The organism is Mediterraneibacter faecis, assembly GCF_055383675.1.
Genome location: NZ_AP043803.1, coordinates 1,117,915 through 1,175,585 on the forward strand (window position 1 = coordinate 1,117,915; position 57,671 = coordinate 1,175,585).

The following is a 57,671-nucleotide window of genomic DNA, read 5'->3' on the forward strand; positions in this document are numbered from 1 at the left end:
ACGGGTGAGAAGAATGGAAAATTTAGTTTTTAGTCTGAATGCAACCGTACCAATCTTTTTGATGATGGTACTGGGAATGCTGTTCAAAAAGCTTGGCTGGATGGATGAAGAGTTTGCAGCAAAGATGAATAAATTTGTCTTTCTGATTCCATTGCCGGTATTGTTGTTTGGTGATCTGGCAAAAGTTGATTTTAAAGAAGTGTGGAATATCAGGTTTGTGATTTTCTGCTTTGTAGTAACATTTATCTGCATTACAATTGCTGCGCTGGTATCTTGCATCTGGAAAGACCGTTCCATCCAGGGTGAATTTATTCAGGCTTCGTACCGGAGCAGCGCAGCACTTCTTGGGATTGCATTTATCCAGAATATTTATGGAAATGCAGGGATGGCGCCACTTATGATCATAGGAAGTGTACCACTTTATAATGTGATGGCGGTTATCGTGTTGTCCTTTTTCCATCCGGAACGAAAGGCAATTGATAAAGCTGTATGGATGAAAACGTTAAAGGGGATCGTGACCAATCCAATCATCATTGGAATCGTGGCTGGTCTGATCTGGTCAGCCTGCAAGATTCCAATGCCGGCAATTCTTAATAAAACGGTGACAAGTATTGGAGGAATGTCTACACCAATGGGGCTGATGGCAATGGGAGCTACCTTTGATTTTAGGAAAGCACTTGGAAAGATCAAACCGGCTGTGACAGCAACAATTATGAAGTTGATCATATTTGTGGCAATTTTTCTTCCGATTGCTGTGAAACTGGGATTCCGTCAGGAAGAACTGATTGCAATCCTTGTAATGCTTGGATCTGCAACAACAGTAAGCAGTTTTGTTATGGCAAAGAATATGGGACATGAAGGAGTTTTATCATCAAGTGTAGTGATGCTGACAACATTGTTCAGTGCATTCACGTTGACAGGATGGCTGTATGTGCTGAAAGCGTTTCAGCTGGTATAGGAATAGGAAATTCACATCTTGTTGCGATGGAGGATAAAAATGGCTGTTGGTCGCACATAGTACGAACAATAACAAAAAATGTTGGAAAATGGGGCGTTGTGGGAAAAAGTTCTTGCAACGTCCCTTGTTTTATGCTATACTACGAACGTTGCTAAAAAACACGTATGCGGATTCCTTCCAAGGTGCCTAAGTCGAGACAGGAGTTTCGTCCGGTTGCGAAGGAGAGTAAAACATACGGAAGAAAAAAACCAAATGGAGGAGAATAACATGAGCGTTATTTCAATGAAGCAGTTATTGGAAGCAGGTGTTCATTTTGGACATCAGACAAGAAGATGGAACCCTAAGATGGCTCCATACATCTACACAGAGAGAAATGGTATCTACATCATCGACCTGCAGAAATCTGTAGGAATGGTTGACGATGCATATAAGGCTGTTTCTGACATCGCTGCAGAAGGCGGTACAGTTCTTTTCGTAGGAACAAAGAAACAGGCACAGGATGCAATCAAAGCTGAGGCTGAGCGTTGCGGAATGTATTATGTAAACGAGAGATGGCTTGGAGGAATGCTTACAAACTTCAAGACAATCCAGAGCCGTATCAAACGTCTGAAAGACATCGAGAGAATGGCAGAAGATGGAACATTCGAAGTACTTCCGAAGAAAGAAGTTATCGAAATCAAAAAAGAGTGGACAAAGCTTGAGAAGAACCTTGGCGGAATCAAAGACATGAAGAAACTGCCAGACGCTATCTTCATCGTAGATCCTAAGAAAGAAAGAATCTGTGTACAGGAAGCACACACACTCGGAATTCCGCTGATCGGTATCTGTGATACAAACTGTGATCCAGAAGAACTGGATTACGTAATCCCAGGTAATGATGATGCAATCAGAGCTGTAAAACTGATCGTTTCTAAGATGGCAGACGCTGTTATCGAAGCAAACCAGGGTGCAGCTGAGGATGAGTATTACGAGGAGGCTGCAGAAGCAGCAGAAGCTGAAGAGGCTGTAGAAGAGTAATATCAGTTCTTGATATGAAAGAAAATGCTTCAGCCTGATTATCAGGTTGAAGCATTTTACTTTATAGAAATAGTTCTATAGAGAAAAGCATATGTTACTGCTTATAGTGACACACACATTATGAATAATGGAGGAAAATTATCATGGCAATCACAGCAGGAATGGTAAAAGAGTTAAGAGAAATGACAGGCGCTGGAATGATGGACTGTAAAAAAGCGCTTTCTGAGACAAACGGAGATATGGACGCAGCTGTAGAGTTCCTTAGAAAGAACGGACAGGCTAAAGCTGAGAAAAAAGCTGGAAGAATCGCTGCAGAAGGTATCGTTAAGACAGTTGTTAAAGATGACAAAGTTGCTGCAATCGTAGAAGTAAACTCTGAGACAGACTTCGTTGCAAAGAACGACGAGTTCCAGGGATTCGTAGAAGCAGTTGCTAACCAGGTAGTAGATTCAGAAGCAGCTGATCTTGATGCATTTATGGCAGAGGCTTGGGAAGCTGATACAACAAAGACTGTAAAAGATGCTCTCGTAGAGAAGATCGCAGTTATCGGAGAGAACCTGAACATCAGAAGATTCGAGAAAGTTGCAGCAGACAACGGTGTGGTTGTTCCTTACATCCACGGTGGCGGACGTATCGGTGTTCTTGTTGTTGCTGATACAGATGTTGTTAACGACGAGATCAAAGCAGCACTGAAGAACGTAGCTATGCAGGTAGCAGCTATGTCTCCGAAGTATGTATCCCGTGAGGAAGTATCTCAGGATTACCTTGATCACGAGAAAGAAATCCTTCTTGCTCAGGCTAAGAAAGAGAACCCGGAGAAACCGGAAAACATCATCGAGAAGATGATCATCGGACGTCTGAACAAAGAACTTAAAGAGATCTGTCTGCTTGATCAGGTATACGTTCAGGACAGCGACCTTACAGTAGGAAAATACGTTGATAAGGTAGCAAAAGAGAACGGTGCAAACGTTAAAGTTACAAAATTCGTTCGTTTCGAGACTGGTGAAGGAATCGAAAAGAAAGTTGATGACTTCGCAGCAGAAGTTGCAGCTCAGGCTGGAATGTAAGCGTCTAGCACAAGCACGGCGTATATAAAAAGAAATCCTCGACACAAGTTTACTTGTGATCGGGGATTTCTTTTTATATGCATCGTGCGACGCACGTATAGCGAGATGAAGCGAAGCGGAATCGAGCTAAGCGTGCTTGTGCGGATGTCTTGGTGCACCTACAATGCACAAGCTGTACCTAGACCAAAACCCCACAAATTTACTTGTGATCGAGGATTTCTTTTTATATGCATCGTGCGACGCACGTATAGCGAGATGAAGCGAAGCGAAATCGAGCTAAGCGTGCTTGTGCGGATGTCTTGATGCACCTACAATGCACAAGCTGTACCTAGACCAAAACCCCACAAGTTTACTTGTGATCGAGGATTTCTTTTTATATGCATCGTGCGACGCACGTATATAATGCCTAAGAAAAGACTTGACTTTCAGATATTACAAGTGTAAGATTTAAGGAAATAAAAGCGTTGAAAGAAAGGGGTATCTATGAAAAAAAGACGGAAAAAACAAAGCACTAAAAAATCTTACACTTGTAGGATTTTTGGATTAATAATGGCTATAACAGTAATTGCTGTTTCAGGAGGTGTTTTATTAAAAAGGACGATAACGGAATCACCAGAAGACACACTTATGGAATATATGAACCATATTGAAAAAAAGGAATATGAAGTAATGTATACTATGATAGATTCAGATGAAAAAGTTTATCTGACAAAAGAAGAATACATACAACGAAATTCTAAGATATACGAAGGAATAGAGGTCAGTGACATTAAAATCAGTCATATAGCTGTGAAAGAGAAAAAAGCAGATACAGTTACGCTTTCGTATGAAACATCATGTAATACAATTGCCGGAACAATACAATTTGACAATATGGCGGAACTGAAGAAGACGAAACAGGGATATAAATTAGTATGGCAGGATAGCCTGATTTTTCCAAATTTAGAGAGTGATGATAAAATAAGCGTTACTACCTCAAAAGCGGAGCGAGGAGAAATATTAGACCGGAATGGTAAAATGCTTGCAGGAAAAGGTATAGCGACATCGGTTGGTATTATACCGGGAAAGCTGGAAGACAGGAATGTATCTCTTGAAAAAATAGCAGAGTTATTGAAGATAGACGTAGAAACAATAAATAACAAACTTACAGCAAAGTGGGTGAAAGAAGATTCTTTTGTACCAATTGAAACTATTCCGAAAGTAGAAGAAATAGATTTAATGAAAATACAGCCAGAAGAAAAGACACTTGAAGAGCAGGAGCGTCAGAATAAACTTCTGGAAATTCCGGGGGTTATGCTGTCAGATGTGGAAGTTAGATCCTATGAGTTAGGGGAAGCAGCCGCTCATTTAATTGGTTATGTACAATCTGTAACGGCAGAGGATTTGGAAAATCATCCGGGGGAAGGATATACAAACGAAAGTGTAATCGGAAGGTCTGGGTTGGAAAAAATATATGAAAAGCAATTAAAAGGAAAAGATGGTTGTGATATAAAGATTCTAGATAGCGATGGGGAAGAAAAAGAAGTTCTTGTAGGCACTTTTAAAGAAGATGGTAAAGATATAAGATTGACGATAGATTCTGACTTGCAAAAATCATTATATGAGCAGTTTAAAGAAGATCCGGGGTGCTCTGTTGCAATGAATCCTTATACGGGAGAAGTATTGGCTTTGGTCAGTACTCCATCTTATGACAATAATGAATTTATACGAGGATTATCATCAGAAAAATGGACATCATTAAATGAAGATGAAAAGAAACCTTTATATAATCGTTTCCGTCAAGTATGGTGTCCTGGTTCAACATTTAAGCCAGTTGTAGCAGGAATTGGGTTGAAAACGGAAACCATAGATCCAAAAGAGGATTTTGGAAATGAAGGTCTGGAATGGCAGAAAGATTCGTCCTGGGGATCTTATCAAGTGACAACACTTCATGAGTATGAACCGGTTATTATGAAGAATGCAATTATTTATTCTGATAATATTTACTTTGCAAAGGCTGCTCTTAAAATTGGAAGTGAAAATTTTATGAATACTTTAAATGAAATAGGCTTTAATCAGAATATACCGTTTGAGATTGCGATGCAGGAATCAACATATTCAAATACGGATAAAATAGAAACAGAAATACAACTGGCAGATAGTGGCTATGGACAAGGGCAGATTCTTGTAAATCCGTTACATTTGGCAAGTATTTATACTTCGTTTTTAAATGAAGGGAATATGGTAAAGCCGTATTTAACATACGAAGAAGAGGCTGCCGGTGAAATATGGATAGAAAATGCTTTTACCAAAGAAAATGTAGAAGAAATTATGCAAGGTGTAGAAGGTGTTGTAAATAATCCAGAAGGAACCGGATATGCGGCACATCGTGACGATATTTTACTGGCTGGAAAAACGGGGACAGCAGAGTTGAAAGCAACGAAAGAAGATACTTCTGGTAAAGAAATCGGGTGGTTTTCAGTGTTTACAGCAGAGAAAAATGTAGACAGACCAATTCTTCTCATCAGTATGGTTGAGAATGTGAAAGGAATCGGTGGAAGTGGTTATGTTGTTAGAAAAGATGCAACAGTATTGGATGAGTATTTTAAAGAATAAAAAAATTTTTACAAGAAATTATTACAAATGTAAGATTTTGACAGTGATATTGATAATTCTTATGGTTTTTACAGGATGCAGACAAGAAAGAATCACAGAAAAAGTACAAAAGAAAGAAACTGTAGAATCTGCAATGTATGCTGAAGCGAAAGAAATAGCACAAACTTTTCAGAATATCTATATACAGGAGAAGTCAGAGTTAAATACATTAAAAACGAAAAGAAAAATTATCAATTGTCTGAAAATGCAAGGATATGCGGCAGTAGATCGTGATAATCAGATTGATATGGTCAACAGTGAAAAGGTAGAAAAATTTTGCAAAGCAGCGGAAAAAGAAGAACAGGCAGCAGTTGACATTATTGTCGTATTTGATGAAGGGGAAATTATACAATATCATTTAGAGTCAATGGATGGAAAGGTGGATGTTCGATTATGTCAGGTTGAATGGAAAGATAATAATCCACAGGCCGAATATTATGATGAATATGAAGCGTATGCGTGGAAATATACGGAAAAAGGATATTTGTTTATTGAAGAGTACCGTCCACCGGGATTTGATGGAGCACCGGGGGAGACTGGATTCAGAGTACAGCCATTGAATGAAACGTGCAGAGAATTGAATCGGAAATATGTTATGCCGTTAGGGTATACGCTTAATAATCTATTGATTACAAATTGGGATGAGCAGAATTATACGGAACTTGATTTTTATGACCTTTATGAAAAAATGTATCATATGAAATATGGAAAGCAAGTCTCCTATGAAGCAAATTTCGGTGGAGCAGAATATGAAGTTCCAGAAGATGAGTTTGAAGAGGTTTTGCAGACATATTTACCATTTGACAGTACTGAGATTGAAAAGGGAACTTTTTATAACTGTGATGACAAAACTTTTAGATACAGACCGAGAGGATTGTATGATTGTGAATTTCCATATGAGCCATATCCGGAAGTTATTTCATATGAAAAATTGCACGATGGAACATTAAAACTTACGATAGAAGCAGTATGGGAAATTAGAATGTTAGACCAGGCAATTACCAGTGAATTGATTATAAAACCTATGAAAGACGGAAGTTTTCAGTATTTATCAAATAAAGTAATCAAATCAGATCAAAATGCAAATGCAGGGTGGTATATGCCAAGATTGACAGAAGAAGAGTGGAAAGCAAATTATAGCAATAATTAGGGGGCAATATGAAAAGAAAAAGCATCTTGTTAGTACTTTGTATAGGAATGGTTCTGACTTCCTGCAAAAACATAAAAACACTAAACGATTCAGATGTAAAAAATGAGAAGAGTCAGAAAAAAACTGTTATGGAAATTCAAGATAAGGGATATGATTTGCCAATTGATGAAAAAAAGAAAAAGGAAGTAGTGAACGATTGTGAAGAGAATATGGAGGCCATCCGAGATATTTATTCTGAATTTAATGGAATGCAAGAAGCGGATCAGAATGTTGCCAGGCAAATGATGGATCGGATGAAAGAGATTATCAAACAAAATGGAAATCCGGTAAGGGGTTCAGATCATTATTCTGTTATGGAAAATTATCAGAAGATGGAAATGTTTTTGAATGCTGCCAGGCAAGAAGAAAAAGACAACGTAATTTTATATGAAATTGATATAGATGGAGGAATTACCAGAAAAGAATATACATATGATGGGGAAAACATGTTTGTTATGTCAGCAAAAATGTTGTGGAACGATGATACAGAGCCGATGCTTACCTATATTTCTCTTTCAAAAATAAAGGAATGGAAATACACAGAATATGGGAACTTTTGCTATGAAGTATGTGTACCGGAACCACCGGAAGTGACAGAAATTGTTGATGGAAGTTGTATTATCCGAGTTAGACCATTAAATGAGGAATGCCTGGAATATTCAGAAAAATATGTAGGGCCATTGGGTTATCAGGGAAACAATCTACTGTGCTCAAACTGGAATATAGAGAATATGCAAGATCTGGACTATAATGGGATTTTTGAATATCTTTATAATATGAAATACGGGGAAAAATTTAGCAATGAAACTGGAGTAGCAGGAGTTACGGCAGATGAGTTTGAAAGTGTAATTATGACATATCTTCCTGTTACCGCAGAAGAACTAAAAGAATGGGCGGTGTATGATGAACAAAGTAATACTTATGCGTGGCAACGTTTGGGATGTGGTAATTATGCACCAACACATTTCGGATTATCATTGCCGGAAGTAATTGAAATCAAGTATAATGAAGATGGAACAGTTGTATTGACTATAAATGCAGTTTGTGATTCTGTAGTGTGTAATGATGCGGTTATTACACATGAACTTACGGTGAAATTTCAGAATGATGGATCGGTTCATTATGTTGGAAATAGGATTTTAGATAATGGAATCGATAATATACCAAAATATCAATATCGGTTAGATAAGTTGCAGGATTGATCAGCAACGAAGAAAGGTAGAAGAGAATGGAAGAACAGATAAAAAAGATTTATGAAAAGCAAAAAAATGGTCGCATCAGAATGATACGAAATGTGCTGTTGATTTATGTAGCATTGATTTGTATTGTAAGTATTTTTAAAGGGAATCCATTTCCACATCAAGAGACAGTACTCTTTTTCAATGTGAAACAGTCGGGCTGGATCACAACAGATTCCTATCTTCTATGGGGCTGTGCGGTGCTTGATCTGATTGTAGTCATGTTGATTGAAATTTGTAATATTCTCCGAGAGTTTTCAAAAATTGATCGGATGCTGTCGCAGGAATGTGATGCAGAGAAATATTTAGAAATGTTGGAGGGGATGATAAAATACGGAAAGAGTCTGGATTATAAAGGTTTTCAAAAAAATGTAGTATTGATGGCTCAACCTAAGTATATAGTTGCACTTATTGCTAATGGAGAACTACAGAAAGCAGAAGAATATACAAAGAATGAATGGAAAGGAAAAAAAGAGGGACGTTCCTGGCAGCAGGTTGTGACGAATCTTGAACTGGCGAAGAAATATCAGGAGAAAGATGGAGCTGGATATTCTGATAGATTAGAAAAAGCAGGAAACGTATTTCAGAATAATCCGCTGTTTATGGCAAAAAAGTTTATGCTGAAAGAGGAAGATGAGGCAGCAATAAGATTACTGGAAGATGATACAGAAAAGTTGCCATATTATGAGGTTACACGCAGACTTCTGCTTGGAGTATGTTACTACAGAGTAGGGAAAGAACAACAGGGAAAAGAATGCATGGAATATGTAATTGCCCATGGTAATACGTTGGATTGTAAAAAAGAAGCCAAAAAATATATAGGAATGTAAGTGAGGATATACCTTAAAATAATTAGATAACAATATTGAAGAGATTACGAAGAAAAAGAAAGAACTGATAACAGGAAATTAGGTTACCAGTTCTTCTTTTTTATTTCCAAATACCAAAATCAGAAAGTATAGCTTCGGTTATTTCAGTAGCCTGACTTCCGGTTGCGTTGGAAGGAGCTTGAATATTTGTGGCAAAGTAGTATGTATTATTATCTGATTCAATGTATCCGACAAACCAGCCATTGACATCTTTACCATTGACACGTCCGGTTCCGGTTTTTCCGTAAAGAGAACCAGAAGAGGTAGTGGAAAGTAACAGGGCATTTTTTACTGCTTGAATATTTTTTCTATCAAAATGAAAATTATTTTGGTAGAAATTCTGTAGTAATTCTACTTGTTCTATTGGAGAGATTTTCAGAGAAAAATCTGTCCAATAGAGATTTAAGTTTGTTCCAGTATTCTGATTCCCATAGTTTATTGTCTGTAAAAATGTCTTTACGGATTGAAAACCTGCCTGTGAATCAATTGCCTGAAAATACCAGTTTACGGAATTATGTATAGCCGAGGTTAAATCTTGATCGGCTTCCCATGAATTAAAAGGATATGGTTCTCCATTCCATGTGAAAGTGGAATGTTCTGGTGTAATAATTCCAGATTCCAAGCCAAGTAATGCATCATATATTTTATAAGTCGAATTCGGTGATACACGTGTGGAAGCATGATCCATATTATAAATATTCCACTTATCAGTAGCCTGATCATATAGAACAAAACTTCCGGTATAGTTTCCAAAATTAGAAGAAAGATTTAGCTGAGCAATATTCTTTTCGGTTGTGTCAAAATGATAGCCAGTCTGATCAGAAGCATAAACAGAAAGTATGGGAATGCATCCAATGATGATAGTAGAGACGAATATGCATATAAGATATCCACGAATTTTTTGTTTAAAAGTAGGTTGGTGGAATGATGCAATATTTAAAATGCGTCCTTTTAACTGTTTTATATTTCCTCTAATTCCCATAGTAAGAGGGAATGGAGACAGAGCTATTGTTTCGGCAAAGTTAATCAGTGTATTTCCATATGACTTGTATTCTGTTTCTTTCAATAATTGTAATACAGCACTGTCGCAGGCAAGTTCCCGTTCCTGTCGTATTCTTTTTAGAAAATACCAGATTAGGGGATTGAACCAGTAGAAAATATTTACTGTATTTATCAAATATCCAATTAGAATATCTTTATGCTTGTAGTGCTGCAGTTCATGAAGAAGCATATATCGAATATCAGTTGTGCTTATAGTTCCAGCGTTAAAATCTGAAATCAAGTGAATTGGAAGATAAATGCGAGGATGCAGGAAACCGGCCAAAACAGGAGATTTCAAAAATGCTGTACTATAAATCGGAATGGTATGCTTGCTGTTCACTTCGTTTAAACATTCTATATAAAGAGTGTTTATTACTTCGTTTTGAAGAGGTAAGGCAGAACTATGTAAGGCTTTTACTTGTTTTGCCGAACGGTAGAGAAGAACAAACATTATGAAAACACCGATGCTCCAGAAAAATATAAGTAATGAGTGAATAAAAGTTGGAATTTGGGTGCTGACCGAGACAGCAAAATCATTTATTTTATTCAAAGTATAACTATTACCAGAAAGAAAAGTGGTTTGAATGTCACCATTGGTATTTGAATTTGGCATTAGTAAATGTCCCCATGATATAGAAGATGGGGCAGACTTTATTGGAAAAAAAGGAACAATTAGAACGACAAGAAATATAATCGAAAGATTATATTGCATACGTGCGGATAATTGATTTTGTAATAATCTTTTTAATCCCAGTAAAATGCCTAAAAAAATACAGATGATGGCATTACAGAGTAAAAAATGAAAGCTAAAATACGTCAAAATATGCTCCTCCCATGTTTAATGATTGGAAAGAAGATTCCGTAAGCTGGCAATGTCTTCTTCAGACAATTTATCATCCTCAATGTAAGAGGCAAGCATAGAAGTGATATTACCATTATAATATCGCTTTAAAAAAGAATTACTTTCCTGCCGAATATATTCGTCTTCCTTGACCAATGGAGTATAGACAAAAACTCGGCTTTGTTTTTCATAGGTTAGTGCTTTTTTAGAAACGAGACGTTTAATCAATGTCTGAATTGTTTTAGGACTCCAACTGGAAATTTGTGTTAATTTTTCAGTAATTTCATTGGTGCTGATTGGTGCGTATTTCCAAACGATTTTCATAACTTCAAATTCAGCTTCTGAAATTTGAGGCAGATTGCTCATGTGATATTCCTCCAAATCTTACAAATGTAATAAAAATATTATATATCTTAAAAGGTTATTCTGTCAACGAAATAAAAACTTGACTTTAAATCCAGATACATTTTAAAGGTATGTAGAATCGAGCTAAGATGTAAAAGTACAGAACAAACATTCGGTTTAGTTCTGTACTTTTTTTCTCCTGAATGATATACTATACAAGTAACAATACTAAGAAAACAACTACTATTTCTAAAATATCACCGCTAAATTAGAGCGCTCAGGAGAAATTACATGGATCATTTTGAATTAGTATCACAATACAACCCAACTGGCGACCAGCCGCAGGCAATTAAAGAGCTGGTCGAAGGTTTCAAAGAAGGAAACCAGTGTCAGACGTTGCTTGGCGTTACTGGATCTGGTAAGACATTTACCATGGCGAATGTCATTCAACAGATGAACAAGCCGACATTGATTATTGCACATAATAAGACGCTGGCTGCGCAGCTGTATGGGGAATTCAAAGAGTTCTTTCCAAATAACGCAGTGGAATATTTTGTCTCCTACTACGACTATTATCAGCCGGAAGCATATGTTCCATCTTCAGACACATATATTGCCAAGGATTCGTCCATCAATGACGAGATTGATAAGCTTCGACTCTCCGCAACTATGTCACTGATGGAGCGAAGAGATGTGATCATTGTTGCAAGTGTATCTTGTATCTATGGGCTGGGTAACCCGGTAGATTACCAGAACATGGTAGTTTCTTTGCGTCCTGGTATGATTAAAGATCGTGATGAAGTAATGGCAAAGCTGATTGAGATCCAGTATGATCGTAATGATATGGATTTCCACCGTGGTACATTTCGTGTGCGTGGAGATGTTTTGGAAATCATTCCGGCATATGAGAGTGACACAGCGATTCGTGTGGAATTTTTTGGAGACGAGATAGACAGGATCTCAGAGATTGATATTTTGACAGGAGAAGTGAAGGACGAACTGAAACATGTAGCAATCTTTCCGGCATCTCATTACGTGGTTGACCGTGAGAATATCAAGCGTGCGGTGGCAGATATTGAAGAAGAATTAGAAGAACGTGTCAAAGAGTTTAAGAGAAATGATAAGCTTTTAGAGGCACAGCGTATTGCGGAGCGAACGAATTTTGATATTGAGATGCTTAAGGAGACTGGATTTTGTTCCGGAATTGAGAATTATTCCAGACATTTGTCAGGGCTTCGACCGGGACAGGCTCCGTATACATTGATCGATTATTTTCCGGATGATTTTATTATGATGATTGATGAGTCACATAAGACAATCCCGCAGATTGGTGGAATGTATCACGGAGACCAGTCGAGAAAGCAGACATTGGTAGATTATGGATTCCGCCTGCCATCTGCGAAGGATAACCGTCCACTTAACTTTGATGAGTTTGAAAGTAAGATCAATCAGGTGATGTTTGTATCTGCGACACCGGGAGAATATGAGAAGGATCATGAACTTCTTCGAGCAGAACAGGTAATCCGTCCGACAGGACTTCTGGATCCGGAAGTTGAAGTGCGACCGGTAGAAGGACAGATTGATGATCTGATCGGTGAAGTGAACAAAGAGATCAGTAAGAAGAATAAAGTCCTTGTCACAACGCTGACAAAGCGTATGGCAGAAGATTTGACAGATTATATGCGTGAAGTAGGAATCCGTGTAAAATATCTTCATTCGGATATTGATACACTTGAACGTACGGAGATCATCCGAGATATGCGTCTGGATGTGTTTGATGTGTTGGTTGGGATCAACCTCTTGAGAGAAGGACTTGATATTCCAGAAATCACTCTTGTTGCAATCCTTGATGCAGATAAAGAAGGATTCCTTCGTTCAGAGACTTCTCTGATTCAGACAATCGGTCGTGCAGCACGTAATGCAGAAGGACATGTAATCATGTATGCAGATAAGATTACAGAATCAATGCAGCTGGCGATCGATGAGACACAGCGTCGTCGTGAGATTCAGATGAGATACAATGAAGAGCATGGAATCACGCCGAAGACGATTCAGAAGTCAGTGCGTGATCTGATCAGTATCTCTAAAAAGGTTGCGGCGGAAGAGATGCGGCTTGAAAAAGATCCGGAGTCCATGAGCCAGAAAGAACTGGAGAAACTGATCGCGGATCTGACGAAACAGATGAAGAAGGCAGCAACGGAATTGAACTTTGAGGCAGCGGCAGAGCTTCGTGATAAGCTTGTTGAATTAAAAAAGATGCTCAATGATATGGAATAGGAGATTACAAAATGGGTAAGAAAATGGACGCCAGACAGTACATTAAGATACGAGGCGCGAATGAGAATAACCTGAAGAATATAGATGTAGATATCCCAAGAAATGAACTGGTTGTTTTGACGGGACTTAGCGGTTCTGGAAAATCTTCCCTTGCATTTGATACAATTTATGCAGAAGGACAGAGACGTTATATGGAATCACTGTCTTCCTATGCAAGACAGTTTCTTGGTCAGATGGAGAAACCGGATGTAGAAAGTATCGAAGGGCTTTCACCTGCAATTTCTATCGATCAGAAATCAACGAACCACAATCCACGTTCCACAGTTGGAACTGTTACGGAGATTTATGATTATTTTCGATTATTATATGCGAGAGTTGGAATTCCGCATTGTCCGAAATGTGGTCGTGAGATTGCAAAACAGTCGGTAGATCAGATGGTGGATCAGATTATGGCGCTTCCGGAGAGAACGAAGATACAGCTTCTGGCACCTGTTGTACGTGGAAGAAAAGGAACACATGCAAAGCTTTTCGAACGTGCAAAAAAGAGTGGATATGTTCGTGTTCGTGTGGATGGCAATATGTATGAGCTTTCAGAAGAAATTACATTAGATAAGAATATCAAGCATAATATTGAGATTATTGTAGATCGTCTTGTAGTAAAACCTGGAATTGAAAAACGACTGACAGATTCTGTCGAAAATGTACTTGAGCTCGCAGAAGGTCTGCTCGTTGTTGACGTGATCGATGGAGAATCTCTGAATTTCAGCCAAAGCTTTTCATGTCCTGTCTGCGAAATCAGTATCGATGAGATTGAGCCTCGCAGTTTTTCCTTTAATAATCCGTTTGGTGCATGTCCTGAGTGTTTTGGACTTGGATATAAGATGGAGTTTTCAGAAGAATTGATGATCCCGGATCCGTCTCTGTCAATCAGCCAAGGCGCGATTGCAGTCTTGGGATGGCAGTCATGTACAGACAAGAACAGCTTTACGCGTGCAATTTTGGATGCGCTGTGTAAAGAATATCATTTTGATCTCGACACACCTTTCGAGGATTACCCGAAGGAGATTCATGATATCCTGATCTATGGAACAGGTGGGAAAGAAGTAAAGGTTTATTATAAAGGTCAGAGAGGCGAAGGGATTTATCCAGTTGCATTTGAAGGATTGATCAAGAATGTGGAACGTCGTTACCGTGAGACAGGTTCTCAGACGATGAAAGCAGAATATGAGACATTTATGAATATTACACCATGCTCAGCCTGTAAAGGACAGCGCTTGAAGCCGGGGGCTTTAGCTGTAACAGTTGGAGATAAGAATATTTCAGAAGTGACAACACTTTCTATAGAACGGCTTCAGAAATTTTTAGATGAACTTCAATTGACAGAGACACAGCAGTTGATCGGGAATCAGATTCTGAAAGAGATCAAAGCAAGAATCAGGTTTTTGATGGATGTCGGTCTGGATTATCTGACGCTTGCACGTGCGACAGGAACTCTTTCTGGTGGAGAAGCACAGAGAATTCGACTTGCAACACAGATTGGATCAGGTCTGGTCGGAGTTGCATATATTCTGGATGAGCCGAGTATCGGACTTCATCAAAGAGATAATGATAAACTTCTTGCGACGCTGAAACATCTGCGTGATCTTGGAAATTCATTGATTGTAGTAGAACATGATGAAGATACGATGCTGGCAGCGGATTATATAGTAGATATCGGTCCGGGGGCAGGAGAACATGGCGGTCAGGTTGTTGCTGTGGGAAATGCACAGGAAATTATGAAAAATCCAAATTCTGTCACTGGAGCGTATTTGAGTGGAAAAATCAGGATTCCGGTTCCGACAGAAAGAAAGAAGCCGACAGGTTATCTGAAAGTAGTCGGTGCACAAGAGAATAATCTCAAGAACATTGATGTAAAATTCCCTTTGGGAGTTATGACTTGTGTAACAGGAGTGTCTGGATCGGGGAAAAGTTCTCTTGTGAATCAGATTTTATATAAAAGACTTGCAAGAGACTTGAACCGGGCAAGAACAATCCCCGGAAAGCATAAGAGAATAGAAGGGCTAGAACAGGTTGATAAAGTGATTAATATCGACCAGTCACCAATCGGAAGGACACCACGGTCGAATCCTGCCACTTATACAGGCGTGTTTGATTTGATCCGAGATTTGTTTGCAGGAACGCCGGATGCAAAAGCACGTGGATACAAGAAAGGACGGTTTAGCTTTAATGTTAAAGGGGGACGTTGCGAAGCATGTGCAGGAGACGGAATCCTGAAAATTGAGATGCATTTTCTTCCGGATGTTTATGTTCCATGTGAGGTTTGTGGTGGAAAGCGTTACAATCGTGAGACTCTGGAAGTACGCTATAAAGGGAAAAATATTTATGATGTATTGAATATGACAGTGGAAGAAGCGGTAGATTTCTTCGAAAACGTGCCAAGTATTCGAAGAAAGATGGAGACGTTGCGAGATGTCGGATTGTCGTATATTCGTTTGGGACAGCCTTCTACAGAGCTTTCAGGTGGCGAGGCACAGAGAATTAAACTTGCGACAGAACTTAGCAAACGCAGTACCGGAAAAACGGTATATATTCTGGATGAACCCACGACAGGACTTCATTTTGCAGACGTGCATAAATTAACAGAGATTCTCCGCAGACTTTCTGGGGATGGAAATACAGTAATTGTAATCGAACATAATCTGGATGTGATTAAGACGGCAGACTATATTATTGACATTGGACCAGAAGGAGGCGACCGCGGAGGAACTGTTGTGGCAAGTGGTACTCCGGAAGAGGTCGCAAAGAATCCAGATTCTTATACAGGGAAATATATTGCGTCTATATTGGAGAAATAAAGACGAAAAAAAGTCGAAAAAAGTCGTAAAATATATGCAAAAAATGCCTTTCTATTTTAAGCGAAGTCTATTATACTAAAGTATGCGGATGATAAAACATTACTGTTTTGGTTACATAATATTGACAACAGTAATAGTAAAAAACAGTAACGATAAACCCCTTCAAGGGACAAAAGACACTTGATTGAGGAAAGAGAATGCTGGAATCAGTAACAGACAAAGTTGTTTATTTGCAGTAGATTGCTGAGAACAGTAAAAGAGCGTTTTAGAAGGGAGATATAGAAATTATGATGTCAGTAGATCTTGGAATAGATTTGGGGACAGCCAGTGTACTGGTATATGTGAAAGGAAAAGGGGTTGTTCTGAAAGAACCATCAGTTGTCGCATTTGATCGTGATACGAATGTGATCAAGGCAATTGGTGAAGAAGCGCGTCTGATGCTTGGAAGAACACCGGGAAATATTATTGCGGTAAGACCACTCAGACAAGGAGTAATCTCTGATTATACCGTGACGGAGAAGATGATTAAGTATTTTGTTCAGAAAGCTCTGGGAAAACGTACATTTAAGAAGCCAAGAATCAGTATCTGTGTACCAAGTGGTGTTACAGAAGTAGAAAAAAAAGCAGTGGAAGAGGCTACATTTGCAGCCGGAGCAAGAGAAGTTCATCTGATTGAAGAACCTGTGGCAGCAGCAATAGGAGCAGGGATAGATATTTCAAAGCCTTGTGGAAACATGATTGTTGATATCGGTGGAGGTACAGCAGATATTGCAGTTATTTCGCTGGGTGGAACAGTTGTGAATACATCAATTAAGATAGCAGGTGATGATTTCGATGAAGCAATCGTACGCTATATGAGAAAGAAACACAATCTTCTGATTGGAGAAAGAACGGCAGAAGATATCAAGATTAAGATTGGAACGACTTATCCACTTGTAGAAGAAGAGAAGATGGAAGTCAGAGGGCGTAATCTGGTAACAGGGCTTCCGAAGACAGTTACGGTGACTTCATCTGAGACAGAAGAAGCTTTGAGAGAATCTACCGGACAGATTGTAGAAGCTGTAATCGGAGTACTTGAGCAGACTCCGCCAGAGTTGTCGGCAGATATCCTTGATCGTGGAATTGTTCTTACCGGAGGAGGAGCACTTCTTCGCGGATTGGAAGAATTAATCGAAGAGAGAACAGGAATTAATACGATGACAGCGGAGGATCCGATGAAAGTCGTTGCAATTGGTACCGGACAGTTTGTGGAATTTATGAGTGGAAGAAAAGAGTTTTAAGAGAAAGACTTCTGAAAAAGAATTTGAAGTGTCAGGTTCTTAGAGAAGAAGATTCAATTACAAGGGGTGTGTATAATAGGAACACACCCTTTTTCTGCATATAAATAGGAAAAGATACAAGAAGAGAGAGGAAAAAGTGTGGAAACAGTTACAGGGTATGTGAGTCATATTGTATATAGAAATTCTGATAATGGGTATACAGTATTCCATATTGAACATGATGATGGTGAAGTGACATGCGTGGGAAGTCTGAACTATATTAATGAAGGAGAACTTCTTGAAATTCAAGGAGAATATGTGAATCATAATGTTTACGGTAAGCAGTTGAAGATTTCTCATTATAAAGTAAAAGAGCCGGAGGATATTGTTTCTATTGAACGATATCTTGGCTCCGGAGCAGTGAAAGGTGTGGGTGCGGCACTGGCTGGCCGAATCGTGAAAAAGTTTAAAGAGGATACTTTCCGCATTATTGAAGAAGAGCCGGAAAGACTTGCGGAGATCAAAGGAATCAGTGAGAGAAAAGCACAGGAGATTGCATCTCAGCTTGAAGAAAAGAAAGATATGCGAAAAGCTATGATTTATCTGCAGAAATACGGTATTTCAACAAAGCTGGCAGCCAAGATTTATCAGTATTACGGAATGAAAGTGTATAAAGTGCTAGAAGAAAATCCGTATCAGCTTGCAGATAATATTGAAGGAATCGGATTTAAGACTGCGGATGAAATTGCATCCAAGATTGGCATACATACAGATTCAGACTATCGTATACGAAGTGGTTTATTTTATACATTGCAACAGGCAGTAGGTGAGGGACATGTGTATTTACCACAGAATATATTGCTTCGAAGGGCAAATGCACTTTTAGGAGTTGATCTTGAAGATATTGAGAAGTACATCATGGATCTGTGTATAGAGCGGAAAACAGTTATGAAAGAAGTGGATGAGGAAATTCGCATTTATCCAGCACATTATTATTACTTGGAATTGAATACTGCGAAAATGCTTAATGATCTTGATATTGACTGTCAGATGCCGGAAGACATGATGGAGAAACGTCTGAAAAGAGTAGAACAGAAAGAAAAGATAGAATTGGATCCAATGCAGCACAGAGCTGTTATAGAAGCTATTAAACATGGTTTGCTCATATTAACAGGAGGACCGGGTACAGGTAAGACGACAACGATCAATACGATGATTCAATTTTTTGAAAGCGAAGGAATGAGTATCCTTCTTGCAGCGCCAACAGGACGCGCGGCAAAGCGAATGACAGAGGCTACAGGATATGAAGCCCAGACGATTCACAGACTACTTGAAGTAAGTGGAAATCCTGAGGAAGAGAACAGTATAGGTGGATTTTTGAGAAACAGAGAGAATCCACTTGAGACAGATGTTATCATTATAGATGAGATGTCCATGGTTGATCTGAATCTGATGCATGCACTTTTATCAGCAGTTATTCCGGGAACAAGACTTATTCTTGTGGGAGATGTGGATCAGCTTCCGTCCGTGGGACCGGGAAGTGTGTTAAAAGATATCATACGCTCAGAAAAATTTCACGTAGTGACGCTTACAAAGATTTTTCGTCAGGCAGGAGAGAGTGATATTGTAGTAAATGCTCATAAGATTAATGCAGGAGAACCGGTTACAATTGATAATAAAAGCCGGGATTTCTTCTTCTTAAAACGCCAGGATGCGAATACGATCATTAGCGTCGTTATTACTTTAATACAGAAGAAATTACCCAGATATGTGCAGGCCGACCCAAATGAAATCCAGGTAATGACACCAACACGTAAGGGATTGCTGGGTGTAGAACGATTGAATGTGATTCTACAGCAATATCTGAATCCTTCAGATTCCCAAAAAACGGAGAAAGAAATTAATGGTAGATTGTTCCGTGAAGGTGACAAAGTAATGCAGATTAAAAATAATTATCAATTAGAGTGGGAAGTTTCTACCAGATTTGGATTAACAGTTGACAAAGGGATTGGAGTTTTTAACGGTGATATGGGAGTCATTGATGAAATCAATGAATATACAGAAACTGTTATCGTGGAATATGATGAGGGGAGAAAGGTAAAATATGGATACGATATGACAGATGAGTTAGAACTTGCCTATGCGATTACGGTTCATAAATCTCAGGGAAGCGAGTATCCGGCGGTCATTATCCCACTTCTTCCAGGACCAAAGTTACTATATAACAGGAATCTGCTTTATACAGCAGTGACGCGGGCAAAAAAATGTTTAACAATAGTAGGGAGTGAACTAACATTTCAGGAAATGATCGAAAACAAAAGCGAACAGGGAAGATTTACAAGCTTAGACGAGCGAATCAAAGAATTTTAGAAAAAATGTATCCAAAAAGATGTCCGTTTTGTCAGGAAATCAGCTCAAAAGGTATTTGCGATGACTGTAGAAAACAGGTCGTTAAGGTGGGAAGAATAAAATGTATCCATTGTGGAAAGCCATTGGAGGATGAAACGAAAGAGTATTGCAGGGATTGTGAAAGAAGAAAAAGTAATTATGAACAAGGACGCAGCCTCTGGGTTCACATTCCGCCGGTTTCAAATTCAGTATATCGGTTGAAATATCACAATAAGCGATATTATGCGGAAATCTTTGGGAAAGAGCTGGCAGATAAGTTTGAATTTCAGATTCGAAGATGGGGGATCCAGGCAATTATTCCAATTCCATTACATAGATCGAAAATGAGAAAACGAGGATATAATCAGGCAGAACTTTTAGCAAAGCAGTTATCAGAATGCATGGGAATTCCTATGGAAAAAGATGTTTTATATCGGATTAAGAAAACCCGGCCTTTAAAGGAAATGAACGGGGAGCAGAGACATAGAAATCTGAAGGGGGCATTTGCGGTTTCAAAATCGTGGAATCCACGCCAGAACATTCTTCTGATTGATGATATTTACACAACCGGAAGTACAATAGAACGTGCTGCAGGAATCCTGAAAAAAGCAGGTGTTGAAAATGTCTACTTTTTGACTCTAAGCATTGGACAAGGCATCTGAACATATGGTATACTTAGGAGAGAAATCTGGAAAGGTGAATGTCGGATATGTTAGATAAAGACAGGATTCGTTTAATGACAAAAATGTCGATATATGAGAAGAATCACAGAGATGATTTTAAAATTGCCGATTATTACAGAAAAGATTATGCAAGTCTTAAGAGATGGATTACATTGATCTGGGTAACAATGGGTTATGCAATTTTGTTCGTTAGTTTCTGCATTTATTCAAGTGATAGTTTATCTGCTGATCTGACAATTTTAAAACTATTCGTTCTCTTGATTGCAGCAATTGCAGGCTATATAGTTCTTTTGGTTATATATGGGGTTTGCGCAAATAGTTTTTATAAGAGAAAACATGCAGTTGCCAAACAGAATGTAAAACGTTATTATCGTAATTTGTCCCGTTTAGAGAAGATGTGTAAAAAGGAGAAGAATGAACAATGAACAATTTACTGGTTCTTAGAGAAAGATTTAAGCAGATTTATGTTTCTCACTCTCTCTTAGTTCGAAAGGGAGCACAGTTTTTGCTTGCACTTTTGGTGTTTAACCTGATCAATTCTAATATTGGATTTATGAAGATGGCATCATCTGTTCTTTGTACTGTTGGCTTAGCAGTAGTCTGTACATTTCTCCCTCTGGCAGTAATGACGGCAGCAGCAACTGTGTTAATAGTGGCTCATTTATATACATTATCTATGCCAATAGCCGGAGTTGCGGTGATACTGTTTTTGTTAATGTATATTTTCTACTTTCGATTTACCCCGGAGAAGAGCTGGCTGATTCTGCTGACGGTAGTAGCGTTCGGCATGAAAATACCACTGGTGATTCCGGTTATATTTGGGCTGTTAGGTACTACAGTATGGATTGTCCCTGCATCCTGCGGAATTCTTGTTTATTATCTACTTTACCTGATCAAAGCTTCTGCAACAGCATTGAAAGGTACAGATGGAACAACAATGATCAGCACTTTAACCAATTTTACAAAACAGTTTGTAGGCTATCAAGAGATGTGGGTTATGCTGTTTGCAGTAGTGATCGGAATACTGGTAGTGAACGGAATTAAAAATCGGGCAGTCGATCATTCCTGGAAGATTGCATCAGCAACAGGAGCAGCAGTTTGTGTGATCGTAGGTGCATCGGGAAATATTTCTCTTGGACTTCATATGTCTTATACGATGATGATTTTCAGTGGAATTCTTGGTGTTGTAATAGGATTGTTCCTTGAAGTTATTTTTTTCTCTGTGGATTATTCAAGAATAGAGAATGTTCAGTTTGAAGATGACGAATACTATTATTATGTAAAGGCAGTTCCGAAAGTAGGAGTTCAGATGCCTGAGAAGCAAGTGAAACATATTACAGAACATCAGGAACAGGACGCAGAGATGCCGAATGTGTCAGAGACAGAAAACAATACTGCTGTGTCAGAAGTTTCTGATTTGAAGGAAGTTGAACAGAAAGAGGAAAAAAATCAGTCAGAACAACTGAAAAAGGAGTCTGATCTTGCACAAACAACAATTTTTAATGATTCAAACATGACGGAAGATATTCTTTTAACAAGAAGTCTGAGCAAGGAACTGGGTCTGGATCAGAATGAAGAGAAAAAAGAGTGATCGACAGAGCAAAAGATGCAAGAGTGCATAACAACGAGTGATTACATAAGGTGGTGAGACTTGAGATGATAGAGTGGATTCAGAATTTTATAAGAAATTATTCAAATGGAATGTATTTTCCACATATACAGATAAAAGATATCATAGAGATTCTGATTGTGACGATTATTGTCTATGAAATCATGCTCTGGATCAAGAACACAAAAGCCTGGATGCTTCTACGTGGAATGCTGATGTTGGGAGGATTTATTCTTCTGGCATGGCTTTTTCAAATGAATACGATCCTGTATCTGGCAAGAGAGTCAATTAATGTATTAGCGATAGCAGCAATTGTTGTTTTTCAGCCAGAACTTAGACGGGCATTGGAGAAGCTGGGAGAGAAAAATTTATTTAGTAACATTAATCCGTTCGATAAAAATAAAGAAAATCAGAGGTTTTCGGATGAAACACTGGATAGTATTGTAAGAGCTTGTTATGCTATGGGAAGTGTATGTACAGGAGCACTGATCGTAGTAGAACAGGTGATTCAGTTAACAGAGTATGAAATGACAGGTATAGAGCTTGATTGTAAAGTGTCTTCTCAGGTGCTGATCAATATTTTTGAACACAATACCCCACTTCATGACGGCGCGGTTATTATCAGAGGGGACAGAATTACATCAGCAACATGTTATCTGCCACTTTCAGATAACATGACAATCAGTAAAGATCTGGGAACAAGGCATCGTGCGGCATTGGGAATGAGCGAGGTTTGCGATGCTCTTGTGATTGTTGTTTCAGAAGAAACGGGACTTGTTTCTGTGGCTTCCGGAGGACGATTGCTTCGAGCTATTAACGCAGAAGAACTTCGGAGTCAGTTAAGCCAGATTCAGTATAGAAAGACAGAGACAAAGAACAAGTTTTCTATACGGAAAGGATGGCACAGATCATGAAAAAATACAAATTGACAACGAATCTTCCGCTTAAGATTATTGCATTTGTTTTTGCAGCATTTCTTTGGCTGATTGTTGCGAATGTTGCTAATCCGGTTACGAAATCAACCTATACAAACATCAAAGTTACGATAGCGAACGATGATGTGATTACACAGGGTGGGGAAGTTTATACGGTTTTAGATGATCAGAATGTAAACGTAGTTGTTTATGCAAAACGTTCAGTGATTCAACAGATTAAGTCAGATGATATTGTGGCTACTGCGGATATTAAAGAAATGGATTCCAGGACAGGGTTGATACCAATTTCAGTATCAATTCCAAAGTATAGTGGATCTTATCAGTCGGCAGAGTCTGTTCCGAGAAACATACAGATTAAGACAGAACCGACAGGGAAGAATGTATTTACACTGACTGTTAGCACAACAGGAACGCAGCGTGACGGTTATCAGATTGGAGAGATGAAAGTTAATCCGGAAAAAATAACGATTACAGGAGCAGAATCCACAGTAAAATCAATTGATAAAGCCGTAGCGAAGATTAATGTAGATGGAATTTCAAAAGATGAAGAACTTACAGCAGAACTTGTTTTATATGATGCATCGGGAAATGTAATCAATCAGGGACAGCTAAGTAATAATCTTGGAGAAGATGGAATCACTGTAGATGTGACAGTGATGAGGATCAAGACGGTTCCGTTGAAATTTGAAGCATCTGGAACACCGGCAGATGGATATGAATATCTAGGTTGTTCGAGCGAACCGGCGAGCGTGCAGGTCTGCGGAAAAGAAGAGGCCTTATCCAAGATTGAAAGTATCAATATTCCAGCATCTGAATTGTCTATTGACGGGGCAACAGAGAAGATAGAGAAAGCATTTGATATTACAGATTATCTGCCGGAAGGTGTAGAACTGATTGAAGGTGCATCAGGAAAGGTTATAGCAACTGCAATGATCGAACAGTTGGGAAATCGAACAATTGAGTTTATGGTTGCATCCATCAAACAGAATTATCTGGCAAAAAATCTTCAGGTGAGTTATGAGCCAGATGCTGAGGTAACGCTTGTATTCCAGGGCGAGAAAGATACGCTGGACAGTCTGGATATCAGCAATGCAGTATCGGTAAATCTCCAGAATTACACGAAGGAAGGCACTTTTGACATACCGGTAGAAGTAGACCTTCCGGATGGAGTGACATTGACAAAACCAGTGACAGTGCAGCTTACATTGACTGAAAAAGAATCAACAGAGGATGAACAACCGGAAAATGACGCTGAGACAAATTAATGATACTTCATATTAATTAAAAAAATACAGGTCTAAATTAAAAAAGAATTAAGAAGGCTGGCATTGACAGTTTTCGATGCATATTATATGATATTGGAGTTAAAACTTCCAACTATCAGAGAGATAGAATAGGAGAATAACATGGTAAGCGATAAAGTAGTGATCAAAAATCCGACAGGACTTCATCTAAGACCGGCAGGATTGTTTTGTAAAACTGCAATGCAGTACAAGAGCAAGATCACAGTATACAAGAAGATGAAAAATGAAGAAGTGAATGCAAATGCTAAAAGTGTATTAAGCGTACTGGGAGCATGTATAAAAAGCGGAGATGAGATTACAATTATTTGTGAAGGAGAAGACGAAGAAACAGCGCTTTCAGACATGGTTCAACTTGTGAAAGATGGATTGGGAGAATAAGTGGTGTTTATAAACTGGTATATTGTAACAGTGAAGAGACATTAGGAGGAAAAAGAAATGAGCAAAGCAACATTAGTAATCATGGCGGCAGGTATCGGAAGTCGTTTTGGAGGTGGAATCAAGCAGCTGGCTCCGATTGGACCAAATGGAGAGATTATCATGGACTACTCCATCTATGATGCATTAGAAGCAGGGTTTGACAAAGTTGTATTCGTTATCCGCAAAGATCTCGAGAAAGATTTCAAAGAGATCATTGGCAACCGTATTGAAAAAGAAGTAGAAGTAGCATATGCATTTCAAGAGCTTGATGATATTCCGGAAAAATTCAGCGGAAAATTCACAGGAAGAACAAAACCTTGGGGAACAGGTCAGGCAATTCTTTGCTGTAAAGATGTGGTGGATGCTCCATTCCTTGTAATCAATGCAGATGATTATTATGGAAAAGAAGCATTTAAAGAGGCATACAGTTATTTGACAAACCTTCCATCTGCTGATATAATGCAGATTTGTATGGTCAGCTTTGTATTGAAAAATACATTGAGTGATAACGGAGGCGTGACCAGAGGTGTGTGCGAAGTAGACGGACATGGCATGCTTGCAGACATTGAAGAGACACATAACATCGAAAAAGAAGACGGAAAAGCTGTAATCCACAAAGAGGATGGAGATGTATTCCTTGATGTTGATTCACCGGTATCTATGAATATGTGGGGAATTACACCTGAATTTTTCGAGATTCTTAAGACAGGATTTGATGAGTTCCTTGAGAAAACAGAAAGTACAGATCTAAAAGCAGAATATCTGCTTCCGACAATGATTGGAGATCTGTTAAGTGATGGAAAACTCGAAGTAAAAGTACTGCAGTCACATGACCAGTGGTTTGGTGTGACATATAAGGAGGATAAAGAATCTGTAACAGCAGCGCTTCGTGGATTGATTGAAGAAGGAGTTTACCCGTCAAAATTGTTCTAATTTAAGAAAAGGGATGTAAGATGGCAAAACGAAAAGGATCTGCTGGCAATTCTGCACGCAGAAAGAAAAGTACAAATAAGTATTCCCGCAGATCGGGAAGTAATAAGCTGGGAACTTTGTGTATCATTCTTCAGACGATTGCCAGTATAGCCTTAATGGCGGTATTGTATTTGTTGGGAATGATTCCGGATAAGTATCTGATACTGGCAGCAGCAATACTGTTTTTCTTATGGTGTGTGACACTGAATTCACAGGCGGCAAGGAAAAAACGGGGGACTTTGGGAAAAGTGTTCAGTTTACTTATGGCAGTTGTGATGTTTACTGGAAGTTATTATGTCGCTCAGGCTAATAATATGATTGGGAAGATTACAGGAAGCAACTATAAAGTGGATAAGATGGTTGTTGCAGTACGAGCAGATGATTCAGCAGAGACAATAGAAGATGCGGCAGACTATACGTATGGTGTACAGTTTGAGAAAGGTGCTGGCAATATACAGACAGCTGTGACCGATATTGAAAAGCAGATTGGCGTTGATACGATCGAAGTAAAAGAGTATGATTCTGTCCAGACACAAGCACAGGCTTTGATTGATGGGGATTGTGATGCAATCATTTATAACAGTGCATATACAAGTCTGATGGAAGAAGCAGTAGATGGTTATAGCGATAAAGTGAAAGTGTTGTATACATTTAATATACGTGTTGAGTTGGATTTCGGAAATTCAACAGGAGCAACAGATGACAGTATTATAAAAGAACCATTTACAGTTTATATCAGTGGTATTGATGTTTATGGTGATGTATCAGAAACAAGTAGAAGTGACGTGAATATTATTGCAGCTGTAAATCCACAAACACATCAGATATTACTTGTAACAACACCGCGTGATTATTATGTTCCTATTCCGGGAGTTTCAGGAGGACAGAGAGATAAGTTAACACATGCGGGAATCTATGGTATAGATGCATCTATGAAAACTTTGGGTGAATTATATGAGACAGATATTAATTATTATGCGAGATTAAATTTCACTTCATTAATTGATATTGTTGATACGCTTGGCGGAATTGATGTATATTCCGAATTTGCATTTACGACAAGTAAAGATTCAGAATATACTATGGATGTTCAGGAAGGGTATAATCATTTTAATGGTAAAGAAGCTCTTGCATTTTGCAGGGAAAGACACAATCTTCCTGATGGAGACAATCAGAGAGGAAAAAATCAGCAGGCGGTTATTACTGCAATGCTAAAGAAGTGTCTGTCGCCTACAATGCTTTTGAAGGCAAATGCAATTATGGAACAGGTCAGCAAAGATGTTGAGACAAATATGTCTCAGGAACAGATCAATGCTCTGATCAAGTATCAGTTGAATAATAATGCAACATGGACAATCCAGTCTATAGCAGCAGAAGGAACGAATACAAAAGGTACTTGTTATTCTAGTGGAGATACAGAACTCTTTATTATGGAACCGATTGAATCTTCTGTGCAGAATATTATTGATTTGGTGAATGTTGTTGAAGAAGGCGGCGTATTGACCGAAGGAGAACAATTAAATTAAGAATGGGTAGAGGAGGCGCAGAAATAGTAAGAAGCGTCTCCTTTTTTAAAGTTGATTGGTAATGATTTCAAAAACGTAATGCAGAGAAATATAAAACCTGCACAATTTATGAAAAAAATAAGTATAGACATTGAATAATGGAATGAAATTTGATAATATATAAGTTATGTAAAAAACTTGTAATAATTTGTAACATTGTTAATGGAGAGGATTTCTATGAAAAATATATTCAGCTTAAAAACATCAAAATCAAGAATGATATTACTATTTATTGTAGATGTCATTACAATTATAGTGAATTCTTACCTAGCGTTGATTGTTAGATATAAAATGGATGGGAACACGGTTCCTGTGGAAGATTTGGCAAGTGTTAATACGTATTTGTTGATTAATATAGTTACTACAATGATCATCTTTCTTTTATTGAATTTATATAATAGAGTCTGGTCATATGCAAGTCTTTATGAGGCGCTACTTGTTTGTGCAGCGGCAATTTTATCAACAGCATTTCAGGCATTTGGAATGAGTCTGCTTTATCTGACAGTGCCAAGAAGTTTTCATTTGTTCTATTTCTTTTTCTTGACAATGACAACTTTGATCACAAGATTTTCTTATCGTATTTTGCATGCTCTTCAAAGAGGTATCTCAAAGAACACAAATCGTCCAATCAATACAATGGTGATCGGAGCAGGCGAAGCCGGTAATATAATAATCACCGAGATGAAAACAAGCAAACATTTAAACAGAAATGTTGTGTGTGTAATTGATGACAATCCATCAAAAACCGGAAAATATATTCGCGGAGTACGCATTGTCGGCGACCGTACGAAAATTAAAGAGGCTGCGAAAAAATATGATGTAGATGAGATTATGCTTGCAATTCCATCTGCTGATAATAAAGACACCAGAGATATCCTGCGTATTTGTAATGAAACAACCTGTAAGCTGAAGGTACTTCCAGGCGTGTATCAGCTGATCAATGATGAGGTAAGTGTCTCAAAATTAAGAGAAGTTTCTATTGAGGATTTGCTGGGAAGAGATACTGTGAAGATTGATATTGACAGTATTGCCGGATATGTGAGAGGCAAGAGTGTTCTTGTAACGGGAGGTGGTGGCTCTATCGGAAGCGAACTCTGCCGACAGATTGCTGCACATAATCCAAGAATGCTTATTATTTTTGATATATATGAAAATAATGCATATGATATACAGCAAGAATTAAAAAAGAAATATCCAAAACTTAGATTAGAAGTGCTTATTGGTTCAGTTCGTAATACAAAGAGAATTGAAAGTGTGATGGATCTTTATCGACCAGATGTAGTGTATCATGCAGCTGCACATAAGCATGTCCCGCTGATGGAGGACAGTCCGAATGAAGCAATTAAAAATAATGTTTTTGGAACTTATAAGACAGCACGTGCGGCGGATAAGTATGGGGTCAAGAAATTTGTACTGATTTCTACAGATAAGGCTGTTAATCCAACAAACATTATGGGGGCGTCCAAGAGATTATGTGAGATGATCATTCAGACATTCAGTAGATATTCCAAGACGGAATTTGTTGCTGTGCGTTTTGGAAATGTGCTTGGGAGTAATGGTAGTGTTATTCCATTGTTTAAGAAACAGATGGCAGCCGGAGGTCCTGTGACAGTTACACATCCGGATATTATCCGTTTCTTTATGACAATTCCGGAAGCTGTATCATTGGTAATGCAGGCAGGCGCATTGGCTCATGGAGGAGAAATCTTCGTGCTTGATATGGGTGAGCCGGTTAAAATTGCTGATCTTGCCAAGAATTTAATTCGTTTGTCAGGTTATACTCTTGGTGTGGACATGAATATTGAGTATACAGGACTTCGACCAGGAGAAAAATTGTATGAGGAGATTCTTACAAAAGAGGAAGGTTTACAGAAGACGGCAAATAATCTGATTTATGTGGGACAACCGTTAGAATTTGATGAGGTACATTTCTTAAGCGAGTTGAAAAAACTCGAAATTGCTGCATCAGAGGAATCAAGGGATGTGAAAAAAATCGTATCTGGAATTGTTCCGACGTATCATATCAGAGAAGAAGATAAAGAACGTGATGAAGAGATGTACGAAGAATTGTTAAGTCTTGGAAAAGCGAGTCACGAAGAACCAGTTGTGGAGGATAGATAGATGGAAAACAGACATATAGCATTTTCACCACCGGATATTACGGAGGAAGAGATTGCAGAGGTTGCAGATACTTTAAGAAGTGGATGGATAACTACAGGACCTAAGACAAAGAAATTCGAAAACGAAATAGCAGCATTTTGCCATACGAGTAAGGCAGTTTGTCTTAACTCAGCTACAGCATGTGCAGAGATGAGTTTACGTGTTCTTGGAATTGGTCCGGGGGATGAAGTGATTACAAGTGCGTATACGTATACTGCATCAGCAAGTGTTGCAGTACATGTAGGTGCAACACTTGTATTAGTAGATACTCAGCCGGATTCTTATGAGATGGATTATGAAAAGCTGGAATCTGCAATTACAGAGAAAACAAAGGCAATCATTCCGGTTGATCTTGGAGGGGTGATTTGTGATTACGACAAGATATACGACATTGTAGAAAAGAAAAAGTCATTATTCCGTCCGAGCACAGAGATACAGAAAAAGATGGGAAGAATAGCGGTAGTAGCTGATGGTGCGCATGCATTTGGTGCTACAAAAAATGGAAAGCATAGTGGAGAAATTGCAGATTTTACAAGCTTTTCTTTTCATGCAGTAAAGAATCTTACAACAGCAGAAGGCGGAGCAGCAGTCTGGAGAGATATTGACGGAATAGATAATGAAGAAATTTACAAACAGTTTATGCTTCTTTCTCTGCATGGTCAGTCTAAAGATGCTTTGGCTAAGACACAGCTGGGAGCGTGGGAGTATGACATTATTGCGCCGTATTATAAATGCAATATGACTGATATTATGGCATCTCTTGGACTTGTACAGTTGAGAAGATACCCATCGATTTTGGCAAGAAGAAAAGAAATTATAGAAAAATACAATGAAGGATTGAAAGATCTGGATCTTAGTGTATTGAACCATTATGGGGATGATTTTGCGTCAAGTGGTCATTTGTATCTTGTCAGATTAAATGGAAAGACAAGAGAAGAATGCAATGCAGTAATTATAAAGATGGCTGAAGCAGGCGTTGCAACAAATGTTCATTACAAACCGCTTCCACTTTTGACAGCATACAAAAATCTTGGATTTGATATCAAAGATTATCCGAATGCTTATGCACTATTTGAAAACGAGATTACGTTACCGCTCCATACAAAACTGACAGATGAGGATGTAGAGTATGTGATTGAAACATTTAGGAAATGTGTAAGTGAGGTTTAAAAGATGTGCAGATGGGACGAATTGCCTCAGAATATGCAAGTGAAAGAAGTAAAAAGATATTATGATATTTTGCAGCGGCATAAAGCAAGTTTGATTCTGAAGCGTCTTTTTGATATAATAGTAGCAGGTGTGTTGCTTGTGCTTTTATCACCACTGCTTTTGATACTAGCAGTTTGCATTAAACTGGATTCTAAAGGTCCGGTTTTCTTTCGACAAGTAAGAGTGACGACATACGGTAAGAGTTTTCGGATTTTTAAATTCCGTACGATGGTTAACAACGCAGATAAAATCGGAACGCAGGTTACCACGAAAGGTGATACCAGAATAACAAAAGTAGGAAAAGCATTACGCGGATGCAGATTAGATGAACTACCGCAGTTGCTCAACATATTATCTGGAGATATGACTTTTGTAGGCACCAGACCAGAAGTTGAAAAGTATGTAGCCCATTATACAGATGAAATGAAGGCGACACTGTTATTGCCAGCAGGAGTAACATCAAGGGCGAGTATTGAATATAAAGATGAAGACAAGCTTCTTGAATCAGCAGAGAATGCAGATCAGGTTTATATCGAACAGATTCTGCCAGAAAAGATGAAATATAATTTGAAAGCAATTGAAGAATTTAGTTTCTGGCAAGATATCAAGACGATGTTAGCAACAGTAATAGCAGTTATAAAATAACAAAGGTATGAAGGAGAACTCACAATGAACGTATGGATTGTGAATCATTACGCCATTCCACCGAGTATGGGGGGATTGGTGAGGCATTATTATTTTTCAAAGTACCTTCAGAAGAAGGGACATTCGGTGAAAATCTTTACATCCAGTAAGATTCATAATACAGATATTAATATGATCAGGGATAAATCTCTTTATAGAGAAGAGATGGAAGATGGTGTAGAGTATACCTTTGTTAAAAGCCGTGATTATAAAGGAAATGGAATGGACAGAGTTATCAATATGATGGATCTTCCATTCAAGACCTGGAAAGCAATGAAGCGGTTTTATAAGAAAGAAAAGCCAGATGTGATTTATACATCTTCTCCAGATTTATTTGTTGCATTATTTGCATTATTATTTGGTAGAAAGCATAAAATACCAGTTGTTGTGGAAGTACGAGATTTATGGCCGGAGTCGATTGTAGAATATAATGGTATGTCTCGAATGAATCCAATTATTCAAGTACTGTATCAGCTTGAAAAATGGATTTACGTACACGCAGATCAATTGATTTTTACAATGCCGGGCGGAAAAGAGTACATATGCGATAAGGGCTGGACGAAAAAAGTTAATATCAATAAAGTAAATCACGTAAATAATGGCGTCGATTTAGCAGAATTTGAAGAGAATAAAAAATTATATAACCTTGAGAATAGCCAGATTGCGAATGATAATGCATTTAAAGTAGTTTACATGGGATCTATTCGAAAAGTAAATAATCTTCAGACATTGGTTGATGCTGCAAAAGAATTGAAAAATCAGGATATTCATTTTTATATTTATGGAGATGGCACAGAAAAAGACATGCTTGAAGATGAGTGCAGAAAGTATTCATTGAATGTTAAATTTGAAGGGCGTGTAGAAAAGAAATATATTCCGTATATTCTGAGCAATGCTGATTTGAACATAATTAATGTTCAGGGGGCAGGCTTAAATAAATACGGATGCAGTTGGAATAAACTGTTTGAGTATATGGCGAGTGAAAAGCCGATTTTATGTAATCTTCCGGTGAATTATGATTTAATAAGAGAGAAAAAATTAGGAATTGCAAAGCGATTTGCGAATGGAAAAGAATATGCGGAAGAGATTACAAAGTTTCGTCAACTTACTTCAGAAGAATACGGAGAGTATTGCCAACGTTTAAAAGAATGCGCACAAGAGTATGATTATCAGATACTGACAAATAAAATTGAGCGGATTTTAAAAAAGGCAATTGATAGTTCAAAACGATAAGTTTGTTTTGAAGAGAAGCGAGATAGTAAAACAGAGGAGTCATTTTGATGAAAATAATGTTTGTATCGGCAGCAAATAGTACGCACACTGTTAGATGGGTGAATGCATTAGCAGAGAGAGGACATGAAGTGTATCTTGTTTCAAACAGAGGCCATGAACCGAAAGAAGATGCACTGAATTCGAGAGTAAAATTATACTTGATGAAACACAGTGGTGGCAAAGGCTATTATCTAAATGCCGGTGAATTGAGAAAAATTGCCAAAAGAATAAATCCGGATGTCATTAACGTACATTATGCAAGCGGTTATGGGACATTGGCGAGGAAAGCACGATTACCGAAATATATTCTTTCAGTATGGGGAAGTGATGTATATGATTTCCCATATGAAAGCAGGGTGAAAAACTACATTTTAAAAAGAAATGTGAGAAGTGCTTCTTATTTGGCCTCAACAAGTAATTGTATGGCTGTCCAACTGAAAAAGGTAATGCAGGATGAAAAACTGGAAATTACGATTACCCCATTCGGAGTGGATTTAAATCAGTTTGATCCGAAAAAGTATAAAGAAACAGAAAAAGAAGAGCTGATAATAGGAAATATAAAAGCTTTAGAAGAAATTTATGGTATTGAAGAAATGATTCTTGCATTTCGAGATCTGAAAAAGGAATTGGAGCAGGAGCATTACTCAAGGAAGATTAAATTATTAATTTATGGTTCGGGAAGCAAAAAAGAACAGTATGAAGATCTGATCAATAAGCAGAACCTGCAGGATTCTGTTTTCCTAAAAGGGAAAATACCTAACACGAAGGTGCCGGAAGCAATAAGCGAATTTGATATTTTTTGTGCATTAAGCCGGAAAGAGAGTTTTGGAGTAGCAGCAGTAGAAGCCATGGCGATGAAAAAGCCCGTTGTTGCATCGGATGCAGATGGATTTAAAGAAGTTATAGAAGACGGAAAAACAGGATTGATTATTTCTCGAAAAGAAATAAATAAGGCAAAAGATGCATTGAAGAAACTTGTGCTTGATGAAAAGATGCGCACAAAGATGGGAAATAATGGACGTCAACGAGTGGAACAACTGTATTCATGGAATGACAATGTAGAGAAAATGCTTAATTTATATGAAAGAGTGAGGTGTGACAATGAACATTAAACAAGAAAAAAGATGTATTGTCCACATCCCCAACCATATTGAAAAAAGCGGAAAATCGGGCTCCAATATCCGTCCAATCAAGATGAAACAGGCATTTGAAGAAAATGGTTATCTTGTTGAATATATTTCAGGATATGGCACTGAAAGAAAAGTTCAAATAAACAAGATAAAACGGAATATAAGGAACGGTATAAAATATGATTTTCTTTATTCAGAGAGTTCTACAATGCCAACTTTGCTGACTGAAAAAAATCATTTGCCTCGTTATCCGTTTTTAGATTTTAGCTTTTTTAAATTTTGCAAGAAAAACGGGATAAAAATCGGACTTTTTTATAGAGATATACAGTGGAAATTTTCTGTATATCGTGATAATGTATCATGGTATAAGAAGTGCTTTTCGATTCCAATGTACAGATATGATTTAAGGCAATATAAAAAATTGCTTAATGTATTTTATCTTCCAACAGATGAAATGCGGGCATACTTAAAAGAATATCCGGAATTGTTGAATAGAAGTGCAATTCTTATGCCAGGATGTGCGGAATATGATGTTGATGCCGTGCAGGCAATATCGGATTTGACTGCAAAAAAACTAGAAATCTTATATGTTGGTGGAATTGACAGAATCTATGATTTGACAGTATTTTTCCAGGCGATGCAGCAGATGCCTGATCAGGTTCATGCTTATGTCTGTTGCAGAGAAAAAGAATGGGAAAATGCAAAGAGCAAGTATTTACCATATATGAGCGAAAAGATTTCCATTATTCATGAGAGTGGACAGGGATTAGAGCCATATTATAAAAAAGCAGATATATGCTGTGCCTTTGCAGGTGAAGGTGATTATATGCGTATGGCAATGCCGATAAAGGTGTTTGAATATTTAGGACATTATATACCGATTATAGCAACCAAAGATACAGCAGCAGGTAAATTTATTGAAAAAGAAAACCTGGGATGGAGTATAGAATATAATCAGGAAGCATTAAAACAATGCTTGCATAATATCTTACAAAACCCGGCATTACTGCAGGAAAAGCGAGAATCGGAAATATCGGCATACGAGGCTAATACATGGAAAGCTAGAGCAAAACAGGTTATTTTAGATTTAAAATAAAGGAGAAGAAAAATGAAAGAACAATTATTGAAGAAAATTGAAAACAAAGAAATCGAAGTTGGTGTAGTAGGTCTTGGATATGTAGGACTTCCACTTGCTGTAGAGAAAGCAAAAGCTGGATTTAAGACAATCGGATTTGATGTTCAGGAAGAAAAGGTAAACCTTGTAAATGAAGGTCATAATTATATCGGAGATGTTGTAGACAGTGATCTGAAGAAACTTGTTGACGAGGGAATGCTGAAAGCAACAACAGACTTTAGTTTTGTAAAAGATGTTGATTTTATCGCTATCTGCGTACCTACACCATTGGATTCCCATCAGGAGCCGGACATCAGCTATGTAAAGGCCTCAACAGAAGCTATTTCTAAATATCTTACAAAAGGAACAATGGTAGTACTTGAGTCTACAACATATCCGGGAACAACAGAAGAACTGATCAAACCAATCCTTGAAGAAGGATCAGGATTAAAATGCGGAGAAGATTTCTATCTTGGATTTTCTCCAGAGCGTGTTGATCCAGGTAACCTGATCTATAAGACAAAAAACACACCAAAGGTTGTTGGAGCAATCGGTAAAGATGCGACAGAGGTAATTGCAACAATGTACCGTGCTGTACTTGAAGGTGATGTATATGAAGTTTCTTCACCGGCAATCGCTGAGATGGAGAAGATCCTTGAAAACACATATAGAAATATCAACATTGGTCTTGTAAATGAACTGACTATGCTCTGTGACAGAATGGGAATCAGCATGTGGGAAGTTATTGATGCTGCTAAGACAAAACCATATGGTTTCCAGGCATTCTATCCAGGTCCGGGACTTGGTGGACACTGTATCCCGCTTGATCCATATTACCTTACATGGAAAGCAAGAGAGTATGGATTCCATACATCTATGATCGAAGGATCTATGATTATTAACGATCAGATGCCGGAATACTGCGTAGAGCGCGCAAGCAAGGTTCTGAATCGTCATAAGAAAGCTATGAACGGAGCAAAGGTACTTGTCCTTGGTGTTGCATACAAGCAGGATATTGATGATTATAGAGAAAGTCCGGCTCTTCGTGTAATTGAAGTGCTCAAACGCGAGATGGCAGATGTTGATTTCTATGATCCATGGATTTCTGAGTACAAATATCATGGAGAGAAACATCAGGGAATTGAGAAAATTGATCCGGAAATCATTGCTTCTTACGACCTGATTATGGTAACAGCAGCACATACGAATGTAGATTATGACATGATTCAGAAGAATGCAAAAGCAATCTTTGATACAAAGAATGTTATGAAGAATATCGAGAACAGAGAGAATATTGAAGTTCTGTAGGAGGATATAAAGATGAAATATGCATTAATTGGTTGTGGAAGAATTTCAACAAATCATGTAAAAGCTGTTGTAAATAATAAACTCGAATTTGTAGCTGCCTGCGATGTTGTACCGGAACATATCGAAAATGTTCTTGCAAAACATGGACTTGAAAATGATACAAGTATTAAAAGATATACAGACTACAAAAAAATGATTGAAGAAAATGAAATCGAACTTGTTGGTATTGCAACAGAAAGTGGTCTTCATGCAGAGATTGCTTTGTACTGTATTGAGCATGGAATCAACTGTATTATCGAGAAACCGATGGCAATGAGCATTGAAGATGCAGATAAGATTATTAAACTGTCTGAGGAAAAAGGCGTAAAAGTATCTGCGTGTCATCAGAATAGATTCAATGTTGCAGTTCAGGAGATGAGAAAAGCTCTTGAAGCAGGAAGATTCGGAAAACTTTCCCATGGTTCTATTCATGTACGTTGGAACAGAAATCAGGATTATTATACACAGGCTCCATGGAGAGGAACATGGGCTCAGGATGGTGGAGCTCTTATGAACCAGTGTATCCATGGAATTGATCTTCTTCGTTGGATGATGGGAAATGAAATCGATGAAGTTTATGGTGTAACAAAACAGCAGTTCCATCATTATCTTGAAGCAGAAGACATCGGAATGGCAGTTGTAAAGTTCAAAAATGGAGCAGTTGCAACAATTGAAGGAACAACAAATGTCTATCCACAGAATCTCGAGGAAACATTATATCTGTTCGGTGAGAATGGTACAGTCAAGCTTGGTGGAAAATCTACAAATAACATTGATGTATGGAATTTTGCTGATGAGACAGATGATGATCAGGCAAACAAAGGACTTGAAGAGCAGACAAGTAATGTATATGGAAATGGACACACAAGTCTTTATGCAGATGTAATTGATGCAATTAAGAATGACAGAGCACCATATGTTGATGCACATGCAGGAAGAAATGCACTGGAGCTTGTTCTTGCAATTTATAAGAGCCAGAAAGAAGGTCATGCTGTAAAACTTCCACTGGAGAATTTTGCAAGTCTGGATATGACAGGAGAATTTTAATGAGTGATTATTTTGTACATGAAAGCAGCTATATAGATGACGATGTTAAAATCGGAAAAGGCACAAAAATCTGGCATTTTTCTCATATTCAAAGTGGATCAGAAATAGGAGAAAACTGTTCTTTTGGACAGAATGTGAATGTGTCAAATCATGTAAAAATTGGAAATGGCGTAAAAGTACAGAATAATGTATCCATTTATGAAGGGGTTGAATTGGAGGACTACGTTTTTTGTGGTCCTTCTATGGTTTTTACGAATGATTTGACACCACGTGCCAAATATCCAAAAGGAAGTGCCGGATATAAGAAGACACTTTTAAAAGAAGGTTCAACAGTAGGTGCAAATGCAACGATTGTATGTGGTCATACAATCGGAAAATGGGCTATGATCGCAGCGGGTGCTGTCGTTACAAAGAATGTAAAAAATCATGCATTAATGGCAGGAGTTCCGGCAAAAAGAATCGGTTGGGTATGTGAATGCGGAAATGTTCTTGGAAAAGATTTGAAATGTGAATGTTGTCATCGAGAATATGAAGAACATACGGATGGATTAAAATTAAAAAAACATTAATGATCTTTTAAAGAAATATATGGGTTTTTGTGAATATAATGGCAAAGAATGTGAAAATTAGTTAATACATAATGCTGAGTGAATCGGAACATGTGAAAAAGAGGGATAAATAGAAATGCAGTTTAGAGATTTAAAGAAACAATATCAGGTATTAAAAGAAGAAATGGATGTTGCAATTTCTGAAGTATTAGAAAATTGTAATTTTATCAGCGGAAATCAGGTAAAAGAATTAGAGGAGCGTCTTGCAAAATATGTTGGAAGAAAACATTGTATTACATGCGGAAATGGTACAGATGCGTTAACGATGATGATGATGGCATGGAATATCAAGGAAGGAGATGCAGTTTTTGTTCCAGATTTCACTTTTTTTGCTTCAGCAGAAGTAGTTTCATTTGAAGGTGCGACACCTGTATTCTATGATGTTGATCCGGATAGTTTCAATGCAGATGTGACATCTCTGAAGGATGCAATTCAAAAAGTAAAGGATGAGGGAAAACTTATACCGCGTGCAATTATTGCAGTAGACCTTTTTGGACAGCCGGCAGATTATGAAAAACTTGAAGCAATTGCAAAAGAAAACAATCTTCTTCTGTTGGAGGATGCTGCGCAGGGATTTGGCGGAAGAATCGGTGATAGAGAGGCATGTAGTTTCGGTGATGCATCTACAACATCATTTTTCCCGGCAAAACCATTAGGTTGTTATGGTGACGGTGGAGCTATTTTTACAGATGACGATGAGACAGCAGAATTATTAGAGTCTATCCGTGTACACGGAAAAGGACAGTTTAAGTATGACAATGTACGTATTGGTTGGAATTCAAGGCTTGATACACTTCAGGCAGCAATTCTTGGAGTTAAACTTACTGCATTTGAAAAGAATGAACTGAAAGCTGTTAATGAAGTTGCAAAGAAGTATACAGAAGCTCTGTCAGATATTGTTAAGACACCATGTGTTAAGAACGGATTTTATTCAAGCTGGGCACAGTATACAATTCAGCTGAAGAATCAGGAAGAAAGAGATGGGCTTCAGTCTTACTTAAAAGAAAATGGTGTTCCATCTATGGTTTATTATCCGAAGCCGATGCATTTACAGACAGCATTTGCTGATACAAAGAAGTATGTAGATTGTCCGGTTTCAGAGGAACTCTGTAAGAAAGTTCTTGCATTGCCAATGCATCCGTATATGAATGCGGAAGATTTAGAGAAAGTATGTAATTGCGTGAAAGATTTTTTGAACTAGTCTTGTAACAGATTGAAAGGAAGATATTATGAGACAATTTTGTGGAATATTTATGGCTAAATTAAAAGAATACGAACGAAGACATCCAATTTTGATCATAATATGGTCTGTGTTAATTACAGCTCTTCTTGTGGCAGGAGTTATGGTGGGATTATCATTCCGCCATAACACTGCAAAAGAAGATGAGTATATAGTATTTAATAATAAATATATAGAAAAAGAACTACAACAGATTTTAAAAAAAGATAAAATAACACAAGAGGATTTAGACAGTCTGCGGACAATAGATATAGAAGATAATCAGGAAATTACAGAAATTGCAGATCTGGCTAAGTGTAAGAAACTTACTCAGCTTACAATCAAAAATTGTAAGTTGAATGATATTTCGGCAATAGAAGGGTTAAATGAACTCCAGGTGCTTGATTTATCTGGAAATGAAATAAAGGATATAACAGCGTTATCAAAATGTTATTCATTAACTGAATTGACATTAACAAATAATCAGATATCAGATATTTCACCAATTTACGGATTGGAAAAAATACAAAAACTGGTTATCCAGCAAAATAATATCGGAAATATTCAAGAAGGAATCGAAAAGATGAAGAGCCTGACATTTCTTGATCTTTCAAAGAACCGACTTGTGAATATAAATCAATTAGCAAAAAGTGAACGGTTAAATTTTTTGTATGTGTCATCAAATATGCTTTCTGAAACACCGGAGTTAGAAGGCTTGACAAATTTAATTCTGTTAGATTTGGGGAACAATGCATTTTCTAAATTAGGATATTTGGGAAATCTTGAACAGTTAGAAGAACTCGACATTTATTCTAATCATTTGGAAGATTTTGACGTTTTAAAAAGTTGTCCGAATATAAAAAGATTAAATATTTCATATAATGAGTATTCCAGGTTAAATGGAATTGAGCAGTGTCCGGATCTCGAGTTTCTGAGCATGAAAGGAACGAAGATAACGGATATTAGCGTGTTGGAAAATCTTCATAATTTTAATACAATTTATCTGGATAATGATTTTGACAGATCACAAATTGATTTTATGATAGGCAATTTTAAAAATGGTGATGAAAAAACAAAGCAGTATTTATTGGATAAACAGTACAATTTAAATGATTGAGGGTTATATTTTGGAGATATTACTTATATTGGTGATTTTTGGGATTTCAACGATTTTGTTCAGTAAAGCAGCAGGAACGTTGAATCCTGGTAAGGTAAATGTTATATCATATATATATTATATTTTCATGTTACAGACATTTGCAGGAACGGCTTTGATTTTATTAGGATTTGATAAACACTATACACTGGGATATCTGTTAAATCGTGATAAAAGCTGTATGATTACAGAAGTAGTTGTTTTTGGAATTGCAATTTTTTTACCGGCATTTATTTTGCTTTGGGAGAAAATGTTCAGAGTCAACATGAAGAAACAGTATCAGGAGTACTTAAAGAAAGAAATAGAATGTGAAAAAGAAGATTTGATTTTTCCTTATTTTGCATTGCTTTCAATTGGGTGTATCGTCTTGTTGATAGGTCTTTTGGCGAAGATTGGATATATTCCGCTTTTGAAATTGATTCATGCGTCAGCGGATTTTGATTTTGCGACAGAGAGAACCAGAATAGGAGGACTTTATTTTATACATCCATATTTAAGCAACATTTTTGTTCTGATGATGGTACCGCTGCTTTCTTATGTGGCATTTGCATACATGCTGAAAACAAAGAAAATAAAATGGACAATTATCACAATTGCTCTATTTATTTCTTCTGTTATTATAAAGACATATAAATTTGAAAAATCATCGGTTGTTTTTTATTTCGCAGCTTTTATAATTATGTTAATTTATTATAAGGGTGGCATTAAGATGATTTATATGATTATATCTGTTGCATTTATGGCAGTAATTATAGTAGCATTTTATTTTCATACAGGTTTTTCAGGATCGCTTTTTGATATTTATAATGGACCAATGGGAAGGACTTTATTTACACAGGTGGGGACTCTGGCATATTGTTTTGATTTGTTCCCAAAAGTGTTCGGTTTTCTTGGAGGCCGGAGCTTTACTCCGACAATTTTAAGATTAATTGGGATGAATAGCAGTGATTATTTGAGAAGCGCAAAACTGACAATGGCATTTTATGGATCAGAAAAAGTGTATGATGGCTCGGCCGGAGTAATGAATGCTCTTTTTGCAGGTGAAGCATATGCAAATTGGGGATATAAAGGTGTGATTTTTGCGGTGATTTGGGTTGCTCTTATTTTGAGTCTTGTAGTTCTGTTAATTATGAAACTTAAAAAAACACCTTCAACATTAGCACTTGGAGCTGTTTTAACAATTAAATTAGGAACAGCGTTGGAAGGTGGATTTTGTGATTTTGTATATAGCTTTGATCTTATACTAACTGTACTGTTTTTACTTGCAATTTATTACTTCTTTGAAAGAGAAGGAAAGATACAAAGGTATATCACAGGAATATCAGAAAAGGTGAAAGGCCAGTTCGTTTATGGGAGAAAAAATAAAAAGTAAGTTAAATGGTTTGATAAAAGGAGGCTTTTTTCACATTTTTGTAGGTAATACACTTGTGAAAATGATTGCTTTTGTTTCAAGTATTGTAATTGTACGTTTAGTTGACAAGACAGATTATGCTTATTTAACGTATGCTGATAATTTATATAACTATGTAGTTTCATTTGCCGGTCTCGGAATGACATCGTCGATTCTTAAATATTGTGCGGCGGCAGATACTGAACAGGAAGATAGAGCATATTTTGAATTTGCAATGAAATATGGAACTCTATTTGAAGCTATCTTATCTTTGATTGTAGTACTTTATGTAGCTTTAACTTCGATTCCGTTCCCTAATGCGCGTAGCGTTGTATATGTACTGGTGATTTATCCTGTTTTTAATAATATATTGGCTACAGTACTTAGTTATTTGAGAGCACATGGCGAGAATGAGGCGTATGCACGTGCCGCTGTGGTTCAGACAACAGTTGTATTTGGATGTAGTGTATGTTTTGTTTTATTGATTGGTATCAAAGGAATTGCATTTGCCAGATACGTGGCGATCATAGTTGCAATCATATCTGTATGGGCAGCACTAAAGAGAAATATTTCTAAAGAGAAAGCGGCGAAGCTGAGTCCGGAACAGATAAAGGCATTTATGGTAATGTCTATCTCATTAATGCTTTCTAATCTGTTTTCACTGATTATGCCAATCAACGAGATGACGCTTGTTAATGAATTACTGAGGAATGAAACAATAACAGCAAATTATAAAATTGCTATTATGATTCCCGGTCAGTTGTCATTCGTGACTCAATCAATTATTATTTATTATTTTACTATTATTGCAAAAGCATCAGATGGAAAAGAAGTGTGGAATATTTCAAAGAAAGTTGGTATGATGACAGCAGGAGTTATTGGTATCATAACTGTTGCAGGAGCAGTGCTTAGTCCGTATATCATAAGAATTGTGTACGGAAGTCGTTATGAAGATGCAACTGCTTTATCAACTGTTTTTTGGATAGTATATGCGTTGAATGCAGGAATCAGAATGGTTCCAATGAATTTTCTGCCGGCAATAGGAGTTGCAAAATTCAATGCAATAATGGCAGCAATTTCTTGTGGAGTACATTTAATCATTACTTATTTTGCAATCAGTCAATTTGGAATCTGGGGAGCTGGAATTGCAACAGGATTTGTATATGTAGTATCAGGAGTGGTATACTGGATATATTATCGGAAAAAGTGTTTATATGATTAAATAACAGATTTTATATAACAAGGGGAGAGAACATGTTAGTTTCTTTTTGCGTGATTGCATATAATGAAGAAAAAGCACTTGATTCGTTGTTCAAAGATATTATTGCACAAGATTATCCACATGAAAAAATGGAAATAGTTCTTGTGAATGCTATGTCCACAGACCAAACGAGAAAAAAGATGGAAGAATTCTCAAAAGAGGATCATGGGTTCCGAAGAGTTGTAGTATTGGACAATAAGAAGAAGATACAGGCAGCAGGATGGAATGTAGCTATTACAGCAGCCAAAGGTGATGTGATTTTAAGGATTGATGCACATACAATGATTCCAAGTGATTTTGTATCAAAAAATATACAATGTATAATAAGTGGAGAAAACGTGACAGGAGGCAGAAGACCGAATGTTGTTGAAGAAGAAACCCCTTGGAAACATACATTGTTGTTGGCAGAATCTTCTATGTTTGGAAGTAGTATTGCACCTTATCGTAAAGGAAATCACAAAACGTATGTGAAGTCTGTTTTTCATGGAGCATATCGTAAAGAGGTATTTGAAAAAGCAGGGCTTTTTAATGAAAATTTAGGACGAACAGAAGATAATGAAATGCATTATCGTATTCGAAAAGCGGGATATAAAATTTGTTTTAATCCAGATATTATATCTTATCAGAATATTAGGAATTCATGGTGTGGAATGTTAAAACAAAAATATGGAAATGGGCATTGGATTGGCTTGACGCTTGGAGTTTGTCCGGGATGCTTTTCTATTCATCATTTTGTTCCTTTGGCATTTGTGCTTGCACTGATTCTAACAGGAATTATAGTTTTGCTGGGAAATACAGGAATGTTTGTTTGCTTATGTGTATTATATGTGATTGTCGATCTGTTAATGTCAGTATTAGCTGTTCAAAGGCAAAAGTGGTACAATTATTATTTAATGTTGCCGTTAATATTTCTATCACTGCATTTAGCATATGGAGTAGGAACCTTAATTGGAATTATAGAAATGCCATTTTGGGTAAGGAAGATTAAGAGGGATAAAAATGAGTAAAGAGAAGATGTCATGGAAGCAGAAAGAACAGATTATATTTATATGTGAAATTCTACTATTTGTAATAGGATCTGTGTTATTTTTGGTATCAAGAGTGGAAAATCTCTTTAATCTGGGATTAGTGGCAATCATGATATTATTCTGTATGAATATCCTGTTCAGTATAAAGAACTTTAAAGAAAATTTTTTATACTTTTTCATGCAGCTTACGCTTTTTACATTTCAAATCAGCAGACCTTTTATAGGAATGTGCAGGGGAATGAAATGGTGGAAAGAAAGTTTTCAGAAAGAGGAAAATATCTGGTTTGCATTGACTTTGATTGTTATTACGGAGACTGCGCTTTATATTGGTGCTAATATTATAAAGTTTTCTCGTATAAAAATTAGAGAAAACAATACACATTCTTTAGACAGCATGTTTTGTAAAACAGAATTTGTCAGCAATCTCAGGAAGATTTCAATGGTTGTGTTTTATGTAACAATGCTGTTTTATCTTATTGAGCAATTTGAACCTTTGATTAAAATAGGAACTGGAAATTACTTGGATTATTACACAAATTATTCCAGTAGTCTGCCAGGTTTCTTTCATACGTTGGCCTCTTTTGCACGTTATAGTATATGTGTATTTCTTGCTACACTACCAGAAAAGAAAAAAACGTTTATTCCATTGAGCTTATACGTTCTTTCCACGATTCCAAGTTTGCTGATAGGAGTACGGAATCCGGCAATGTTAAGTCTCTTGTTTGTATTATCTTATTATTTACTGCGAGATTATTTAGTAGATGATAAGAAATGGATCGGAAAAATTGAAAAGGGACTCCTTGCTATATGTACACCAGCTTTAATTATTTTTATGGGAGTATACGCATATATACGTAGTGGCTTAAAGATTGTAACCGGAAACTTTTTAACATTAATTGCCGATTTTTTCTATGGTCAGGGAGTCACATTTAACGTTACAACAATAGCGTATGGATATCGAGAGGGAATCAGACTATCTCCTCATTTGAATTTTACATTTGGAGATATTATAGACTATATTTATAGAGGAAGTATAGGACAGAAAATTTTTCATACAGAAGGTTTGACGTCGGCAAATAGTGAATTTAATGCCCTTCATAGCAATAATCTTTCACACATTCTTTCTTATTTGAGCATGAAAGAAGATTATTTGAATGGTCATGGACGAGGATCAAATTATTTGGTGGAGACATGGTTTGATTTTGGATATGTTGGAGCTTTTATATTCAGCATTATTTTAGGAATTATTTTACTATATATGGTATATGGGTTTGGAAAAAGAGTATTGCTTAGTACAATTATTCTTGTCTCATTACAAAATATTTTCTTTATTCCCCGAGCGGAAGCGACTGGATGGTTAACATTTATTGTGTATATTCAATTTTGGCTTTGCATTGCTGTATGCTATGGTGGAACGGTGTTTTGTTATAAGACAAAGCTATTTGACCGGTTGAAAAGAAAAAAAGCTCTATAATTATTTGCAGGGGAGGAAAAGGTATGAAACGAAGAAAATGGATGGCTTTGATGCTATGTGCGGGAATATTTATGGCAGATTTCTCTGGAATACCGTTAAAAGTGTCAGCAGAACAGGTGGAACAGGCAGAAACGACTTTGGATGATCAAGGCACACAGAAAGATGATGGTGAAAATACAGAACTGATTCAAGAGACAGAAGATGAAAATAATTCAGAAGAATCGCCAATCGAAACAGAACCGGAAGAAAGCGCGGCAGAAGATACAACAACGGAAGAATTACCATCAACAGAAGTGGTGACAGAATTAAAAACTACAATTGTCAGTAATAAAACAGCAAGAGAATATGTGGACAGAACCGTAGAATTGACAACAAATGTCGAGGATGCGGTCGGAAATGTCGAATACCAGTATACAGAAGAATATAGAGGGGAAACAGCTGTTGTTCAGGAATACGCAGAAAATCCAGTCTATTCATTTAAGACATCTAGCGTTGGTGAACATGTATATCGAGTAAATGTAAAAGATGAAAATGGTAATATAGGATCAGCAGAGTATAAGATTGAGGTGGTTGCACATCCATCGAAAGTTCTTTCAGGAAAATTAACCAGTAATAAAACACAAAAAGAATATGTAGATAGAAAGATAACGTTAACTGCAGAAGCAACAAATGGATATGGGAATTATCAGTACAGGTTTACTGAGAAGAAAGATGGTGTAGAAACAGCATTACAGGATTATGGTGACACAAATACCTATTCATTTATAACAAAGGAATGTGGCGAACATACATATTATGTTTACATTAAAGATGCAGAGGGACAGGAAATACAGTTATCCTATACGATGACAGTTGTACTGCATCCGCAAAAGAAATTGACAGCAGAGCTTAGTTCGAATAAGACAAATCGAGAATATATACAAAGAACAGTTGTTCTAACAGCAGCAGCCAAGGGTGGCTATGGAAAGATCAAATATCAGTTTTCTGAAACATATGGATCAACAACGGCAGTAAGACAGGCTTATAGTGAGAAAAACACGTATACTTTTAAAACTTCAGGAACGGGACATCATGTGTTTTATGTTGACATGATTGATGAACAGGGACAGAAATTTAGAGCATCTTATGAGATGAATATTGTTGCTCATCCGGATAATGTGTTGACAGGTAGTGTGACAAGTAACAAGACGACAAAAGAATATATCGATAGAAATATCTGCTTAACAGCAAATGCAAAAGGTGGTTATGGTTCACTTAAATATCAGTTTGTAGAATCTTATAATGGAAAAGTAACTGTTGTTCAGAAGTATGGTGAAAAGAACACGTATGCATTTAAGACAACAGGGCCAGGAACACATACTTATTATGTATATATAAAGGATAAAGAGAATCAGAGTACAAAACTCAAATATTCCATGACTGTTGTAGTACATCCGGATAAAGTAATAAAAGCAGGTCTTAGAAGCAATAAAACAACGAGAGAATATGCAAAAAGAACTGTTACATTAACTGGCAGTGGAGTGGGTGGATACGGAAAACGTCAGTATCAGTTTACTGAAGTATATGGAGCAACTACAAAGGTAAGACAGAGTTATAGTTATAAAAACACATATTCTTTTACAACGACGGGGATTGGAACACATATTTTCTATGTGGATGTAAAAGATGATGAAGGCCAGGTGGTACGTGCAACGTACACAATGCAGGTAGTGGTACATCCGGATAATCAGTTAAGAGGTTCCTTTGTAAGTAATACAAATGGTATAGCAAAAAACGGACAAAAAATACAGTTGACAGCAACTTCCAGTGGAGGTTATGATAATGTTCATAAATATCGTTTCAGAGAAGTATATGGTGGAAATAACAAAGTTTTACAAAATTATTCTACTAAAAAGTCATGTGAATTTATGTTCTCAGGAAATGGAGCACATACATATTATGTAGATATACTGGATTCGGAAAGTCAGATTTTAACATTGAACTTAAGGATAACATCTCCAGCCTATGTGGATAGAATGTCAGTATTCTCTACAGTGTCTACAAATAATGAAAACGGCACATATAATATGAGTAGAGCATTAAAGAGCTTTAATCAGGTTGTCATTCAGCCGGGACAGACCCTTTCATTTTTTGGCGTGGCAGGGCCATGTGGAAAAGCAGAGGGATATAAGCAGGCAGGAGTTGTAGGTGGTGTTGGATATGGCGGAGGTATCTGTCAGGCGAGCACAACGCTTTACGGAGCAGCAATAAGAGCCGGACTTACAATTGTTCAGAGAAGAAACCATTCTGTTCCATCTACATATGTGCCGATCGGTCAGGATGCAATGGTAGATTATGGATCATCAGATTTGAAATTCAGAAATGACTATGATTATCCGGTGAAACTGGTGACATATGTCAGTGGAAAAACATTGTATGCTGAAGTTTGGGGAATCCAACCAGACTGGTATGATTATGTTAATGTACGATCATGGAGTACAGGAAGCAAATCAGCGGTTGCTTATAGAGATTATGTTAAAAACGGAAAAACAGTAAAAACAGAACAGCTTCCAAGTTCATATTACAAATAATTTGAAATAACATGTTATAGAAAAAGACTGATTGGAAAATCAGTCTTTTTTTAAACGCATTTTTGTGTTATTATCATAGAGAAATCTATGGGGAGCAATAAGCAAGAGGAGGTTAAGGTATATGAAAAAGCTATTAGTAGTTGTAATGTTGACAAGTATGGTGCTTTTTTCAGTGGGATGTGGGAAAAACAATGTGGATACAGAACAAAATACTACAGTAGAGGATTCAGGCAATAAGGATACAAGTGAAACGATAGATTCTGAAAAAAATAATCAAAAACAGGAGGAAGAAAAAAGCAATATTTCAGAAGAAAAGCAAGAGATGAAGACGTTGAAAATTTACTATGTGAATGAAAATGCTGAAATCGTTTCGGAAGAGATGAAGACAGAAAACATAGATGATACAACAGTTTGGAATCAATTAATAGAAAAAGGTATTCTGACAGAAGGTTGTAAATTGAACAGTTGTAAAATTGACGAGAATAATAAAACAATAGATCTGGATATGAATACAGAAGTTGGTGAACGTATCAGAAGTATGGGGACCACAGGGAAAGATGAAATACTTACATGTATTGTGAACTCCTATTTGGATACATATAACTGTGAGAAACTTAAATTAACAGAGAATGGACAGGCATTAGATACAGGTGATACAGAGTTAGATGGATACATGAATCACTTCTGATGGAAATAAGAGCAATTGATAAACATAGAAAATAAGTAGGAGGAAAAAATGATATCAAAAATAAGAACGTGTCTGGTCGCAATATTAGCAGCAGCAACTGTGGTTACATCAGTACCGGTTTATGCAGCGGACACAAAAGTGGATACAAATATAGAAACAGTTGAAAATCAGCCATCAGACAGTGAGCAGATAGAAGAAAATCAAGTTCAGAATGCAATAGAGCAGCACCTGAATTATTTGTACATAGAAAGTCCGTACGTAGAAACTCCGGCAACACAGAGAATTGTTGTTTCCTGGGGGGATGGAACAGAAAATATTGAAGAGATTGATTTAAGTGTAGAACATAATGGGGATACACAAACATGGACTTCTATAAAATCAGAAGACGGTGTCTTTCTATATGAGAAGGCATATGCAGATGGAGAGGATGGAATTTATACAATAACCAAATTGACAGTAAAGACAGCAGAGATGGAAACAAGTTATTTGCTGTCGGATCTTGGAATGGAAGCAAAATTTGGTGTTAATGAAACATATGAAGGAATGTCAGAATTACAGCCGATTGAAGGACAACCGGATGCAGAAGCAGCAACTGATGAGGAGCAGTATGATGTTGCTGTTATGAGTATTGATGAAGATGGAAATGTGATGGAAGAGTCCAGTATAGAAGATGCATTGGAGAAAGCGGAAGTTGAAGAATATGATTCGGATGAAGATATTCAGACTTATGCAGAGGATAATGCAAGAGCTGTGGATGATTCGAGAGCTGTCAATGAGAATGTTGTGGTTGCTCTTGATCCGGGACATGATTCAACACACACAGGAGCAGGAGCGAATGGTGTAAGAGAGGAAGTTTTAACTTTAAAGATTGCACAATATTGTAAGGAAGAATTGGAAAAGTATGCGAATGTGTCGGTTTACATGACACGAACGACAGCAGCATGCCCATATCCAAGCAATAAGAACAGTGGTGGGGATATCAGTGACAGAGTATATGCGGCTGCAAAAGCAGGGGCAAGTATATTTGTTAGCTTTCATTTGAATTCTTCTACATCGACTTCAGCAAAAGGTGCAGAAGTAATTGTACCAAATGATAGTTGGAAACCAGAAGTTGCACAGCAGGGAAAAGAGCTGGCGAATGACATTATGGATGAGCTGACTGCGATTGGTTTGCAGAAAAGATCTATTTATAGTAAAGATACAACACTGGCAGATGAAAAATATCCAGATGGATCAAAATCAGATTATTTTTCGGTTCAGATTGCAGCGAAAGAAAATAATATTCCTGGAATTATAGTAGAACATGCATTTGTAACGAATACAGGCGATGTAAATACATATCTGAATAATGAAGCCGGGTTAAAAAAACTCGGTGTTGCGGATGCTACTGGTATAGCAAAGTATTTAGGGGTATCTAAGGAAAAAGGAACTTGGGTAGAGGATTCCAATGGATGGAAATATAAAGAAGGCGGAAAATATGTAACTAATTCCTGGAAAGACATTGATGGAAAGAGATATTATTTTGACGCAAATGGATATCGGGTGACAGGCTGGCAGACAATTGGTGGAAAAAAATACTTCTTCATGCCAGAAGGTTATATGATGACCGGTTGGATTTCTTTTGGAAGTACAAGATATTATCTGATGCCCGATGGACATATGCTGACAGGCTGGTGTAGCTTTGGAAGTACAAAGTATTATCTTGCATCAGATGGAAAGATGGTACGAGGTTGGCAGACAATTGATGGAAAACGATATTATTTTAATGATGATGGAGTGATGCAGACAGGCTGGCAGACAATCAATGGAAAGAAATACTTCTTCATGCCGGAAGGTTATATGATGACCGGCTGGATTTCTTTTGGAAGTACAAGATATTATCTGGATAAAAACGGAGTAATGCAGACAGGCTGGCAGACAATCAATGGAAAGAGATATTTCTTTATGCCGGAAGGCTATATGATGCGCGGCTGGATTTCTTTTGGTCAGACAAGATATTATCTGGATTCTAATGGTGTGATGGTGACCGGAAAACAGGTGATTGACGGGACAACGTATACGTTTGCTTCTGACGGTAAGCTGATTGTAGAGAGTAAACGTGGTTGGAAAACAGTAAATGGAAAAAAATATTATTACAATAAAAATGGAGTAGCAGTAACAGGCTGGCAGACGATCGATGGAAAGAAATATTTCTTTATGCCGGAAGGTTACATGATGACCGGTTGGATTTCTTTTGGAAGTACAAGATATTATCTGATGCCCGATGGACATATGCTGACAGGCTGGTGTAGCTTTGGAAGTACAAAGTATTATCTTGCATCAGATGGAAAGATGGTACGAGGTTGGCAGACAATTGATGGAAAACGATATTATTTTAATGATGATGGAGTGATGCAGACAGGCTGGCAGACAATCAATGGAAAGAAATACTTCTTCATGCCGGAAGGTTATATGATGACCGGCTGGATTTCTTTTGGAAGTACAAGATATTATCTGGATAAAAACGGAGTAATGCAGACAGGCTGGCAGACAATCAATGGAAAGAGATATTTCTTTATGCCGGAAGGCTATATGATGCGCGGCTGGATTTCTTTTGGTCAGACAAGATATTATCTGGATTCTAATGGTGTGATGGTGACCGGAAAACAGGTGATTGACGGGACAACGTATACGTTTGCTTCTGACGGTAAGCTGATTGTAGAGAGTAAACGTGGTTGGAAAACAGTAAATGGAAAAAAATATTATTACAATAAAAATGGAGTAGCAGTAACAGGCTGGCAGACGATCGATGGAAAGAAATATTTCTTTATGCCGGAAGGTTACATGATGACCGGTTGGATTTCTTTTGGAAGCACGAAATATTATCTTGGCACAGATGGAGTGATGCGGACAGGCTGGCAGACAATTAATGGAAAGAAATATTTCTTTATGCCGGAAGGTTATATGATGACCGGTTGGATTTCTTTTGGTCAGACGAGATATTATCTGATGCCGGATGGACATATGCTGACAGGATGGTGCAGCTTTGGAAGTACAAAGTATTATCTTGCATCAGACGGAAAAATGGTACGAGGCTGGCAGACAATCAGTGGAAAGAAATATTTCTTTATGCCGGAAGGCTACATGATGACCGGTTGGATTTCTTTTGGAAAGACAAGATATTATTTGGATAAAAATGGAGTGATGCAGACAGGATGGCAATTTATATCCAATACATGGTATTATTTCCGAACCAATGGAACATTGGATGATTCTTGTACTACAGATCAGTTGATGGCTATTTCTGGAAAGACTACTGTGACTGCATCCCAGATAGAAAAATATTTTAAGGCTAAGGGTGCAACATATCCGGCATATTACGCTGAGACGGATGCGCCAACACTTGAAAAATTCTGTCAGATTTACGTTGAAGAAGCGAATGCGGAAGGAATCAATGGGGCAATTGCATTTACACAGGCAATGAAAGAGACTGCATGGCTTAAATTTGGTGGTGATGTTAAGATTGAACAGAATAATTTTGCAGGACTTGGAACAACTGGTGGCGGCGTTGCCGGAGCATCATTTACTACAGTACGTGAAGGAATACGAGCTCAGATTCAGCATTTGAAAGCATATGGATCCAAAGATGCATTAAAGAATGAATGCGTAGATCCAAGATTTTCATTGGTTACAAGAGGAAGCGCTCCTTATGTGGAATGGCTTGGTCAGAAAGAAAATCCAAATGGATATGGATGGGCTACAAGTGAAGGATATGGTATTGATATTGAAAAAATGGTGAAGAATCTGCAAACATATTAAAGAAATAATAGTTTGGGCGTCTATTGTAAGTTCAATAGGCGCCTTCTTAGTAAAACGATATTCATTGTTTACTATGCAGATGGAGAATATTCAGAATGAAAAAAATATGTTTTGTTAATTATGATATGACAGTAACAGGAGGAGTTGAGCAAGTCACAACAACTCTTGCCAATGAGTTTTGTAAAGAATATGAAGTATATATTTATGCAATCTTTGGAAAAGGAGGGCATGTTCCATATGACCTGGATCCGAGAATTACATATAGAGCAGAACTAGAAGAAGAGTGTCGAGTACGCGACAGAATTAAGAAGACATTTCGACCATTTAGGGAATTTGTTAGACAAAATCAAATAGATGTGGTTTTCCTTATGGAGAATTATCCAGCTATGACGGTTTCACCGGTTCGCTTTTTTACGAAAGCAAAGTATGTGTTTTGTGATCACGGTGCATTAATGAATGAATGGGAGAAGAAAGATATCCGCTTTTTCCGTTTCTGGGATTCATTAATTTCACATTGTACAGTGACATTGACGGAACAGAACAGACAGGATTATATTAGAAAATTTCATATGAATCCAAAGAAAATCCGAAGTATATATAATTGGATCAAACCAGAAATCCTGACTATGCGAAAGGAATATAAAGAGGATTCGAGAAAAATTATCACCGTAGGAAGATTCAGTGAAGAAAAGGGATATGATCTTCTTGTAGAAGTGGCGAAAAAAGTATTGCCTTCTCATCCTGAGTGGGAATGGCATTTATACGGAACGGGAGATACTTTTGACGAGATACACCAAAAGGTGGTAGAATACGATTTAACGTCTCAATTGATTCAGAAAGGGAATGTAAAAGATGTATATAAGTTGTATAATGAATATGCATTTTTGGTATTACCATCTTACAGGGAAGGATTGCCGTTAGTATTGCTTGAGGCAAAGGCAAGTGGACTTCCTATGGTGAGCTTTGATGTAACAACAGGGCCAAGAGAAATCGTTGAGGAGGGGAAGGATGGATATTTAATCCCCCCTTATGATTTGGACAAGATGGCAAATCGTATAGAATTGTTGATGGATAGTGAAGAACAAAGAATTGCGTTTTCAAATCATACGATATCGGGTGTAAAAAAATTTGAAAAAGAAGAGATTTATCGACAGTGGACGAATCTGATAGATGAACTGACAATGGAAAGGAAGTAATTGGAAAGTAAATGAAAGTATTACAAGTTGGATTATCCTTTAATCCCGGGGGAATTGAAAGTTTTGTAATGACTTATTACAGAGAATTGAGTAAGAAGGGTGTTAGATTTGATTTCATAAGTATGTTTCCACACCTTGCGTATGAAGAAGAAATCAAGTCACTTGGAGGAAAAGTATTTCATACATGTGATGCAAGAAAACATCCATTGAAATTTAGCAGACAAATGAGAAAGATACTTCGAATCGGAAGGTATGATGCAGTTCATGTAAATATGCTGTCAGCAGCGAATATAGTACCGCTGATTGTGGCAAGCTATGGAAAGGTTCCAACAGTGATCGCACACTCACATAATTCTTCGACTCCGGGAGTGGTGAGAAATTTGTTGCACAGAATTAACCGACCGTTGATTCCAATGTTTGCTACAAAGTATTTTGCATGCAGTGAATTGGCTGGAGAATGGCTCTTTTCAAAAAAGATAAGAGAGAGTAACAATTATCATCTTATCCACAATGCTCTTGATCTGAAAAAATTTGCTTTCAGTTTGTCAGAACGTGAAGAGATCCGCCATGAACTGGGAGTAGAAGGAAAATTTGTGCTAGGACATGTGGGACGTTTTGAAGAACAGAAGAATCATGAATTTCTTTTGGAGATTTTTCGGGAAGTTGCATCTGCCTGTGAAGAAGCTATACTTTTGTTAGTTGGAGAAGGAGAACTTCAGGAAATGATCCAAAAGAAAGCTGAGGAATATGGAATAGAAGATAGAATCAGATTTCTAGGGATCAGAAAAGATGTTGCAAAACTATGGAAAGGAATGGACATTTTTGTATTCCCATCTCTTTTTGAGGGTCTTCCTATTGTTGCGTTGGAAGCACAGGCATCCGGAATCAGGAGTGTAATGGCAGATACGATTACAACAGAAGTGAAGTTAGTTGAAAAAGTGAAATTTCTGTCACTCCAGGATTCACCAAAGGAATGGAGCCGTGTGATTCTTTCTTACAAAGGAGAAGACAGGAGCGAAGAAGAAAATTCAGGAATCAGGCAGGCATTTGCAAAAGCAGGATATGATATTGAAAGCGCTGCGCAGACTTTGCTTTCATACTATGAATAAAATGGAGGAGATATCATGCCGACAATCAGTGTGATCGTACCGGTTTATAAAGTTGAACCATATATAAGAAAGTGTGTGGATTCCATTTTGGGACAGACATTTTCTGATATTCAGGTGATTCTGGTAGACGATGGGAGTCCCGACCAGTGTGGAAAAATATGTGATGAATATGCAAAACAGGACAATCGAGTGGAAGTGATACATAAGGAAAATGGTGGACTTAGTGATGCCAGAAATGCTGGAATTCCCTATGCAAAAGGAGAATATATCATTTTTTTAGACAGTGATGACTATATTGAAAATGATATGTTTGAATATATGTATACACGTATCAAAGATAGCGGAGCAGATATGGCAACATGTGGCTTATATGAAGTGTATAAAGACAGAATCGAGACACAAAAGGAAGAGGTGGATTTTGTCTGCACAGGAGAAGAGGCTTTTCGCTGTATCCTCAGGGGGCATACGATCCGTGGAGAAATATGGAATAAACTGATCCGGAAAAGCTGTATCGAAGATCTTCGTTTTCCGAAGGGAAGATTGTATGAAGACATTTATTATACAGTAGACCTTATGCAGCGAATTAAGAAGGTGGCAGTAGGAACAAAGCCGAAGTATTATTATCTTCATCGAGAAGACAGTATTACCGGAAAGGCATACCGTCCGAAAGTATTTGACATAATAGATGGCTATACAAAGAATTATGAAGTAGTGAAAGAGAAATTTCCATCACTAACACAGGAGGCAGAGTGCCTCTGGATCTGGTCACGCTTTATTGTTCTGGATAAGATGCTGTTACAGGAGGATTATAAGAAGTTAGAAGGATATCAGGATTTGAAACGCTTTATTCGCGGGCATATCCTGACAATCCTGCGAAATCCATATTTTCAGCCAAAGAGAAAGATTTCATCTGTTGTATTGTGCGTAAATACGGGCTTGTACAGGAAGATGGTATTCATGAGTGAGGAAAAGAAAAAATAGATGAAGAGACATGCGTATTTAATTAAGGCACATCATCAGTTTGATTTATTAGAAAAATTGTTACGGCTTCTTGATGATGAAAGAAATGATATCTATATTCATATAGGGGTTGGAGTGAACTACGATAGGGCCAGATTTGAAAAATGTGTGAAAAGATCTGGGATTTTTTTTGTGTATCCAGTAAAGGAATCCTGGGGAGGATATAGTCAGATTGAAAGTGAGCTTCATCTTTTTGAAGCGGCAGCAGAAAATAGTTATGCATATTATCATTTACTGAGTGGAGTGGATCTTCCATTAAAAACACAGGATGAGATCCATGCTTTTTTTGATGCAAATGATGGAAAAGAGTTCATTTATTTCTGTCCGAAGTCTTTTTGGAAGGAGTCTGCTTACAAATATGAGCAGTACCGCTTTTGGCAGGAAAAGATTGGAAGAAAACAGAAGGGAGTTTATTTCTTTATGGAAAAGATTTCCTTATTTCTGCAACGCAGACTCGGAATCAGGAGACATCAACCAGAAATGGAATATTGCTTGGGGGCTAATTGGGTAAGCATTACACATTCACTGACAAAATATATCATCGAACAGAAAAATCTGATAAAAAAGCTGTTTGAGAAAACATTATGTTGTGATGAATTTTTTGTTCAGACATTGGTGTGGAATTCAAAATACAGAGAGAATGTATATTCCTTTGAGGAGGATTATTTTGCCTGTCTTCGCTTGATAGACTGGAAACGGGGGAATCCATATGTCTGGAGAAATCAAGATTATGAAGAACTGATGAATGCCCCACATCTCTTTGCACGTAAGTTCGATGAAAATATTGACCAGGAGGTTATAGATAAAATCTTTCAGACAATATCTAGTAGACAAAAAGCAGGAAAGGAGAACTCATGAGAGGAAAACAGGCTTTTAAGAATATGGTGGCTAATTTGTTTTTGCAGGTAATTGTTCTTTTGTCCGGATTGATATTGCCACGTTTTATTCTTGAGGCTTATGGATCCAGTGTAAATGGAATGATTACTTCTGTAAATCAGTTTCTGACTTATCTAGGACTTGCAGAAGCAGGCGTGGGGACTGCGACGGTAGTTGCGCTTTATACGCCACTTGCCCTAAATCAAACAGGGGAAGTGAATTCTATTCTTTCAGCTTCAAGAAAATTTTATAATAAATCAGGAATGTTATTTCTTGCATTGACAATAGTTCTTGTTGGCGTATATCCGTATTTCATTTCAGGACAATTAGATAATAGTCTTGTGAGGTGGATGATTATTGTTTTGTCGGGAAGTACACTGGTGGATTATTTTTTTCTTGGTAAATACAGAGTATTACTAACAGCAAACCAAGAAGGATATGTAGTTGCTTTAATTCAGGCAGCAGGTACAGTTGTTAATATGGTTGTATCCATATTTCTGATTTATATTGGAGCAGGTGTTTTAATTGTAAAGGCAGTAGCAACTGGTGTATATATGCTTCGCCTGGTGTTAGTTAAAATCTATGCAAAGCGGAAATATCCGGAACTTGATTTTCATGCAGAACCAAAGGATAGTGCATTAAAGCAGAAAAATGCAGCACTTTTACATCAGGTTGTTGGTATTATCGTGAACAATACTGATACAACAGTACTCACAATTTGCCTGGGTACAAAGTCCCTTCTTGAGGTTAGTGTCTATGGAGTTTATATGATGGTAGTTAATGCAGTGAATCAGTTGATGACATCGTTTTCGAATGGTCTGACCGCAGGATTTGGAGAAGTGATCGCCAAGA

Annotated in this window: 44 protein-coding genes (1 of these 44 running past the window's edge); 42 read left to right on the plus strand and 2 right to left on the minus strand. The window is 37.4% G+C overall.

Features of this window, described 5'->3' with window-relative positions; translation table 11 throughout:
• The first annotated feature begins 13 nt into the window (after positions 1 to 13).
• From ACZ47Z_RS05255 to ACZ47Z_RS05285, 7 genes are all read left to right on the plus strand, one after another.
• On the plus strand, positions 14 to 958 hold the full coding sequence (locus ACZ47Z_RS05255) for an AEC family transporter (protein WP_464525945.1): 945 nt from the start codon (positions 14 to 16) through the stop codon (positions 956 to 958).
• A gap of 267 nt (positions 959 to 1,225) precedes the next feature.
• Positions 1,226 to 1,975, plus strand: a complete 750-nt coding sequence (gene rpsB / locus ACZ47Z_RS05260; protein ID WP_015528801.1) for a 30S ribosomal protein S2 — start codon at positions 1,226 to 1,228, stop codon at positions 1,973 to 1,975.
• A gap of 143 nt (positions 1,976 to 2,118) precedes the next feature.
• Positions 2,119 to 3,042, plus strand: coding sequence for a translation elongation factor Ts (gene tsf / locus ACZ47Z_RS05265; protein ID WP_054752596.1), 924 nt, complete (start codon positions 2,119 to 2,121; stop codon positions 3,040 to 3,042).
• A gap of 483 nt (positions 3,043 to 3,525) precedes the next feature.
• Positions 3,526 to 5,637, plus strand: a complete 2,112-nt coding sequence (locus ACZ47Z_RS05270; RefSeq protein ID WP_464525946.1) for a penicillin-binding transpeptidase domain-containing protein — start codon at positions 3,526 to 3,528, stop codon at positions 5,635 to 5,637.
• A complete protein-coding gene (locus ACZ47Z_RS05275) occupies positions 5,588 to 6,826 on the plus strand; it encodes a DUF6070 family protein (protein ID WP_464525947.1) in 1,239 nt (412 codons plus the stop codon). The genes ACZ47Z_RS05270 and ACZ47Z_RS05275 overlap by 50 nt, the downstream gene beginning before the upstream one ends.
• Before the next feature lie 8 nt (positions 6,827 to 6,834).
• Positions 6,835 to 8,067 (plus strand): DUF6070 family protein, encoded by a 1,233-nt coding sequence (locus ACZ47Z_RS05280; RefSeq protein ID WP_117602032.1) that lies wholly within the window; start codon positions 6,835 to 6,837, stop codon positions 8,065 to 8,067.
• A gap of 26 nt (positions 8,068 to 8,093) precedes the next feature.
• Positions 8,094 to 8,933, plus strand: a complete 840-nt coding sequence (locus ACZ47Z_RS05285) for a hypothetical protein (RefSeq protein ID WP_464525948.1) — start codon at positions 8,094 to 8,096, stop codon at positions 8,931 to 8,933.
• 100 nt (positions 8,934 to 9,033) lie between these two features.
• On the opposite strand, the gene ACZ47Z_RS05290 is transcribed toward ACZ47Z_RS05285, so the two are convergent.
• On the minus strand, positions 9,034 to 10,833 hold the full coding sequence (locus ACZ47Z_RS05290) for a BlaR1 family beta-lactam sensor/signal transducer (protein WP_464525949.1): 1,800 nt from the start codon (positions 10,831 to 10,833) through the stop codon (positions 9,034 to 9,036).
• A gap of 18 nt (positions 10,834 to 10,851) precedes the next feature.
• On the minus strand, positions 10,852 to 11,220 hold the full coding sequence (locus ACZ47Z_RS05295; RefSeq protein WP_005341664.1) for a BlaI/MecI/CopY family transcriptional regulator: 369 nt from the start codon (positions 11,218 to 11,220) through the stop codon (positions 10,852 to 10,854).
• 270 nt (positions 11,221 to 11,490) lie between these two features.
• Between ACZ47Z_RS05295 and uvrB the strand changes: the two genes are divergently transcribed.
• The 35 genes from uvrB to ACZ47Z_RS05470 form a co-directional block, all read left to right on the plus strand.
• Positions 11,491 to 13,476, plus strand: a complete 1,986-nt coding sequence (gene uvrB / locus ACZ47Z_RS05300) for an excinuclease ABC subunit UvrB (protein WP_464525950.1) — start codon at positions 11,491 to 11,493, stop codon at positions 13,474 to 13,476.
• An 11-nt stretch (positions 13,477 to 13,487) separates the two neighbouring features.
• Positions 13,488 to 16,331 (plus strand): excinuclease ABC subunit UvrA, encoded by a 2,844-nt coding sequence (gene uvrA / locus ACZ47Z_RS05305; protein WP_118084634.1) that lies wholly within the window; start codon positions 13,488 to 13,490, stop codon positions 16,329 to 16,331.
• A 290-nt stretch (positions 16,332 to 16,621) separates the two neighbouring features.
• Positions 16,622 to 17,611 carry a rod shape-determining protein gene (gene mreB, locus ACZ47Z_RS05310; RefSeq protein ID WP_054752661.1) on the plus strand — a complete coding sequence of 330 codons (990 nt, stop codon included), beginning with the start codon at positions 16,622 to 16,624 and terminating at the stop codon, positions 17,609 to 17,611.
• Between the two features lie 138 nt (positions 17,612 to 17,749).
• A complete protein-coding gene (gene recD2 / locus ACZ47Z_RS05315) occupies positions 17,750 to 19,960 on the plus strand; it encodes an SF1B family DNA helicase RecD2 (RefSeq protein WP_117825380.1) in 2,211 nt (736 codons plus the stop codon).
• 5 nt (positions 19,961 to 19,965) lie between these two features.
• Positions 19,966 to 20,640 carry a double zinc ribbon domain-containing protein gene (locus ACZ47Z_RS05320; RefSeq protein ID WP_464525951.1) on the plus strand — a complete coding sequence of 225 codons (675 nt, stop codon included), beginning with the start codon at positions 19,966 to 19,968 and terminating at the stop codon, positions 20,638 to 20,640.
• 47 nt (positions 20,641 to 20,687) lie between these two features.
• Positions 20,688 to 21,086 (plus strand): hypothetical protein, encoded by a 399-nt coding sequence (locus ACZ47Z_RS05325; protein ID WP_319018168.1) that lies wholly within the window; start codon positions 20,688 to 20,690, stop codon positions 21,084 to 21,086.
• Positions 21,083 to 22,252: a hypothetical protein gene (locus ACZ47Z_RS05330; protein ID WP_054752604.1), complete on the plus strand. Its 1,170-nt coding sequence runs from the start codon at positions 21,083 to 21,085 to the stop codon at positions 22,250 to 22,252. Before ACZ47Z_RS05325 ends, ACZ47Z_RS05330 begins: the two co-directional genes overlap by 4 nt.
• A 65-nt stretch (positions 22,253 to 22,317) precedes the next feature.
• Positions 22,318 to 23,184, plus strand: coding sequence for a diadenylate cyclase CdaA (gene cdaA / locus ACZ47Z_RS05335; protein WP_117539993.1), 867 nt, complete (start codon positions 22,318 to 22,320; stop codon positions 23,182 to 23,184).
• A complete protein-coding gene (locus tag ACZ47Z_RS05340; RefSeq protein WP_117825386.1) occupies positions 23,181 to 24,470 on the plus strand; it encodes a CdaR family protein in 1,290 nt (429 codons plus the stop codon). Before cdaA ends, ACZ47Z_RS05340 begins: the two co-directional genes overlap by 4 nt.
• A gap of 141 nt (positions 24,471 to 24,611) precedes the next feature.
• Complete coding sequence (locus ACZ47Z_RS05345) at positions 24,612 to 24,887, plus strand: HPr family phosphocarrier protein (protein ID WP_015528823.1); 276 nt, start codon at positions 24,612 to 24,614, stop codon at positions 24,885 to 24,887.
• Between the two features lie 57 nt (positions 24,888 to 24,944).
• Positions 24,945 to 25,859: a nucleotidyltransferase family protein gene (locus ACZ47Z_RS05350; protein ID WP_117825389.1), complete on the plus strand. Its 915-nt coding sequence runs from the start codon at positions 24,945 to 24,947 to the stop codon at positions 25,857 to 25,859.
• A 20-nt stretch (positions 25,860 to 25,879) separates the two neighbouring features.
• On the plus strand, positions 25,880 to 27,424 hold the full coding sequence (locus ACZ47Z_RS05355) for an LCP family glycopolymer transferase (protein ID WP_117825392.1): 1,545 nt from the start codon (positions 25,880 to 25,882) through the stop codon (positions 27,422 to 27,424).
• A gap of 216 nt (positions 27,425 to 27,640) precedes the next feature.
• Positions 27,641 to 29,584, plus strand: a complete 1,944-nt coding sequence (locus ACZ47Z_RS05360) for a polysaccharide biosynthesis protein (RefSeq protein ID WP_020435732.1) — start codon at positions 27,641 to 27,643, stop codon at positions 29,582 to 29,584.
• Positions 29,585 to 30,793 (plus strand): DegT/DnrJ/EryC1/StrS family aminotransferase, encoded by a 1,209-nt coding sequence (locus ACZ47Z_RS05365; RefSeq protein ID WP_117825395.1) that lies wholly within the window; start codon positions 29,585 to 29,587, stop codon positions 30,791 to 30,793.
• 3 nt (positions 30,794 to 30,796) lie between these two features.
• Positions 30,797 to 31,477, plus strand: a complete 681-nt coding sequence (locus ACZ47Z_RS05370) for a sugar transferase (RefSeq protein WP_054752611.1) — start codon at positions 30,797 to 30,799, stop codon at positions 31,475 to 31,477.
• A 24-nt stretch (positions 31,478 to 31,501) separates the two neighbouring features.
• Positions 31,502 to 32,749 carry a glycosyltransferase family 4 protein gene (locus tag ACZ47Z_RS05375; RefSeq protein ID WP_117825397.1) on the plus strand — a complete coding sequence of 416 codons (1,248 nt, stop codon included), beginning with the start codon at positions 31,502 to 31,504 and terminating at the stop codon, positions 32,747 to 32,749.
• A 47-nt stretch (positions 32,750 to 32,796) separates the two neighbouring features.
• Complete coding sequence (locus tag ACZ47Z_RS05380) at positions 32,797 to 33,900, plus strand: glycosyltransferase (protein WP_117825400.1); 1,104 nt, start codon at positions 32,797 to 32,799, stop codon at positions 33,898 to 33,900.
• Positions 33,890 to 35,014, plus strand: a complete 1,125-nt coding sequence (locus ACZ47Z_RS05385) for a glycosyltransferase (protein ID WP_020435737.1) — start codon at positions 33,890 to 33,892, stop codon at positions 35,012 to 35,014. Before ACZ47Z_RS05380 ends, ACZ47Z_RS05385 begins: the two co-directional genes overlap by 11 nt.
• Positions 35,015 to 35,026: 12 nt before the next feature.
• Entirely contained in the window at positions 35,027 to 36,340 is a 1,314-nt protein-coding gene (locus tag ACZ47Z_RS05390; protein WP_020435738.1) for a nucleotide sugar dehydrogenase, read from the plus strand.
• Positions 36,341 to 36,352: 12 nt separating this feature from the next.
• Positions 36,353 to 37,426, plus strand: a complete 1,074-nt coding sequence (locus tag ACZ47Z_RS05395; protein ID WP_020435739.1) for a Gfo/Idh/MocA family protein — start codon at positions 36,353 to 36,355, stop codon at positions 37,424 to 37,426.
• Positions 37,426 to 37,995, plus strand: a complete 570-nt coding sequence (locus ACZ47Z_RS05400; protein WP_020435740.1) for an acyltransferase — start codon at positions 37,426 to 37,428, stop codon at positions 37,993 to 37,995. The genes ACZ47Z_RS05395 and ACZ47Z_RS05400 overlap by 1 nt, the downstream gene beginning before the upstream one ends.
• Before the next feature lie 115 nt (positions 37,996 to 38,110).
• On the plus strand, positions 38,111 to 39,235 hold the full coding sequence (locus tag ACZ47Z_RS05405; RefSeq protein ID WP_054752619.1) for a DegT/DnrJ/EryC1/StrS family aminotransferase: 1,125 nt from the start codon (positions 38,111 to 38,113) through the stop codon (positions 39,233 to 39,235).
• A gap of 28 nt (positions 39,236 to 39,263) precedes the next feature.
• Positions 39,264 to 40,370, plus strand: coding sequence for a leucine-rich repeat domain-containing protein (locus tag ACZ47Z_RS05410; protein WP_117828103.1), 1,107 nt, complete (start codon positions 39,264 to 39,266; stop codon positions 40,368 to 40,370).
• A gap of 10 nt (positions 40,371 to 40,380) precedes the next feature.
• Entirely contained in the window at positions 40,381 to 41,781 is a 1,401-nt protein-coding gene (locus ACZ47Z_RS05415; RefSeq protein WP_147339193.1) for an oligosaccharide repeat unit polymerase, read from the plus strand.
• Entirely contained in the window at positions 41,759 to 43,021 is a 1,263-nt protein-coding gene (locus ACZ47Z_RS05420; RefSeq protein ID WP_054752631.1) for an oligosaccharide flippase family protein, read from the plus strand. The genes ACZ47Z_RS05415 and ACZ47Z_RS05420 overlap by 23 nt, the downstream gene beginning before the upstream one ends.
• A gap of 32 nt (positions 43,022 to 43,053) precedes the next feature.
• Positions 43,054 to 44,067 (plus strand): glycosyltransferase family 2 protein, encoded by a 1,014-nt coding sequence (locus tag ACZ47Z_RS05425; protein WP_118174024.1) that lies wholly within the window; start codon positions 43,054 to 43,056, stop codon positions 44,065 to 44,067.
• Positions 44,060 to 45,562: an O-antigen polysaccharide polymerase Wzy family protein gene (locus ACZ47Z_RS05430; RefSeq protein WP_118174025.1), complete on the plus strand. Its 1,503-nt coding sequence runs from the start codon at positions 44,060 to 44,062 to the stop codon at positions 45,560 to 45,562. The genes ACZ47Z_RS05425 and ACZ47Z_RS05430 overlap by 8 nt, the downstream gene beginning before the upstream one ends.
• A 23-nt stretch (positions 45,563 to 45,585) precedes the next feature.
• Positions 45,586 to 48,132 (plus strand): VanW family protein, encoded by a 2,547-nt coding sequence (locus ACZ47Z_RS05435; RefSeq protein WP_464525952.1) that lies wholly within the window; start codon positions 45,586 to 45,588, stop codon positions 48,130 to 48,132.
• 121 nt (positions 48,133 to 48,253) lie between these two features.
• Complete coding sequence (locus tag ACZ47Z_RS05440; protein WP_117825418.1) at positions 48,254 to 48,820, plus strand: GerMN domain-containing protein; 567 nt, start codon at positions 48,254 to 48,256, stop codon at positions 48,818 to 48,820.
• 48 nt (positions 48,821 to 48,868) lie between these two features.
• Positions 48,869 to 52,618, plus strand: coding sequence for an N-acetylmuramoyl-L-alanine amidase (locus ACZ47Z_RS05445; protein ID WP_464525953.1), 3,750 nt, complete (start codon positions 48,869 to 48,871; stop codon positions 52,616 to 52,618).
• Between the two features lie 95 nt (positions 52,619 to 52,713).
• Positions 52,714 to 53,814: a glycosyltransferase family 4 protein gene (locus tag ACZ47Z_RS05450; RefSeq protein WP_117825424.1), complete on the plus strand. Its 1,101-nt coding sequence runs from the start codon at positions 52,714 to 52,716 to the stop codon at positions 53,812 to 53,814.
• A gap of 11 nt (positions 53,815 to 53,825) precedes the next feature.
• Positions 53,826 to 54,923: a glycosyltransferase family 1 protein gene (locus ACZ47Z_RS05455; RefSeq protein ID WP_054752986.1), complete on the plus strand. Its 1,098-nt coding sequence runs from the start codon at positions 53,826 to 53,828 to the stop codon at positions 54,921 to 54,923.
• Between the two features lie 15 nt (positions 54,924 to 54,938).
• A complete protein-coding gene (locus ACZ47Z_RS05460) occupies positions 54,939 to 55,904 on the plus strand; it encodes a glycosyltransferase family 2 protein (protein WP_020435752.1) in 966 nt (321 codons plus the stop codon).
• Positions 55,905 to 56,801, plus strand: a complete 897-nt coding sequence (locus ACZ47Z_RS05465; protein ID WP_117825426.1) for a beta-1,6-N-acetylglucosaminyltransferase — start codon at positions 55,905 to 55,907, stop codon at positions 56,799 to 56,801.
• On the plus strand, positions 56,798 to 57,671 hold the 5' portion of the coding sequence (locus tag ACZ47Z_RS05470) for a lipopolysaccharide biosynthesis protein (protein WP_118174026.1). The gene runs 653 nt beyond the window's last position; 874 of the gene's 1,527 nt are visible here — the first part of the coding sequence; it begins with the start codon at positions 56,798 to 56,800; the stop codon falls past the right edge of the window. The genes ACZ47Z_RS05465 and ACZ47Z_RS05470 overlap by 4 nt, the downstream gene beginning before the upstream one ends.

Coding starts and splice junctions, on each gene's coding strand:
- ACZ47Z_RS05445 (WP_464525953.1), top strand. CDS start 48,869: ATGATATCAAAAATAAGAACGTGTCTGGTCGCAATATTAGCAGCAGCA.
- ACZ47Z_RS05285 (WP_464525948.1), top strand. CDS start 8,094: ATGGAAGAACAGATAAAAAAGATTTATGAAAAGCAAAAAAATGGTCGC.
- ACZ47Z_RS05320 (WP_464525951.1), top strand. CDS start 19,966: ATGTATCCAAAAAGATGTCCGTTTTGTCAGGAAATCAGCTCAAAAGGT.
- ACZ47Z_RS05280 (WP_117602032.1), top strand. CDS start 6,835: ATGAAAAGAAAAAGCATCTTGTTAGTACTTTGTATAGGAATGGTTCTG.
- ACZ47Z_RS05365 (WP_117825395.1), top strand. CDS start 29,585: ATGGAAAACAGACATATAGCATTTTCACCACCGGATATTACGGAGGAA.
- ACZ47Z_RS05425 (WP_118174024.1), top strand. CDS start 43,054: ATGTTAGTTTCTTTTTGCGTGATTGCATATAATGAAGAAAAAGCACTT.
- ACZ47Z_RS05400 (WP_020435740.1), top strand. CDS start 37,426: ATGAGTGATTATTTTGTACATGAAAGCAGCTATATAGATGACGATGTT.
- ACZ47Z_RS05455 (WP_054752986.1), top strand. CDS start 53,826: ATGAAAGTATTACAAGTTGGATTATCCTTTAATCCCGGGGGAATTGAA.
- ACZ47Z_RS05370 (WP_054752611.1), top strand. CDS start 30,797: ATGTGCAGATGGGACGAATTGCCTCAGAATATGCAAGTGAAAGAAGTA.
- ACZ47Z_RS05350 (WP_117825389.1), top strand. CDS start 24,945: ATGAGCAAAGCAACATTAGTAATCATGGCGGCAGGTATCGGAAGTCGT.
- ACZ47Z_RS05395 (WP_020435739.1), top strand. CDS start 36,353: ATGAAATATGCATTAATTGGTTGTGGAAGAATTTCAACAAATCATGTA.
- ACZ47Z_RS05355 (WP_117825392.1), top strand. CDS start 25,880: ATGGCAAAACGAAAAGGATCTGCTGGCAATTCTGCACGCAGAAAGAAA.
- mreB (WP_054752661.1), top strand. CDS start 16,622: ATGTCAGTAGATCTTGGAATAGATTTGGGGACAGCCAGTGTACTGGTA.
- ACZ47Z_RS05390 (WP_020435738.1), top strand. CDS start 35,027: ATGAAAGAACAATTATTGAAGAAAATTGAAAACAAAGAAATCGAAGTT.
- ACZ47Z_RS05440 (WP_117825418.1), top strand. CDS start 48,254: ATGAAAAAGCTATTAGTAGTTGTAATGTTGACAAGTATGGTGCTTTTT.
- ACZ47Z_RS05405 (WP_054752619.1), top strand. CDS start 38,111: ATGCAGTTTAGAGATTTAAAGAAACAATATCAGGTATTAAAAGAAGAA.
- uvrA (WP_118084634.1), top strand. CDS start 13,488: ATGGGTAAGAAAATGGACGCCAGACAGTACATTAAGATACGAGGCGCG.
- ACZ47Z_RS05340 (WP_117825386.1), top strand. CDS start 23,181: ATGAAAAAATACAAATTGACAACGAATCTTCCGCTTAAGATTATTGCA.
- ACZ47Z_RS05270 (WP_464525946.1), top strand. CDS start 3,526: ATGAAAAAAAGACGGAAAAAACAAAGCACTAAAAAATCTTACACTTGT.
- ACZ47Z_RS05295 (WP_005341664.1), bottom strand. CDS start 11,220: ATGAGCAATCTGCCTCAAATTTCAGAAGCTGAATTTGAAGTTATGAAA.
- ACZ47Z_RS05375 (WP_117825397.1), top strand. CDS start 31,502: ATGAACGTATGGATTGTGAATCATTACGCCATTCCACCGAGTATGGGG.
- ACZ47Z_RS05450 (WP_117825424.1), top strand. CDS start 52,714: ATGAAAAAAATATGTTTTGTTAATTATGATATGACAGTAACAGGAGGA.
- ACZ47Z_RS05460 (WP_020435752.1), top strand. CDS start 54,939: ATGCCGACAATCAGTGTGATCGTACCGGTTTATAAAGTTGAACCATAT.
- ACZ47Z_RS05430 (WP_118174025.1), top strand. CDS start 44,060: ATGAGTAAAGAGAAGATGTCATGGAAGCAGAAAGAACAGATTATATTT.
- uvrB (WP_464525950.1), top strand. CDS start 11,491: ATGGATCATTTTGAATTAGTATCACAATACAACCCAACTGGCGACCAG.
- ACZ47Z_RS05385 (WP_020435737.1), top strand. CDS start 33,890: ATGAACATTAAACAAGAAAAAAGATGTATTGTCCACATCCCCAACCAT.
- ACZ47Z_RS05435 (WP_464525952.1), top strand. CDS start 45,586: ATGAAACGAAGAAAATGGATGGCTTTGATGCTATGTGCGGGAATATTT.
- tsf (WP_054752596.1), top strand. CDS start 2,119: ATGGCAATCACAGCAGGAATGGTAAAAGAGTTAAGAGAAATGACAGGC.
- ACZ47Z_RS05465 (WP_117825426.1), top strand. CDS start 55,905: ATGAAGAGACATGCGTATTTAATTAAGGCACATCATCAGTTTGATTTA.
- ACZ47Z_RS05275 (WP_464525947.1), top strand. CDS start 5,588: ATGTTGTTAGAAAAGATGCAACAGTATTGGATGAGTATTTTAAAGAAT.
- ACZ47Z_RS05325 (WP_319018168.1), top strand. CDS start 20,688: ATGTTAGATAAAGACAGGATTCGTTTAATGACAAAAATGTCGATATAT.
- rpsB (WP_015528801.1), top strand. CDS start 1,226: ATGAGCGTTATTTCAATGAAGCAGTTATTGGAAGCAGGTGTTCATTTT.
- cdaA (WP_117539993.1), top strand. CDS start 22,318: ATGATAGAGTGGATTCAGAATTTTATAAGAAATTATTCAAATGGAATG.
- ACZ47Z_RS05255 (WP_464525945.1), top strand. CDS start 14: ATGGAAAATTTAGTTTTTAGTCTGAATGCAACCGTACCAATCTTTTTG.
- ACZ47Z_RS05380 (WP_117825400.1), top strand. CDS start 32,797: ATGAAAATAATGTTTGTATCGGCAGCAAATAGTACGCACACTGTTAGA.
- ACZ47Z_RS05420 (WP_054752631.1), top strand. CDS start 41,759: ATGGGAGAAAAAATAAAAAGTAAGTTAAATGGTTTGATAAAAGGAGGC.
- ACZ47Z_RS05360 (WP_020435732.1), top strand. CDS start 27,641: ATGAAAAATATATTCAGCTTAAAAACATCAAAATCAAGAATGATATTA.
- ACZ47Z_RS05410 (WP_117828103.1), top strand. CDS start 39,264: ATGAGACAATTTTGTGGAATATTTATGGCTAAATTAAAAGAATACGAA.
- ACZ47Z_RS05345 (WP_015528823.1), top strand. CDS start 24,612: ATGGTAAGCGATAAAGTAGTGATCAAAAATCCGACAGGACTTCATCTA.
- ACZ47Z_RS05330 (WP_054752604.1), top strand. CDS start 21,083: ATGAACAATTTACTGGTTCTTAGAGAAAGATTTAAGCAGATTTATGTT.